General features: G+C 60.7%; 55 protein-coding genes, 1 tRNA gene, 1 pseudogene and 1 riboswitch (2 of these 58 only partly in view). Of the genes and pseudogenes, 33 read left to right on the top strand and 24 right to left on the bottom strand.

The features are described 5' to 3' along the window. The 3 genes and pseudogenes from AC5XE7_RS00520 to AC5XE7_RS00530 form a co-directional block, all read left to right on the top strand. Positions 1 to 876, top strand: a pseudogene (locus tag AC5XE7_RS00520) (AEC family transporter); it begins 72 nt to the left of the window's first position. Positions 877 to 1033: 157 nt separating this feature from the next. After that, on the top strand, positions 1034 to 2491 hold the full coding sequence (locus tag AC5XE7_RS00525) for an NAD-dependent succinate-semialdehyde dehydrogenase (RefSeq protein ID WP_287946583.1): 1458 nt from the start codon (positions 1034 to 1036) through the stop codon (positions 2489 to 2491). 159 nt (positions 2492 to 2650) lie between these two features. Then, a complete protein-coding gene (locus tag AC5XE7_RS00530) occupies positions 2651 to 3097 on the top strand; it encodes a FixH family protein (protein WP_287946581.1) in 447 nt (148 codons plus the stop codon). Positions 3098 to 3117: 20 nt separating this feature from the next. Here AC5XE7_RS00530 and AC5XE7_RS00535 read toward each other — a convergent pair whose 3' ends face one another. Continuing rightward, positions 3118 to 3567: an Lrp/AsnC family transcriptional regulator gene (locus tag AC5XE7_RS00535; protein ID WP_183830782.1), complete on the bottom strand. Its 450-nt coding sequence runs from the start codon at positions 3565 to 3567 to the stop codon at positions 3118 to 3120. Positions 3568 to 3738: 171 nt separating this feature from the next. Here AC5XE7_RS00535 and putA point away from each other — a divergent pair, with 171 nt between their 5' ends. Then, positions 3739 to 7350: a bifunctional proline dehydrogenase/L-glutamate gamma-semialdehyde dehydrogenase PutA gene (putA, locus tag AC5XE7_RS00540; protein ID WP_495364564.1), complete on the top strand. Its 3612-nt coding sequence runs from the start codon at positions 3739 to 3741 to the stop codon at positions 7348 to 7350. 85 nt (positions 7351 to 7435) lie between these two features. On the opposite strand, the gene hmuQ is transcribed toward putA, so the two are convergent. Together hmuQ and AC5XE7_RS00550 are read right to left on the bottom strand one after the other, a co-directional pair. Continuing rightward, positions 7436 to 7750: a heme-degrading protein HmuQ gene (gene hmuQ / locus AC5XE7_RS00545; RefSeq protein WP_183830778.1), complete on the bottom strand. Its 315-nt coding sequence runs from the start codon at positions 7748 to 7750 to the stop codon at positions 7436 to 7438. Between the two features lie 31 nt (positions 7751 to 7781). Continuing rightward, a complete protein-coding gene (locus tag AC5XE7_RS00550) occupies positions 7782 to 8237 on the bottom strand; it encodes a hypothetical protein (protein WP_495364563.1) in 456 nt (151 codons plus the stop codon). Positions 8238 to 8675: 438 nt separating this feature from the next. Between AC5XE7_RS00550 and hemP the strand changes: the two genes are divergently transcribed. The 5 genes from hemP to AC5XE7_RS00575 are packed head-to-tail and all read left to right on the top strand — an operon-like array spanning position 8676 to position 12786. Continuing rightward, positions 8676 to 8885: a hemin uptake protein HemP gene (gene hemP / locus AC5XE7_RS00555; protein WP_239798980.1), complete on the top strand. Its 210-nt coding sequence runs from the start codon at positions 8676 to 8678 to the stop codon at positions 8883 to 8885. Positions 8886 to 8910: 25 nt separating this feature from the next. Continuing rightward, entirely contained in the window at positions 8911 to 9972 is a 1062-nt protein-coding gene (locus AC5XE7_RS00560) for a hemin-degrading factor (RefSeq protein ID WP_495364562.1), read from the top strand. 10 nt (positions 9973 to 9982) lie between these two features. Beyond that, complete coding sequence (locus AC5XE7_RS00565; protein WP_495364561.1) at positions 9983 to 10876, top strand: heme/hemin ABC transporter substrate-binding protein; 894 nt, start codon at positions 9983 to 9985, stop codon at positions 10874 to 10876. 16 nt (positions 10877 to 10892) lie between these two features. Further along, positions 10893 to 11990: a FecCD family ABC transporter permease gene (locus tag AC5XE7_RS00570; protein WP_287944712.1), complete on the top strand. Its 1098-nt coding sequence runs from the start codon at positions 10893 to 10895 to the stop codon at positions 11988 to 11990. Positions 11991 to 11997: 7 nt separating this feature from the next. Next, on the top strand, positions 11998 to 12786 hold the full coding sequence (locus AC5XE7_RS00575) for a heme ABC transporter ATP-binding protein (protein ID WP_495364560.1): 789 nt from the start codon (positions 11998 to 12000) through the stop codon (positions 12784 to 12786). A gap of 57 nt (positions 12787 to 12843) precedes the next feature. Here the strand turns inward: AC5XE7_RS00575 and rirA are convergent, their stop codons facing one another. Continuing rightward, entirely contained in the window at positions 12844 to 13341 is a 498-nt protein-coding gene (gene rirA / locus AC5XE7_RS00580; RefSeq protein WP_183830763.1) for an iron-responsive transcriptional regulator RirA, read from the bottom strand. A 319-nt stretch (positions 13342 to 13660) separates the two neighbouring features. Here rirA and AC5XE7_RS00585 point away from each other — a divergent pair, with 319 nt between their 5' ends. Further along, positions 13661 to 14215 carry a GNAT family N-acetyltransferase gene (locus tag AC5XE7_RS00585; protein ID WP_239798974.1) on the top strand — a complete coding sequence of 185 codons (555 nt, stop codon included), beginning with the start codon at positions 13661 to 13663 and terminating at the stop codon, positions 14213 to 14215. A 73-nt stretch (positions 14216 to 14288) separates the two neighbouring features. On the opposite strand, the gene AC5XE7_RS00590 is transcribed toward AC5XE7_RS00585, so the two are convergent. Beyond that, positions 14289 to 15482: an aq_1923 C-terminal domain gene (locus tag AC5XE7_RS00590; protein ID WP_183830759.1), complete on the bottom strand. Its 1194-nt coding sequence runs from the start codon at positions 15480 to 15482 to the stop codon at positions 14289 to 14291. 204 nt (positions 15483 to 15686) lie between these two features. On the opposite strand from AC5XE7_RS00590, the gene parC reads away from it, so the two are divergent. Both parC and AC5XE7_RS00600 read left to right on the top strand, forming a co-directional pair. Then, positions 15687 to 17954, top strand: a complete 2268-nt coding sequence (gene parC / locus AC5XE7_RS00595) for a DNA topoisomerase IV subunit A (RefSeq protein WP_495364559.1) — start codon at positions 15687 to 15689, stop codon at positions 17952 to 17954. Positions 17955 to 18180: 226 nt separating this feature from the next. Next, positions 18181 to 19404 carry an AI-2E family transporter gene (locus AC5XE7_RS00600; protein WP_183830755.1) on the top strand — a complete coding sequence of 408 codons (1224 nt, stop codon included), beginning with the start codon at positions 18181 to 18183 and terminating at the stop codon, positions 19402 to 19404. Positions 19405 to 19475: 71 nt separating this feature from the next. Here AC5XE7_RS00600 and AC5XE7_RS00605 read toward each other — a convergent pair whose 3' ends face one another. From AC5XE7_RS00605 to hemB, 7 genes are all read right to left on the bottom strand, one after another. Next, the gene (locus AC5XE7_RS00605) at positions 19476 to 20375 is read right to left on the bottom strand and encodes a DMT family transporter (protein WP_495364558.1); all 900 of its coding nucleotides are present in this window, start codon (positions 20373 to 20375) and stop codon (positions 19476 to 19478) included. Positions 20376 to 20477: 102 nt separating this feature from the next. Next, positions 20478 to 21230, bottom strand: a complete 753-nt coding sequence (locus AC5XE7_RS00610; RefSeq protein ID WP_495364557.1) for an arginyltransferase — start codon at positions 21228 to 21230, stop codon at positions 20478 to 20480. 50 nt (positions 21231 to 21280) lie between these two features. Then, on the bottom strand, positions 21281 to 21727 hold the full coding sequence (crcB, locus tag AC5XE7_RS00615) for a fluoride efflux transporter CrcB (RefSeq protein WP_495364556.1): 447 nt from the start codon (positions 21725 to 21727) through the stop codon (positions 21281 to 21283). 87 nt (positions 21728 to 21814) lie between these two features. Next, positions 21815 to 21876: riboswitch (Fluoride riboswitch) on the bottom strand. A gap of 38 nt (positions 21877 to 21914) precedes the next feature. Next, positions 21915 to 22385 (bottom strand): RDD family protein, encoded by a 471-nt coding sequence (locus tag AC5XE7_RS00620; RefSeq protein WP_495364555.1) that lies wholly within the window; start codon positions 22383 to 22385, stop codon positions 21915 to 21917. Positions 22386 to 22462: 77 nt separating this feature from the next. Further along, positions 22463 to 22816, bottom strand: coding sequence for a DUF423 domain-containing protein (locus AC5XE7_RS00625; RefSeq protein ID WP_495364554.1), 354 nt, complete (start codon positions 22814 to 22816; stop codon positions 22463 to 22465). A 72-nt stretch (positions 22817 to 22888) separates the two neighbouring features. Next, positions 22889 to 24145, bottom strand: a complete 1257-nt coding sequence (locus AC5XE7_RS00630; RefSeq protein WP_495364553.1) for an MFS transporter — start codon at positions 24143 to 24145, stop codon at positions 22889 to 22891. Beyond that, on the bottom strand, positions 24142 to 25173 hold the full coding sequence (gene hemB, locus AC5XE7_RS00635; RefSeq protein ID WP_495364552.1) for a porphobilinogen synthase: 1032 nt from the start codon (positions 25171 to 25173) through the stop codon (positions 24142 to 24144). Before hemB ends, AC5XE7_RS00630 begins: the two co-directional genes overlap by 4 nt. A 238-nt stretch (positions 25174 to 25411) precedes the next feature. On the opposite strand from hemB, the gene AC5XE7_RS00640 reads away from it, so the two are divergent. The 11 genes from AC5XE7_RS00640 to AC5XE7_RS00690 all read left to right on the top strand — a co-directional run bounded on the left by AC5XE7_RS00640 (position 25412) and on the right by AC5XE7_RS00690 (position 35430). After that, positions 25412 to 26458: an enoyl-CoA hydratase/isomerase family protein gene (locus AC5XE7_RS00640; protein WP_495364551.1), complete on the top strand. Its 1047-nt coding sequence runs from the start codon at positions 25412 to 25414 to the stop codon at positions 26456 to 26458. Continuing rightward, positions 26455 to 26880, top strand: a complete 426-nt coding sequence (locus AC5XE7_RS00645; protein WP_239798966.1) for a DUF6163 family protein — start codon at positions 26455 to 26457, stop codon at positions 26878 to 26880. The genes AC5XE7_RS00640 and AC5XE7_RS00645 overlap by 4 nt, the downstream gene beginning before the upstream one ends. 220 nt (positions 26881 to 27100) lie before the next feature. Further along, the gene (gene ldtR / locus AC5XE7_RS00650) at positions 27101 to 27616 is read left to right on the top strand and encodes a transcriptional regulator LdtR (RefSeq protein WP_239798965.1); all 516 of its coding nucleotides are present in this window, start codon (positions 27101 to 27103) and stop codon (positions 27614 to 27616) included. Between the two features lie 262 nt (positions 27617 to 27878). Continuing rightward, entirely contained in the window at positions 27879 to 29132 is a 1254-nt protein-coding gene (locus tag AC5XE7_RS00655; protein WP_183830735.1) for a L,D-transpeptidase family protein, read from the top strand. Positions 29133 to 29319: 187 nt separating this feature from the next. Continuing rightward, positions 29320 to 30633: a serine hydroxymethyltransferase gene (gene glyA / locus AC5XE7_RS00660; RefSeq protein WP_183830733.1), complete on the top strand. Its 1314-nt coding sequence runs from the start codon at positions 29320 to 29322 to the stop codon at positions 30631 to 30633. Between the two features lie 276 nt (positions 30634 to 30909). Next, positions 30910 to 31374 carry a transcriptional regulator NrdR gene (nrdR, locus tag AC5XE7_RS00665; RefSeq protein WP_183830731.1) on the top strand — a complete coding sequence of 155 codons (465 nt, stop codon included), beginning with the start codon at positions 30910 to 30912 and terminating at the stop codon, positions 31372 to 31374. A gap of 3 nt (positions 31375 to 31377) precedes the next feature. Continuing rightward, positions 31378 to 32502 carry a bifunctional diaminohydroxyphosphoribosylaminopyrimidine deaminase/5-amino-6-(5-phosphoribosylamino)uracil reductase RibD gene (gene ribD / locus AC5XE7_RS00670; protein WP_495364550.1) on the top strand — a complete coding sequence of 375 codons (1125 nt, stop codon included), beginning with the start codon at positions 31378 to 31380 and terminating at the stop codon, positions 32500 to 32502. Then, positions 32502 to 33131 carry a riboflavin synthase gene (locus AC5XE7_RS00675; RefSeq protein ID WP_495364663.1) on the top strand — a complete coding sequence of 210 codons (630 nt, stop codon included), beginning with the start codon at positions 32502 to 32504 and terminating at the stop codon, positions 33129 to 33131. Before ribD ends, AC5XE7_RS00675 begins: the two co-directional genes overlap by 1 nt. Positions 33132 to 33230: 99 nt before the next feature. After that, positions 33231 to 33695, top strand: coding sequence for a 6,7-dimethyl-8-ribityllumazine synthase (gene ribH / locus AC5XE7_RS00680; protein WP_239798963.1), 465 nt, complete (start codon positions 33231 to 33233; stop codon positions 33693 to 33695). After that, on the top strand, positions 33692 to 34195 hold the full coding sequence (gene nusB, locus AC5XE7_RS00685; protein ID WP_239798962.1) for a transcription antitermination factor NusB: 504 nt from the start codon (positions 33692 to 33694) through the stop codon (positions 34193 to 34195). Before ribH ends, nusB begins: the two co-directional genes overlap by 4 nt. Continuing rightward, positions 34192 to 35430 carry an MFS transporter gene (locus AC5XE7_RS00690; protein WP_495364549.1) on the top strand — a complete coding sequence of 413 codons (1239 nt, stop codon included), beginning with the start codon at positions 34192 to 34194 and terminating at the stop codon, positions 35428 to 35430. Before nusB ends, AC5XE7_RS00690 begins: the two co-directional genes overlap by 4 nt. Positions 35431 to 35432: 2 nt before the next feature. Here the strand turns inward: AC5XE7_RS00690 and AC5XE7_RS00695 are convergent, their stop codons facing one another. After that, positions 35433 to 35744 (bottom strand): hypothetical protein, encoded by a 312-nt coding sequence (locus AC5XE7_RS00695; protein WP_495364548.1) that lies wholly within the window; start codon positions 35742 to 35744, stop codon positions 35433 to 35435. On the opposite strand from AC5XE7_RS00695, the gene AC5XE7_RS00700 reads away from it, so the two are divergent. Continuing rightward, entirely contained in the window at positions 35743 to 36243 is a 501-nt protein-coding gene (locus tag AC5XE7_RS00700; RefSeq protein ID WP_495364547.1) for a DUF2165 family protein, read from the top strand. The genes AC5XE7_RS00695 and AC5XE7_RS00700 overlap by 2 nt on opposite strands. A 192-nt stretch (positions 36244 to 36435) precedes the next feature. Beyond that, complete coding sequence (locus tag AC5XE7_RS00705; protein ID WP_495364546.1) at positions 36436 to 38577, top strand: sodium-translocating pyrophosphatase; 2142 nt, start codon at positions 36436 to 36438, stop codon at positions 38575 to 38577. Positions 38578 to 38659: 82 nt separating this feature from the next. On the opposite strand, the gene AC5XE7_RS00710 is transcribed toward AC5XE7_RS00705, so the two are convergent. Next, positions 38660 to 39181: an outer membrane protein assembly factor BamE gene (locus AC5XE7_RS00710; protein ID WP_239798957.1), complete on the bottom strand. Its 522-nt coding sequence runs from the start codon at positions 39179 to 39181 to the stop codon at positions 38660 to 38662. A gap of 126 nt (positions 39182 to 39307) precedes the next feature. On the opposite strand from AC5XE7_RS00710, the gene AC5XE7_RS00715 reads away from it, so the two are divergent. The 7 genes from AC5XE7_RS00715 (at position 39308) to AC5XE7_RS00745 (ending at position 44311) form a co-directional block, all read left to right on the top strand. Continuing rightward, entirely contained in the window at positions 39308 to 39856 is a 549-nt protein-coding gene (locus AC5XE7_RS00715) for a ubiquinol-cytochrome C chaperone family protein (protein WP_183830713.1), read from the top strand. 1 nt (position 39857) lies between these two features. Further along, positions 39858 to 40400: a YceD family protein gene (locus AC5XE7_RS00720; RefSeq protein ID WP_495364545.1), complete on the top strand. Its 543-nt coding sequence runs from the start codon at positions 39858 to 39860 to the stop codon at positions 40398 to 40400. A 103-nt stretch (positions 40401 to 40503) separates the two neighbouring features. Beyond that, on the top strand, positions 40504 to 41574 hold the full coding sequence (gene plsX, locus AC5XE7_RS00725) for a phosphate acyltransferase PlsX (protein WP_495364544.1): 1071 nt from the start codon (positions 40504 to 40506) through the stop codon (positions 41572 to 41574). A gap of 7 nt (positions 41575 to 41581) precedes the next feature. Next, complete coding sequence (locus AC5XE7_RS00730) at positions 41582 to 42553, top strand: beta-ketoacyl-ACP synthase III (protein WP_495364543.1); 972 nt, start codon at positions 41582 to 41584, stop codon at positions 42551 to 42553. Positions 42554 to 42657: 104 nt separating this feature from the next. After that, the gene (locus AC5XE7_RS00735) at positions 42658 to 42978 is read left to right on the top strand and encodes an integration host factor subunit alpha (RefSeq protein ID WP_183830709.1); all 321 of its coding nucleotides are present in this window, start codon (positions 42658 to 42660) and stop codon (positions 42976 to 42978) included. A gap of 182 nt (positions 42979 to 43160) precedes the next feature. Beyond that, a complete protein-coding gene (locus tag AC5XE7_RS00740; protein WP_183830708.1) occupies positions 43161 to 43703 on the top strand; it encodes a MerR family transcriptional regulator in 543 nt (180 codons plus the stop codon). Between the two features lie 284 nt (positions 43704 to 43987). Further along, complete coding sequence (locus AC5XE7_RS00745) at positions 43988 to 44311, top strand: hypothetical protein (RefSeq protein WP_495364542.1); 324 nt, start codon at positions 43988 to 43990, stop codon at positions 44309 to 44311. A gap of 75 nt (positions 44312 to 44386) precedes the next feature. On the opposite strand, the gene AC5XE7_RS00750 is transcribed toward AC5XE7_RS00745, so the two are convergent. The 6 genes from AC5XE7_RS00750 to AC5XE7_RS00775 all read right to left on the bottom strand — a co-directional run bounded on the left by AC5XE7_RS00750 (position 44387) and on the right by AC5XE7_RS00775 (position 50040). After that, positions 44387 to 44463: transfer RNA gene (locus AC5XE7_RS00750), tRNA-Pro, on the bottom strand. Positions 44464 to 44799: 336 nt separating this feature from the next. Beyond that, on the bottom strand, positions 44800 to 45441 hold the full coding sequence (locus tag AC5XE7_RS00755) for a hypothetical protein (RefSeq protein WP_495364541.1): 642 nt from the start codon (positions 45439 to 45441) through the stop codon (positions 44800 to 44802). Continuing rightward, on the bottom strand, positions 45422 to 46684 hold the full coding sequence (locus AC5XE7_RS00760; protein WP_495364540.1) for an O-antigen ligase family protein: 1263 nt from the start codon (positions 46682 to 46684) through the stop codon (positions 45422 to 45424). Before AC5XE7_RS00760 ends, AC5XE7_RS00755 begins: the two co-directional genes overlap by 20 nt. Then, entirely contained in the window at positions 46681 to 48216 is a 1536-nt protein-coding gene (locus tag AC5XE7_RS00765) for an undecaprenyl-phosphate glucose phosphotransferase (RefSeq protein WP_495364539.1), read from the bottom strand. The genes AC5XE7_RS00760 and AC5XE7_RS00765 overlap by 4 nt, the downstream gene beginning before the upstream one ends. A 75-nt stretch (positions 48217 to 48291) precedes the next feature. After that, positions 48292 to 49470 carry a glycosyltransferase family 4 protein gene (locus AC5XE7_RS00770; protein ID WP_495364538.1) on the bottom strand — a complete coding sequence of 393 codons (1179 nt, stop codon included), beginning with the start codon at positions 49468 to 49470 and terminating at the stop codon, positions 48292 to 48294. Between the two features lie 3 nt (positions 49471 to 49473). Beyond that, positions 49474 to 50040, bottom strand: a complete 567-nt coding sequence (locus tag AC5XE7_RS00775) for a polysaccharide biosynthesis/export family protein (RefSeq protein WP_183830696.1) — start codon at positions 50038 to 50040, stop codon at positions 49474 to 49476. 208 nt (positions 50041 to 50248) lie between these two features. Here AC5XE7_RS00775 and AC5XE7_RS00780 point away from each other — a divergent pair, with 208 nt between their 5' ends. Further along, positions 50249 to 52639, top strand: a complete 2391-nt coding sequence (locus AC5XE7_RS00780) for an exopolysaccharide transport family protein (protein WP_495364537.1) — start codon at positions 50249 to 50251, stop codon at positions 52637 to 52639. Positions 52640 to 52663: 24 nt separating this feature from the next. Here the strand turns inward: AC5XE7_RS00780 and AC5XE7_RS00785 are convergent, their stop codons facing one another. The 4 genes in view from AC5XE7_RS00785 to AC5XE7_RS00800 are tightly spaced (at most 31 nt apart) and all read right to left on the bottom strand, a layout consistent with a single transcriptional unit that may run on beyond the window. Beyond that, the gene (locus AC5XE7_RS00785; RefSeq protein ID WP_495364536.1) at positions 52664 to 53332 is read right to left on the bottom strand and encodes a DUF1345 domain-containing protein; all 669 of its coding nucleotides are present in this window, start codon (positions 53330 to 53332) and stop codon (positions 52664 to 52666) included. After that, positions 53329 to 53799, bottom strand: coding sequence for a YaiI/YqxD family protein (locus AC5XE7_RS00790; RefSeq protein ID WP_280197581.1), 471 nt, complete (start codon positions 53797 to 53799; stop codon positions 53329 to 53331). The genes AC5XE7_RS00785 and AC5XE7_RS00790 overlap by 4 nt, the downstream gene beginning before the upstream one ends. Beyond that, the gene (locus tag AC5XE7_RS00795; protein ID WP_239798944.1) at positions 53796 to 54575 is read right to left on the bottom strand and encodes a DUF1353 domain-containing protein; all 780 of its coding nucleotides are present in this window, start codon (positions 54573 to 54575) and stop codon (positions 53796 to 53798) included. Before AC5XE7_RS00795 ends, AC5XE7_RS00790 begins: the two co-directional genes overlap by 4 nt. A 31-nt stretch (positions 54576 to 54606) precedes the next feature. Beyond that, positions 54607 to 55546, bottom strand: the 3' portion of a protein-coding gene (locus tag AC5XE7_RS00800) for an S-(hydroxymethyl)glutathione dehydrogenase/class III alcohol dehydrogenase (protein WP_183830686.1). The gene runs 185 nt beyond the window's last position; 940 of the gene's 1125 nt are visible here — the last part of the coding sequence; its start codon lies beyond the right edge, outside the window; the stop codon is at positions 54607 to 54609.

Genomic DNA, 55546 nt, shown 5'->3' on the forward strand with positions numbered 1-55546 from the left:
AATTACCTCAAGGCGGGTGCCGGCGAAATGCTTGGCCAGTTCGCGGTGGGCGTCGCCATGCCCGTTCTGCTGTTTCGAACGCTGTCGAAAGTGGATTTTCATGGCGCCGCACCATGGCTGCTGTGGGTCGTCTATTTCAGCGCCATTGCCCTTACCTGGACCAGTGGCCATCTGATCATGACGCGCTGGCTGGGCAGGGATGCGCGCGTCGGTGTTATCGGTGGTGTTTCCTCTTCATTTTCCAATCTCGTTCTGCTGGGAATTCCGCTGATTTCCGGCATCTTCGGCCAGCCGTGAACCGATGTGATCTCGCTTCTGATCGCCGTGCATCTGCCGGTGATGATGATGGCTTCGATCATTCTGTTCGAGCTGTTCGGGGAGGGCGATGGTGAACTGCATCCGGCGCGCGTCCTGCGCAGCTTTCTCGGCCGGCTGTTTGCAAACCCGCTGATCGTGGGAATACTTTCAGGTCTGGCATGGCGTTTTACCGGCTGGGAGTTGCCATCCGTCGCCGGGCGGCTGGTCGATGCCTTTGCCGATATAGCGGGCCCGATAGCGCTGTTTTCCATGGGCGCCGGGCTGAAAGCATTCGGCATTTCCGGCAATCTGCGTCCCGCACTGGCCTTGTCGGCCGTCAAGCTGGTGCTGATGCCGGGACTGGCGCTCATATTCGCAATTCTGTTCGGCCTGCCGCCCCTTGCGGCGAAAGTGGCCGTGGTGGCTGCTTCGTTGCCTGCAGGCGTGAACTCCTATCTGATCGCAACGCAGTTCGGCACGGGACAGGGGCTGGCCTCGAACCAGATGACACTGTCGACGCTCATGGCGGTGATGACGACGTCTGCGTGGCTGCTGGTGGCGGGCTGCATATTCGGATGAAGCCGATATCGCTGGACCAGCGCAAAGAATAGCGCGACGGTTGATCGCGGTGCTTACCTTGGGATAATACCACCTGTGACGCCTGCTCCCGAAGCGCGTCGTTCCATGAATTTTTTTGACATTTGCGCTCAGGAGAGCGCCAAGCGGAGGCCACACCATGCTCCAGAAGACCAGCCATTTCATGAAGCAGGCCAATCTCATCAACGGAGAATGGGTGCAGGCGGATTCCGGCCAGACCATCGATGTGATAAACCCGGCCACCGGCCTCAAGATCGGCACCGTGCCGAAATCGGGCGCTGCCGAAACCCGCCGCGCTATTGCCGCCGCACAGGAAGCGTTCCTGTCGTTCCGCAAGACCTCGGCGCTGGAGCGCTCCAAGCTGCTGCGCAAGCTGCACGACGCCATCATGGACAATCAGGACGCGCTGGCCGAACTGCTGACCATGGAGCAGGGCAAGTCGCTGACCGAGGCGAAGGGCGAGGTGGGCTCTTCCGCCGCCTATGTGCTGTGGTTCGCCGAAGAGGCTCGCCGCGCCTATGGCGATGTGGTGCCTTCTCCGTGGGCGGATCGCCGCGTACTGGTGACGAAGGAGCCGGTGGGCGTCATCGCCGCCATCACGCCGTGGAACTTCCCGTCCTCCATGCTGTCGCGCAAGCTTGGCCCCGCGCTTGCCGCCGGCTGCACCGCGGTCGTCAAGCCGGCTTCCCAGACGCCTTACTCCGGCCTCGCTTGGGGCGCGCTGTGCGAGGAAGTGGGTTTCCCCAAAGGCGTGGTCAACATCGTGACCGGCTCGGCCGGCGCCATTGGCGATGAGATCTGCGCCAACCCGCTGGTCAAGAAGCTGACCTTCACGGGCTCGACCGAGGTCGGCAAGATGCTGATCGAAAAATGCGCATCGACGGTGAAGAAGGTGTCGATGGAACTCGGTGGCAACGCGCCGTTCCTGGTGTTCGACGATGCCGATCTCGACCGCGCGGTGCAGGGCGCGATCGCGGCCAAGTTCCGCAACTCGGGCCAGACCTGCGTGTGCACCAACCGCTTCTTCGTGCAGGCCGGCATCTATGACGCGTTCGTGGAAAAGCTCGCCGAGGCTTCGGCCGCGCTCAAGGTCGGTTCGGGGCTCGACGAGGGTGTGCAGCAGGGGCCGCTGATCGACGTCAATGCGGTCGAGAAGGTCGAGGAATTCATCGAGGACGCGGTTGCCAAGGGCGGCAAGGTCGTCACCGGCGGCAAGCGCCATGAACTGGGCGGCTCTTTCTTCCAGCCGACCGTGGTGTCGGGAGCGACACCGCAGATGAAGTTCATGAAGGAAGAAATCTTTGGGCCGCTGGCGCCGGTGTTCAAATTCGGGAGTGAGGAAGAAGCTATCGCGCTCGCCAACGACACCGAGTTCGGCCTTGCCTGCTATTTCTACACCGGTGATCTGGGCCGTGCCTTCCGCGTGATGGAAGGCCTGAAATACGGCATGGTCGGCGTCAATGAAGGCATCATCACCACGCCGGAAGCGCCGTTCGGCGGTGTCAAGGAATCCGGCCTTGGGCGGGAGGGCGGCCATCAGGGCATGGACGACTATCTCGACACGAAATATGTCTGCATCGGCGGACTGGGGCTTTAAAACAGCCTTTCATCCGGATCAGGGCGCACTTCGGTGCGCCCTTTTTCGTTGCGATGGAGCGGATGTCCGCTTGTCGTGGAAACCATGAATTCCATATAATCCATGCGACATCCGGCTTGCCGGGCAAGCGGGTTTCATTTTTTGGCCGGGACGACGTTTTTGGCATCCCTGGGACGCTATCTTCTCATTTCAGCCGCCATCACGGCTGTGCTCATCGCTGTTATCGCTGCCGCCTATCTGTCCGGATATGCGGGAGGAGCAGGCGGCAACGAGCTGGCGCGCGCAAAATCCAGCGAAAGAGGATTGTTCAGCGTTTCCATGAAACCGGAAGCGGGTGCGGTACGCCTTGGCGAAACGCAGGCCTGGCTGGTAACGATCAGGATGAAATCCGGTCAGCCGGTCGAAAACGCGGCGATTCACGTTTCCGGCGGCATGGCGGAGCAGAATCAGGGCCTTCCGACCAGCCCGCAGGCGACCGACTATCTGGGCGGCGGCAGCTACCGTATTCAGGGCGTGAAATTTCCGACGCCGGGCTGGTGGCAACTGCGCCTGTGGATATTTGCGGCGGCCGGAACCGACAGCGTCATTTTCAACGTTGTCCTGTAAGTATTTGAAAAGACGACTTTCTACCTGTCCTTGACCGTTTCCATGGCGACGAAGGTCGAGGTCTGCGCCACATGCGGCAGGGCCGATATGCGCTCGCCCAGCACGCGACGATAGCTGGCGATGTCGCGGGTGCGGACCTTCAGCAGATAATCGAAGCTCGCAGCCATCATGTGGCACTGCTCGATCTCGCGAACGGCCTGGACTGCGCGGTTGAATTCGTCGAGGGCGGCGGAGCGCGTGTCCGATAGTTTCACCTGCACGAAGGCGACATGGCCTTCACCCATGCGCTCACGGTCGATGATGGCGCTGTAGCCGCGGATGAAGCCCTCATTCTCAAGCTTCCTGACGCGTGCCTGCACCGGTGTTTTGGAAAGGCCGACTTTTGCCGCCAGTTCGGCCATGGAAAGCCGTGCCTCCTGCGCGAGAGCAAAGAGAATGTTGCGATCGATGCGGTCCAGTTGGTCTTCCATATCGAATTTGGTAGTCCAATATGATAAAATAAAGGCATTCTCATAGTTCATAATGACCATTTCGTCGAGATAATTGGACCGGCTAATTCCATGGGCTCGTGCTAGGTTCCTCATATCGGTCGTGGCGGCCGCCAGACCGTTGAGATTTGCCTCTGTTTCGACAGGAACGCCATGCCGACCCTTGCACCTATTCGCCAGCAGATCCGCGCCAATTATCTCCCCGATGAGGATGCCGCCGTTAAACGGCTGGTCGAAGCCGTCGCTCTGTCAACCGAAGAGCGCGCGGCGATCACCCGGCGTGCCGTAGACCTCGTCAAGGCCGTACGCGGTTCGTCCGATCCGCGGCTGATGGAAGTCTTTCTCTCGGCCTACGGCCTTTCCACCAAGGAAGGCGTGGCGCTGATGTGTCTGGCCGAAGCGCTGCTGCGCGTGCCGGATGCCGAAACCATGGACGATCTGATCGCCGACAAGATTGCTCCGCATGACTGGTCCGCGCATTCGGGCTCGTCTTCCTCGATCTTCGTCAACGCTTCCACATGGGCATTGATGCTGACCGGGCGGGTTCTGGAAGAAGGCGAGAGCGGCATCGAAAAGACGCTGCGCTCCATGGTTCGCCGTCTGGGAGAGCCCGTCATCCGCAAGGCGGTGGCGGCAGCCATGCGCGAGATGGGCGAGCAGTTCGTGCTCGGCCGCACCATCGCCGAGGCGATGAAGCGCGGCAAGTCGATGACCGACAAGGGTTATCTCTATTCCTTCGACATGCTGGGCGAGGCGGCCCGTACCGAGGCGGACGCCCAGCGCTATCTCAAGGCCTATGCGGATGCGATCGCCGCGCTCGACAAGCCGGCCAACGGCGCCGACATCCGCAAAAACCACGGCATTTCGGTGAAGCTTTCGGCCATTCATCCGCGCTATGAGGTGGCGCAACGGGAAACCATGCTGCCGGTGATGGCAGAGCGGCTGCTGTCGCTGGCGCTGGCGGCGAAGAAGGCCAATATGGGCCTCAACATCGATGCCGAGGAGGCCGACCGCCTCGACCTGTCGCTCGATGTCATCGAACTGGTGCTGGCCGACGAGCGCCTTGCCGGCTGGAACGGATTCGGCGTCGTCGTGCAGGCCTACGGCCCGCGCTGCGCCTTCGCCATCGACTGGCTGTATGCGCTTGCAAACAAGCTTGACCGCAACATTATGGTGCGGCTGGTGAAGGGCGCTTACTGGGACACCGAGATCAAGCGCGCGCAGGTCATGGGCTTGGCCGGATATCCGGTCTTCACGCGCAAGGCCAATACGGACGTTTCCTACATGGCCTGCGCGAAGAAGCTGTTGTCGATGACCGACCGCATCTATCCGCAGTTCGCCACCCACAACGCCCATACGGTTGCCGCGATCCTGTCCATGGCTCCGAACCGGGAGTGCTTCGAGTTCCAGCGCCTGCACGGCATGGGCGAGCAGTTGCATGAGGCCGTGCGCAAGGCCGAGGGCACGCGCTGCCGCATCTATGCGCCCGTCGGCGCGCATTCCGACCTGCTGGCCTATCTGGTGCGCCGCTTGCTGGAAAACGGCGCCAATTCCTCCTTCGTCCACCAGTTGACCGACGAGGCGGTGCCGCCGGAGGCCATCGCCCGCGATCCGCTGGAAATCGTGGAGACGCAGGGGTCTGCCGCCAATCCGAACATTGCGAAGCCGTTGGCAATCTTCGGCGCTGATCGCCGCAACGCAAAAGGCTGGGACATCACCGATGTCGTGACGCTGGAGGCGCTCGAAAAGGCGAGGGCGCCTTTCGCTGCCCCGCATACATGGCAGGCGAAGCCGCTGACCCGCGCCAAGGGCAAGGGCAGCACGAGCGATGTCATCAACCCTGCCAATGTCGGGGAAGTGGTTGGCACTGTGGCTGAGGCCGGCGAAGCGCAGGTGAAGAGTGCCGTGGGCTTCGCGGTGAAAGCGCAACCCGAATGGGCGGCGCGCGCCGTCGCGGAGCGTTCCGCCATACTGCGCCGCGCTGCCGATCTTTACGAGGCAAATGCTGGTGAATTCTTCGCGCTTGGCACCCGTGAGGCCGGCAAGACGCTGGCCGACGGGGTGGCGGAGCTTCGCGAGGCGGTGGATTTCCTGCGCTACTACGCTTGCGAGGCCGCCAATGTCGAAACCGCGACAGAGGCGCGCGGCGTGATCGCCTGTATCTCGCCATGGAATTTCCCGCTGGCCATCTTCACCGGCCAGATCGCGGCGGCGCTCGTTACCGGCAATGCGGTCATCGCAAAGCCTGCCGAACAGACGCCGCTGATCGCATATCGCGCCGTGGAACTGCTGCGCGAGGCGGGCGTGCCGGAAGACGTGATCCAGCTCCTGCCGGGTGATGGTCCTTCGGTTGGCGGTCCGCTGACGGCCGATCCGCGAATCGCCGGCGTCTGTTTCACCGGCTCGACCGAGGTCGCGAAGCTGATCGAAAAGCAGCTTGCCGAGACGGCGGCGCCCGATGCCATGCTGATTGCCGAGACCGGCGGGCTCAACGCCATGGTGGTCGATTCGACCGCTCTGCCCGAGCAGGCGGTGCGCGACATTCTCGCCTCTTCCTTCCAGAGTGCCGGCCAGCGCTGCTCGGCGCTGCGCATCCTGTATGTGCAGAAGGATGTCGAGAAGAAGGTGCAGGAAATGCTCATCGGCGCCATGAACGAACTGCGCCTCGGCAATCCGTGGGCGCTCTCCAGCGATGTCGGGCCGCTGATCGATACAGAGGCGCAGGGCGCGATCGGCGATTACTGCCGGGATATGGAGGCCCGCGGCAAGGTGGTCGCAAAGCTGGATGCGCCGGAAGGCGGCCGTTTCATCGCGCCGCATATCATCTCGGTGCGCGGCATCGAGGAGATCGAACGCGAAGTGTTCGGTCCGGTGCTGCATGTGGCGACATTCGACGCCGACAAGCTCGATTCGGTCATCGGGGCGATCAATGCGCGCGGCTACGGCCTCACCTTCGGCCTGCATACCCGCATCGAAGGCCGCGCTCAGCATTTCGTCGACGGCATCCATGCCGGCAACATCTATGTAAACCGCAACCAGATCGGCGCGGTCGTCGGCTCGCAGCCATTCGGCGGTGAGGGGCTTTCCGGCACCGGCCCCAAGGCCGGCGGCCCGCACTATCTGCGGCGGTTCCGCAGGGGAGCGGAGACTGGCGCTGAGCTTGCCGAGGCGCGCATTGCTGTGGCGACCGAGATGAAGGACAATCTGCCCGATCCCGCACTTGGCGGCTGGTCCGCCCGGCCGGACCGCATCGCCATCCTGCGCAAGCATCTGCGCGGCAAGGGGGCTGCGGCGGTGGCCGCGTCGGCGGGACTGGAATTCGGACAGATCGATCTGCCCGGCCCCACCGGAGAGGCCAACACTCTGGCTCTGGTGCCGCGCGGACGGGTTCTGTGCCTTGGTCCCGATGCCGATACGCTGCTGGCGCAGGCCATTCAGGCGCTGGCCGCCGGCAATGCCGTGCTGGCCGTGTCGGCCGATGCCGCTGCCCCCCTGTCGGCGCTGACCGGCAAGGGATTGCCGATCGCGACGCTCGATGCGCGCGTCGATGCGAATGAGCTTTCGTCGCTGCCGGTCGATGTCGTGGCTTTCTCCGGCGGCGGGGACGAGGCGAGGGCCATTCGCCGCGCGCTGGCAAGGCGGGCGGGGCCGATCGTGCCGCTGGTCACGGAGGTTATTTATCCGGCCGCCTATGCGCATGAGCGCGCGGTGTGCGTGGACACGACCGCCGCAGGCGGCAATGCCAGCCTGCTCGCGAGCGTCTGAGCAGCAATCCGGAAAAGAAAAGGCTCCGGGACATGATCCCGGAGCCTTTTGCCGAAGATAAGCTGCGAGATCGCAGGGAGGGTGCTCAGGCGCCTTCGATGGCCGAAAAACCTTCAAACTGGGGATGCCCCACAGTGGTCGCCTTGCCGGTGCCGGCATTGCGATGCGAATCGCGGAAATTCTGCGACTTCGTCCAGGCGAGGAAATCGTCCTCGCTCTCCCAGACCGTATGCGATGCGTAAAGCGTGTAGTTCTCGGCCTCGTTCACCGGTCCGCGCAGCAGGTGGAAGGTCCTGAAACCCTTCATCTCATGCAGCGTCGATTCCCGATTCTTCCAGATATTCTCGAAATCCGTTTCCGAGCCCTTGAGGACCTTGAAACGGTTCATGGCAATGTACATGGCTGTCCTTTCCGAACGACGGAGGCTGCGGTTATACGCCGAAATTGATGTCGGTCTTCGAGCTGGGCTGAAGAGCCTTCATGCAGGCTGTCGGCTCGATACCATCGCCGGCGCAGTCATTGGAACCGTTCACAAGCGCCCGCGAGATCTTTGCACAGTCGATTCCGGCGAGGTCGAAGCGGCTGACCTTGGTCTTGCCCTGCGGCAGCTCTTTGAAGTCGAGAACCGTCATGCGGTCCACCACGCCCGAATCGTTGAAAAGCGCGATTTCGAACGAGGCCTTGGTCAGATCCGTGCCCAGCCCGTTGTTCACGACGAAGGTGAGGCGGCAGCCCTTGTCCGATGGCTGGGCGGCATTGAGTTCAAGGGAAAGCGCTGCCGGCGCGGATTTCGGTGCGGCATCCTGGGCAAAGGCAGTGCCCGCCGTCACGGTGCCGCTGGTAAGGAGCGCGATTGATAAAAGAGTGGAGAATCTCACGGTCGTCATCACCTTTCTTGCCGTTCATCATCGATTTTGACCGGCGGGGCCGGCGGCATGATTGCTCGATCAGAGTTCAGAGTCTAAAACTTGAACTATCCGGACAGGATATGGCAAGCCCTGCCTTCCCGGAAGCCGATTGTCGAGAGCGCATTCCACTGATGCCATCAGATAATTCGGGAATGACACGCGCGTGACAGATCTTTCGCCTGCGATGGCCCTTGAGCAACGGGCTGCCTGAGCAGCGGGAATGGCTTCCGGCCGAAGGAGACCGCACGAGGGGCGGGGAAAGGGTTTGCAGTGCATTTTTTGCACTGGTGTTTGCCTTTAATGTTGACTAATTTAGTCCGGTATTGCAGTTGTGATAAAACATGATTATTAGAGTCAAGAAATCGAAAATCATGTTCGAGCAGCCCTAGCCACCCCCAACGAGAGGGATCGAGATCGATGACTGCGCACACTCCCAACGACTTCCGCTATCGCGTTCGCCGCGTAGACCAGGCCGTTCCGGTACGGGTCGAGCGCACGCCCTTTTCCGTGAGGACGCTGTCGTCCAACAGCCTGTTCCAGGGTGAGCATGAGATCGGCATCGAACATCATGGCGCACTGTACCGCCTGAAGATTACCCGTCAGGGTAAGCTGATCCTCAACAAGTGATTGGCCCCATCGAGGGTTAGAGCCAATGGACCAGCGCGTGAAGCCGAGCCCGCATGAGATCAGGCGGGCACGGATCGAGAACCCCCGGATGCGCGAGCGTGATCTGTCGGCGCAGCTTGGCATAAGCGAGGCCGAGTTGCTGTCGGCGCATTGCGGTCATGAAGCCGTTCGCATCCGGCCTGACGTGAAGTCGGTTCTCAGCGGCTTGCAGGGCATTGGCGAAGCGATGGCCCTGACCCGAAATGAAAGCGCCGTTCACGAGAAGATCGGCGTCTACGACAAGGTTTCGGTGGGCGAGCACAATGCGCTGGTGCTTGGCCGGGATATTGATCTGCGCATCTTCCCGAAAGTCTGGGCGCACGGCTTTGCCGTCGAAAAGCGCAGCGGCGACGAGGTTCGCCACAGCCTGCAATTCTTCGACCGTGCCGGACATGCCGTCCACAAGGTCCATCTGCGCAATGCCTCCAATCTGTATGCATTCCACAAGCTGGTGGGAGAGCTTCAGGTGGACGACCAGCTTCCCCGCATGGAAGTGGAGCCCGTGTTCGGGGAGGTGTCCTCGTCGCCGGCCGAGGCTTTCGTTCGTGTCGAGGAACTGCGCGAGCGCTGGGGTGCCCTGACCGATGTGCACCAGTTCTTCGGGATGCTGCGGTCGCTTCGGATCAGCCGTTTGCAGGCCATGCGCCTTGTCGGGCCGGAATATGCGTGGCGGGTCGATGAGGATGCTGTCGCGGCGCTCATGCATCACGCCGCCGCCGAGGCGCTCCCGATCATGTGCTTTGTCGGCAACCATGGCTGCATCCAGATCCACACCGGGCCGATCAGGTCGGTGAAGCCGATGGGGCCGTGGCTGAACGTCATGGACGAGACGTTCCATCTGCATCTGCGACTCGACCACATTGCCGAGGTGTGGGGGGTGCGCAAGCCGACCCGTGACGGTTTCGTCACGTCAATTGAAGCCTATGATTCCCAGGGCAGGATAATTATCCAGTTCTTTGGCGAGCGCCATGAAGGCGAAATGGAGCGTGACGACTGGCGCTTCCTTGCCGAGAATCTTCCCAAGGTGCCGGTGTCTGTCCCGGCTTGAAGGTGTTGAAATGAAAATCTTTTCCCGTTTCGCTGCGCGTGCGGCCATGCTGTTGTGCATGGCCGCTTTTACGCCTTTGGCTGCTACTTCCGCCGAGATCGACGGGAAATTCGAGGATCCAACGCGCATTGCCGCCATAGGCGGCTCCATCACGGAGATCGTTTTCGCGCTGGGCGAGCAGGATCGCCTGATTGCGCGCGACACGACCAGCGTGTTCCCGCCTGAAGCTCTTGAATTGCCGGATGTTGGCTACATGCGCCAGTTGTCACCGGAAGGCGTTCTTTCCGTCAACCCCGGCGGCATACTGGCACTTGAGGGCAGTGGCCCCAAGGAGACGATCGATGTGCTGAAAAAGGCCAGCGTGCCTTACATCGAGGTCCCCGAGACGTTCGACCGGGAAGGCATCATCCGCAAGATCGATGTAGTCGGCAAGGCGCTCGGCGTCGAGCAAAAGGCTGATGCACTTGCCGCCGAGGTGGGTGCGAAGATCGATGAAGCCAAAGCGCTCACCGGGAATGTTAAAGACCGCAAGCGCGTGTTGTTCATTCTATCGGCGCAGGGCGGCAAGATCATGGCCTCCGGGGCTGATACGGCCGCCAATGGCATCATAGAGCTTGCCGGCGCCGTGAACGCCATCGAGGGTTATTCCGGCTACAAGCAGCTGACCGAAGAAGCGATTGTCGACGCGCGTCCGGATGTCATCCTGATGATGGGGCAGATCGGTGGCCACCAGAGCGGCGATGACGAGGTTCTCGGCAATCCCATCATTGCCACCACGCCTGCCGGCAAGGCCCGCAGAGTGGTGCGCATGGACGGCGCCTATATGCTGGGTTTTGGCCCTCGCACTGCGGATGCTGTTCGTGACGTCGCAGTCGCGCTATACGGCAAAGAAGTCGCCGACTGAAGCGCGCGGAATCCACATGACCAATCCAGTTGCTGCCGGGGAAGCCGGCGTAAAACGTTATGCCGTCGCCGGTGACAGATCCGCGCTTGCGCGTCTGGTTATTCTGCTGCTGTGCGTTCTTCTTGCTCTGACCATGCTGTTCAGCCTCGCTTCAGGCGCTTCGGATGCCTCTGCCGTGGCAGTCGTGCGCGGATGGCTGTTTGGGGCAGCAGATGATGCGCTCAGTGTTCGCGACCGCATCATTATCAACGATGTCCGCCTGCCACGCGTGGTTCTGGGAGCTCTTGTGGGAGCTTCTCTGGCCGTATCCGGTGCGGTGATGCAGGGGCTTTTCCGCAATCCTCTGGCCGATCCCGGGCTCATCGGCGTTTCGGCCGGCGCAGGTCTTGCCGCCGTGCTGATCATCGTTCTCGGTGGAACCGTGCTGGCTCCGGTGACTCTGGCAATGGGCACTTTTTCCCTGCCGGTAGCCGCCTTCTTCGGTGGTCTGGCAGCAACGCTGGTTCTTTACAAGGTCGCGACGCGGCAGGGCCGGACATCGGTTGCCACCATGCTTCTGGCAGGGATCGCGCTTGCGGCACTCGCCGGTGCGGTGACGGGCATTCTGGTGTTTGTGGCCGATGACCGCCAGTTGCGGGACCTGACCTTCTGGCAACTGGGGTCGCTTGCAGGGGCCACCTGGCTGAAGATTGGCGCCGTCGCTCCGATCATGGTGCTGGCCATGGCCGCGACGCCGTTTCTGGCGCGCGGGCTGAACGCGCTGGCGCTGGGCGAGGCGACCGCCACCCATCTCGGCATCCCGGTGCAGCAACTCAAATATATCGCGATCGTCAGCGTTGCCGCCTCCGTCGGTTCTTCGGTGGCGGTAAGCGGGGGCATCGGCTTCGTCGGCATCGTCGTGCCGCATCTGTTGCGTCTGGCCATGGGGCCGGACAATCGATATCTGCTGCCGGCATCGGCGCTACTCGGGGCATCGTTGCTGCTGCTGGCGGATGCGGTGGCACGCACGATCGTCGCGCCGGCGGAGCTGCCGATCGGCATCGTCACCGCCGTTGCAGGCGCTCCGTTCTTCCTGTGGATATTGCTGCGCAATCGCGGCGTCATCGATCTGTGAGGCCGGCATGATCGAAGCACAGGACATATCCATCCAGATCGGCTCGACGCGCATCGTGCATGGTGTCGGCTTTTCCGCGAAGCCCGGCGAACTCGTCGCCATTGTGGGGCCGAACGGCTCCGGCAAGACGACCCTGCTCAAGGCCTTGTGCGGCGAACTCGCCTATGAAGGGCGGGTTGCCTTAAACGGGCGCGATCTTCGGTCGATGAAACCGCTGGATGCAGCCGGCATACGTGCGGTGCTGCCACAGGCGACATCTCTGTCCTTTCCCTTCACGGTGCGGGAAATCGTCAGGATGGGGCTGACCGGCGGCCGTTCGGGTATAATCGGCACGGAGGCTGAGCAGCTTCCGGAAATTGCGCTGGCGCGCGTTGATCTGGAAGGTTTTGCAGGGCGCTTCTATCAGGAGCTGTCAGGTGGCGAGCAGCAGCGGGTGCAGCTGGCCCGCGTGCTGTGCCAGGTGTGGGTTCCGGTTCTGGATGGCCAGCCGCGCTATCTGTTCCTAGATGAGCCCGTATCCAGCCTCGACATCAAGCACCAGCTCATCATCATGGACATCGCACGCGATTTCGTGAAGGCCGGGGGCGGGGTGGTCGCCATATTGCACGACCTCAACCTTGCTTCGATGTATGCCGACCGCATCCATGTCATGCATCGCGGAAGGCTCGACACGGTTGGCGCGCCGCAGGACGTTCTCAGTGATTCGATGATCGAGCGCGTTTTCGGCTGCCGGTTGCGCGTGGGGGCAGTTCCCGCGCCCGGCACCCCGTTCGTCCTTCCTCAATCTGCCGCTTAGAAACGAAACGACCGGCACAAGGCCGGTCGCTTCATTTTCTATGTATGCCGTGAACGATCAGGCCGCAGGCACGTTGTGCTGGGCTGCGACCTTGCGCGGGGAAACATTGCGCGGCGCCAGATCATCGATACCGAGCGCCTCGCGCATGTTCGGGCGGGCAGCGACGAGATCGGCGATCGTGTGACGTTCCAGCACGGCGAAGAAGGCACCCAGAGCTTCGCGCAGGGCAGCGTTGAGGCCGCAGCTGTCGATCAGCGGGCAGTCGGCCGTATCGTTGTCGAAGCATTCGGCCATCGAGAAGTTGTCTTCGGTGACGCGCACCACGTCGAACAGAGTGATTTCCTCTGCCGGCTTGCCAAGGCGCACGCCGCCATTGCGGCCGCGCACGGTCTCCACCAGCCCGTTCTCGACGAGCGGCTGAAGGATCTTGAACAGGAAGAGTTCCGAAACGGTGTAGGCCGCGGCGATCTCGGGTATGCGGCTCAACTTGCCGTCATTGGTCGCGCAATACATCAGGATGCGTATGGCGTAATTGGTCTGGCGCGTAAGTCGCATGATCCATCCTCGCAGGAAAGCTGTGCGTTATATATGGCCTATACCTTGGAATAATTCTAGACAAGCCCATTAAAAATTATGATTTTTTCGGTCACCTTTATGGGGCCGTTTTACGACAGCCGCTCCGTGAATGCACGATTTATCTTGCACAGGGCGGGTGAGGCGAAAAACCGGCAGATCGGGAGCCCTTCCATTTTGGAATGGCAGCTTCCCGTTCATGTACGTCTATAAGCAACATCAATGACTTGATATTTATGTTGCGTTGCACAATATCAGGAATGTCGGGACGATCTCAGGGAGGAACCCAGAGGAGTGCGACATGGAGCAGACTGTTCACAGCCCCGTTCGCCTGACGGGGACCATACGCCAGCTTAGACCCTCGGATATGCCGAGGTTTCGCGAGCATCTTCTCAGGCTCGATTCGGAAAGCCGGCGTGATCGCTTCAATGGACTGGCCGACGACAGTTTCATTTCATCTTATGTGTACCGTTCCTCCGCTGCCGGAACCACGGTGATCGGCTATGTGGAAGGCGACAAGGTTCTGGGCGCGGCGGAACTGCATGAAAGCCCCGATCAAAGCCAGCCTACGGCTGAAATCGCCTTCAGCGTCGAGCGTCACCTTCAGCATCAGGGTCTTGGCGGAAAATTGTTCGAACGGCTGATCGAGCAGGCGAGGGGGTTTGGCTACACCAGACTTCTTGTCACCACCCACCCGCACAATGCGGCGATGCGTGCCCTTGCCCGACGTTACAATGCGGAGCTGGTGTTTGAGGACGGCGAGACGGTGGGCACCATTCATCTCGAACCTTTGATGCCGGTCGGCGTCATCTCGGCGGCATCGCAGGCGCGGAACCGTACGCTTCATCCGGCCTGAACCTGATCCGGATATCATGAAAAAAGCCGCACCGTTTCCGGTGCGGCTTTTTTGTCTGCGAACAGAGCGCAGATCAGTTCTGGTTGGCCTTTACCGACACTGCGAGCGTTTTGGTCAGGTTCGTCGGATTTGCCATGGCGTCCGCCATGATCAGGGCGAACGGAACCGGGCTGGTCGGCGCGGCCGAGATTTCGAGGCTGCCCGGATTGTCCAGGAACTGGTTGACGGCGGCGGAGGCCTGCGCGGTCAGTTCAGGATTCTGCAACTGGGCCAGCCCGAAAGGAACGATCGCCTTGGCCTGATTGGCGACATCCTTGCCGGACACGCCCTGCTGCTTGCCGAAATAGTCGAGAAGCTTGTTGGTCAGCGAATCGTCCGTGAAGCGGATCGATGTGGAATTGAAGCTCAGCTGCTGCATCAGGCCCAGCATGGCCATGCCCTGTGCCGAGGAATCGGCTTCCTCGGACGCTTCGGCCATCTGCTTCTGCAGTTCCTGCATGGATTTGATGAACTCGGTCGTGTAGCCGCCGAGGCGCATGCTGACACCCAATGTGCCGGCATTGTCGATTTTCGTATCGTACTTCACGATGTTCATGTCGCCGTCTGCTGCGTTCCAGCTTCCTTCCATACGGATCGATCCGTTGATGGTCTGGTATCCGAGAGCTTCAATCGCATCCTTGTATTTCGGGTCGTCGACCAGTGTCAGGTCTGCGGTGAAATTCGGGACGGTCGCTTCCATGGTCACAGGCTTGTCGGTCGCAAACTCGGACATGGTCGCCGAAATGTCTTTGGCGGCGAATGCGGTCTTGCCCGAATTCTTCATGCTGATGTCGTCCAGCCTGATCGAACGGTAGTACATCATGCCGCCGAACGGATTGGAGCTGGCCTCGCCGAACAGGATCACGTCCTTCATGACCATCGGGCTTATCTCGAAGGAAGTCGGGCCGTCGTTGCGCGAGTAGGCATCGCTGCTGATCGAGCCGACATTGAGGTTGCCATCGGCTTCGCTGATGTTTTCAAGTGTGAGGTCGCCGATCTCGAAGGCACTATCGGTGCCGGCTGCCTTGAAGGACACGCCCTGCATGACCATCGATGAAAGGTCGCCGGACAGGCCCTTCCATTCGATCTCAACGCCCTGTTCGGTGAAATTGGACTTCACGCGGGCGGCCACATCGTCGATGCTCTGTGCCGAAGCCGGAGCGATGGCCATTCCCAGAAGAATGGTCGAGGCGGTCAGCATTGACCATTTCGCAGATTGCAGGCTCATCAGGGAGGACTCCGAATTTATTCTTTGAGAGGGAGAATGGCGAGCATTTGACTGCAGCATGTGGCACGAGCAAGTGCAATTTTGACCTATTAGTAGAAAATCATCTCAAAATAGCAAACATGAATGCGTTTTTCAGTGATCAGAACCCCACTTGACGCCAGCCTTGCCCTTGCCGCGAATCATCGCCTCGGTTAGTCAAGCCCCATGGGAAAAAGCCTTATGCCGCCCGGAGATGGCGGCGATCATATCGAACCGGTCGACCTGAAGCGGGCGCTCGAGGAGCGCTATCTTGCTTATGCGCTGTCGACCATCATGCATCGTGCATTGCCGGATGTGCGTGACGGGCTGAAGCCTGTCCATCGGCGCATCATGCATGCCATGCGCCTTTTGCGCCTCAATCCGGATCAGGGTTTCGCCAAATGCGCGCGCATCGTCGGCGAGGTGATGGGCAAGTTCCATCCGCATGGCGATCAGTCGATCTATGATGCGCTGGTGCGTCTGGCGCAGAGTTTTTCGATGCGCTACCCGCTGGTCGACGGGCAGGGCAATTTCGGCAATATCGATGGCGATAATGCCGCAGCCATGCGCTACACCGAAGCGCGCATGACCGATGTGGCGACCGAGCTGCTCGCCGGCATCACCGAGGACGCGGTCGATTTTCGTCCCACCTATAATGAGGAAGACGAAGAGCCGGTCGTTCTGCCCGGCGCCTTTCCAAACCTGCTCGCCAACGGCTCTTCCGGCATTGCGGTCGGCATGGCGACCTCCATTCCGCCTCACAACGCCGCCGAATTGTGCGACGCTGCTCTTTGCCTGATCGACGGCGTCAAATCCGGACAGGAAATTTCCGATGAGCGGCTGATGGAGTTCGTTCAGGGACCTGATTTCCCGACCGGCGGCATCATCATCGACAGCCGTGCTTCCATTGCCGAAGCCTATCGCACCGGCCGCGGCTCGTTCCGCGTGCGCTCGCGCTGGCATCAGGAAGATCATGGCCGCGGGACGTGGACGATCGCCGTCACCGAGATCCCTTACGGGGTGCAGAAGTCGCGCCTGATCGAGAAGATCGCGGAACTGCTCATCGCCCGGAAGCTGCCGCTTCTGGAAGACATCCGCGATGAAAGCGCGGAAGATATCCGCATCGTTCTGGTGCCAAAGAGCCGCAGCGTCGATCCCGGCATATTGATGGAATCGCTGTTCAAGCTCACTGAGCTGGAAAGCCGGTTCTCGCTCAACATGAACGTGCTGTCGCGCGGCAAGGTGCCGAACGTGCTGTCGCTGAAGAGCGTGCTGCGCGAATGGCTGGATCATCGCCGCGAGGTGCTTCAGCGCCGTTCGCGCCATCGTCTGGCGGAAATCGAGCGGCGGCTGGAGATTCTTGCCGGCTATCTCATTGCCTATCTGAATATCGATGAGGTGATCCGCATCATCCGCGAGGAGGATGAGCCCAAGGCCGTGATGATGGCACGCTGGGACCTCACCGACACGCAGGCCGAAGCGATCCTGAACATGCGGTTGCGCTCGCTGCGCAAGCTGGAAGAGTTCGAGATCCGCAAGGAATTCGATGCGCTGACGGAGGAAAAGCAGCAGATCGAGGCGCTGCTGGACGATGTGCTGAAGCAATGGAACACCATTGCCTGGGAAATCCAGACCATCCGCCGGGATTTTGGGCCGGAAGAAAACAAGGAACTGGGGCCGCGCCGCACCAGCTTCGCGGAAGCGCCGGAGCACGACCTCACCGACATCGCGCAGGCGATGATCGAAAAGGAACCTGTCACCGTCGTCATCTCCGAAAAGGGCTGGCTGCGCGCCATGAAGGGGCATCTGAGCGATTATTCGCAGCTCTCCTTCAAGGAGGGCGACAGCCTCAAGCTGGCCTTCCACGCCCAGACCACCGACAAGATCCTCGTCTTCACCACTGGCGGCAAGTTCTACACCATCGGTGCCGACCGCCTGCCCGGCGGGCGCGGACATGGCGAGCCGATCCGCATCATGGTCGACATGGAGACGGATCAGGACATCGTCACCGCCTTCGTGCATGAGCCGAAGCGCAGGCTGCTTCTGTCGTCCCAGCAGGGCAACGGTTTCATCGTGTCCGAGGACGAGACGGTCGCCAATACGCGCAAGGGCCGCCAGGTGATGAATGTGAAGGCTCCCGACGAGGCGCTGTTCTGCATTCCGGTTGCCGGTGATCACGTTGCCATTGTCGGTGAGAACCGCAAGATGCTGGTGTTCGCAGTGTCGGAAATCCCGGAAATGACGCGCGGCAAGGGTGTTCGGCTGCAAAAATTCAAGTCCGGCGGCGTGCTCGACATGAAGACCTTCGCCATGGAAAGCGGCCTGACCTGGCTGGATTCGGCCGAGCGCACCTTTACGCGGTCACAGGCCGAGCTTGCCGAGTGGATCGGCGCACGCGCGTCTGCCGGGCGAATGGTGCCGAAGGGTTTTCCGCGTACGGGCAAGTTCGGCTAGTCCGCAATCCTGATAGTCATTCGTGATTTCAGGAGGTTAGCGGAAGTTGATGTGATTTTGAGTCAGGAACCTCATCCGGTTTCTGGTTCGGCAGGAAGAAGCTTCGATCACGCTTACGACACTATTTTTCTCTAGTTCCATCGAAAATGGTTTGTCGTAATGTTTGCTCCACTATCGTCATGCACTGTGGAGCACAGACGAACAGAATCGGCTGGAGGCGCGGCGTTTGAAAGAGCAGGACAGTCAGAAGGGCGGTCGCGAACTTCGCCTGATGGGGCGTGCAGCTCCCATCAGATCAGCTGTGATCCAGCCGCTTTCGGCGGCGCGCTGGCTGCTTATCCTCATCGTCGCCGCTGGCGTCTATTTCTTCCATGGCTTCCTCGTGCCGGTTTTGGCGGCACTGATCATCGCCTTTGCGAGCTGGCCGCTTTACCGCCGGCTTCTGGCTGCCGTGAACGGCAACAGGACAGCCGCTGCCACATGTGCGCTTCTGATGATCCTTGCCTTTCTGATCATCCCGATCGTGCTGGCCTGCATGTATGCCTTCAATGAAATCCACGAATGGGTTGTGTGGGCGGTGGAAGCCAACAGGCACGGCGCGCCGGTGCCTGAATGGATCGCGGCGCTGCCCGTCATCGGTGAGTGGCTTGCTCAGCAATGGTCGACCACGCTCGATCACCCGGGCGGCATCGGGGAATTGATCCAGCTCGTCAGCGGCGCCAATATCGGCAGCATTTATCGCGGCGTCGTGGCGGCCGGCGGCAGCGCCTTCAGCCTGTTTCTGGCGCTCCTGTTCATGCTGATCGCGCTGTTCTTCACCTATCGCGACGGCGAGGCCTTTGCCGCGCAGGTCGACAATCTCGGCGAACGCATCCTGCCGTCACGCTGGGAGCGTTTTTCGCGCGTGGTGCCGGCAACCATCAGCTCGACCGTGACCGGCATGACGCTGATTGCGATCGGCGAGGGGCTGGTGCTCGGCATTGCCTACTGGCTGGCTGGCGTGCCGTCGCCGGTGACGCTGGGCGCACTGACTGGCCTCATGGCGCTGATACCCGGAGGCGCGCCGCTCTCCTTCACGCTGGTATCGCTCTATCTGGTTGCCAGCGGCTCGCCATTTGCGGGTGCAGCCCTGTTCCTGTGGGGCTCGATCGAGCTCTTCATCGTTGACAAGACGCTGCGGCCCAGGCTTGTGGGCGGGCCGATCAAGCTGCCTTTCCTGCCGACCTTCTTCGGATTGGTGGGCGGCGTGAAGACGATGGGCTTTGTTGGCCTGTTTGTCGGCCCGGTGCTGATGGCTCTGCTCGTCGCCATCTGGCGCGAGTGGCAGCATGAGGTGGAGACCACCTCCACGACCGTGGTTCCCGTCGTGACCACGGAAACGATTGTCCAGCAGGTTCCACTTTCCGGCAGGAATGACCGTTCCGATCAGACAGCCTCCGCCGAAAGCTGAGCAGCTTGCGCGAAGAGGCGTTCGTTCCGCGCATGCACGGAATGAGGCAGAGCGGGCGATGGCGCTGAAATTCAGACCGGATGCCGCAGTGCCAGCGTAGCGCGGCGGCGTCGGCCATCGCGCAGTTGCCAGATGGAATGGCATATCAGCGTCACTATCAGAATGCCGCCGCCGATCAGGCTGTTTCTGCTCGGCGCTTCGGAGAAGATCATCCAGACCCAGACAGGGGCCAGCACCGTTTCAAGAAGATAGAACATCGCCACCTCGGGGCCGGAAATGTATTTCGGGCCATTGGCGAGGCAGAAGAACGAAACCGGTATCACGATCGCGCCGTTGAAGATGATCCAGCCGGGTTCGGAGATATGCAGCCCATTCTGCCGCACCATCACGGCTGCGACGATGCAGGGCAGGATCACGCCAACCAGTGCGGTGAAGCCCATATCCTTGCCGCTTGCCCTTGAAATGGTGATTGCAGTGGCAAGGCAGAAAGCGGCCAGGGTTGCCATCACGTTGCCGAACAGATTGCCGGTGCCGAGCGATGAGCCGACGATGACGGATATGCCGACGATCATCAACGCCATGGCGACAAGGGTTTGCGGCCGGGGTTTTTCGCGCAGGAACAGCCATGACAGCAATGCTGCAAACATGGTGTTGAAGGCGAGAATGAAGACGAGATCGGCCGTTGTGGTATTGAATACCGCGGTAATGAACAGGATCGAGCTGATGCCGTAGAGACCGGCCACGATCAGGCCGGAGCGACCGGGAATGAGTTTTGGCACATCTGGCGAGAACCAGCGCCAGACGGCCCACATGACGAGCCCGGCAACAAAGGTGGTTGCACTGCGAACGAACAGGATCGACCAGGAATCGCCGCCGGCGAGCTTGATCAGCGGGATGTCGACCGTCAGGGCCATGCCGCCGAGCGCGGTGAGAAGAAGACCTTTGCTGTGCTGATCTTTGTTCGCGGGCAATGCAAAAACTCCGGCAAAAGACGGTAAAAATGCCTTAACGATATGACGAAGCGCTCTGCGCCCTCATTCCGGCGCATCCGGAAGGCCAGAGAAATGCCTGTCCTATTCGGGCTGGTAGCGCTCCCAGCCCTTGGGGCCGAGATGCTCCTGCGGCTGATAGCGCATCTTATAGCCCATCTTGCGCGAGCCGTTGACCCAATAGCCAAGATAGACATGGGGCAGGCCCATGGCGCGGGCACGCTCGATGTGATCGAGAATCATGAAGGTGCCGAGCGAGCGATCTTCCATGTCGGGATTGAAATAGGAGTAGACCATGGACAGGCCGTCGGCCATGCGGTCGGTCAGGGCAGCTGCGATCAGCTCGCCTTCGCCCTTGCCGGTGATGAAACTGTCCGGCCCGCGGCGGCGATACTCGATGATCTTTGTGTCGACGTGGGTATCTTCCACCATCATTGCGTAATCGAGCACGGTCATGTCTGACATGCCGCCGAGGCGATGGCGCGAATCAAGATAGGTGCGAAACAGCGAATATTGCTCGGTCGACGGCTGTGCGTCGTGCATGTGCCCCACAAGGTCGCTGTTGTGCTGCAGCACGCGGCGCATGCTGCGGCCCGGAACGAATTCGTTTGCCAGTATGCGCACGGATACGCAGGCGCGGCAGGTTTCGCAGGCTGGCCGGTAGGCGATGTTCTGCGAGCGCCGGAAACCACCCTGCGTGAGCAGATCGTTCATCTCGTTGGCCTTGTTGCCGACGAGATGGGTGAAGACCTTGCGCTCGAACTGCCCATCGAGATAGGGGCAGGGTGAAGGTGCAGTCAGAAAGAACTGCGGTGATTGGGTCAGGTGCTGCGTCATCTGCAAGCCAACTCCATAATAATAATAGCTTGGCCCGTTCTTGGAAAAATTCAAGATGTTTGCGTGGGTCCGCTTTCTTCTTCTATGTCGAGTTGCACGATGCGCTGGTCCGCATTGAAGTAGGTGGCGGTGAAGTGACCGAGCGCAACTGCCCCGACACAGAGCACGACCGAGGCGACGATGTTCACTGCGGCACGGCCCATGGCGCCGCTTCTCATGAGATCCAGCGTCTGGAGGCTGAATGAGGAAAAGGTGGTGAAGCCGCCGCAAATGCCGACCATGACCAGAAGGCGGACATTCTCCGACACCGGGAATCGACCCTGCGCCAGCGTCAGGGTGCCGAACAACCCGATGATGAATGACCCGGCGAAATTGATGATGATGGTGCCCCAGGGCAGCGAGCCGCTGATCGGCTGCGCGACGATGGAAACCAGATAGCGGGCGAGACTGCCGAAAGCGCCGCCGAATGCGACCGCGAGGCATGAGGTAAAGGACATCGGTTTCAGTTCCTCTTTATCGAGCGGGCACAAAAAAACCCGCCATGCGGCGGGGCTTTTTCAGGACGCACCCCTGCCGCGGTTTTCATCGCGACAGGAGCCATCAGCCGTTTCCGGCGGTTTCGGGGAGCTCCATCCCCATCTCATGCAGCGTAAGCCGGGCGAGCGGCTTGCGCAAGCCCGTCCGTCAGCGGTCGGTGCGCACCACGGCAGTGCCGAGCAGCAGATCGTGCAGGGTCCGCTTGCGATCCGAGAACAGAGTAATCAGCAACACCAGCGGCGTCAGGATCACGTTGCCGGCCCAGAACATGATGGAATGCACGATGGCGAACACGCCGTCCACCGGGCGCCCGTCGAGCCGTTCGAGGCGGATGTTCATCATCTTCATGCCGGTCGTGGCCTGATCCGCGCTGCCCAGCGTGAACCAGACATAGGTGAGGGCGACCACTGGCACCAAAAATCCGAACAGCACCCAGCCGAGGCCGAATGTGATGATTCCAAGCAGCAGTACGACAATGGCGAAGGGGATCGAAATCAGGCCGACGATCAGATAGTCGAGCAGAAAAGCGAAGATACGGCGGGTACGCACGCCATCGTAAGCCCTGATGTCGTCAAGCCTGCCGGTGATGATCTCGCCATCGAGAACACGAGCGTTCATACGGGTTCGAAGCCTTTCGGTTGCGGTTCCTTCAGGCTTCAGATGGTGAATTTCGGCGAAATTTCAAGGTTCGCGCTTCAATCGCCCGTTTTCGCGGGCCGAAGCGCTGCAAGCGCGATCGCCAGCCAGCCGGCAATGAGCAGCGTTCCGCCGGTGGGTGCTGCAAACGGAAACAGGCGGTTGCCGACGAAGTCGCGCATCAAAAGGTCGCCGCAGAACAGGACGAGGCCGACGATCAGGATGAGGCCGGCGGCATGCAGGATGCGGTTGGCGGTGAGCAGGCCGATGGCCAGCAGCACCGGCGCATGCATCAGGAGGAAGGATGCGGCCGTGCCTGTGAAAGTGCCGCCGCCATGCGAGGCCGAGGCTGAAAGCACGACGCCTGCGGTGCCGCACAGGCCGGCAATGAAGACGAGAATGCGATTGTTCATCAATGTGCTCCGGAGCGAATCGATCTCTGCAGGCGTCGATAGTGCGCAGCTATGAGCGCAGCCCGGCACAAATCAATCCGCCAATTTGTCTCTTGCCGCGAACCAGTTCCATACGGCCCCCACACCCAGAAGCACAGCCGTTCCCAGAAAAACGGCACGCATGCCGATGTGGCCGCCGACGAAGCCGCCGAGAAGGGGCCCTGCGACCTGTCCGGCATATTGGGCGGAGATCGAATAGCCCAGCACATTGCCGCCGACACCGTCCGGCACATTGTGGCGGATGACGCTGGTGATCGACGGCAGCAGTCCGCCGAGCGCCAGTCCCATCAGGAAGCGCAGCTCCACCAGTTGCCAGCCCGAGGTGACGAAAGCCTGCGGAACGAGGAGCAGGGCCGCGACCCCGAGCGCGCCGATGACCACGTTCCAGTGGCCGATGCGATCGGCCAGCCTGCCGAGCCAGGCAGCGGAGACGATGCTGCCGAGTGCTGCGGCCGACATCACCACTCCGGCCATCAGCGTCACATGCGCGTGATTTTCCACCAGCTGCGCGACATAGACGGTGATGATCGGCTCGATCGACATGTTGGCGAACATCAGGAGCATGCCGGTTGCCAGCATGGCTACGACAGGGCGCTTGTCGGGAATCGAAGCCCATGCGTTGCCGGACTTCTTCTTCCGGTCCTTTCCGGGCCTGTGCTCCTCCCTGATCAGCAGGGAGGTGGCCAGAAAGGCAAGGAAAATCGCGCCGCCTGAAAGCAGAAATGTGGAACGGATGCCGATCAGGGGCGGCAGCAGGCCGCCGATCAGCGGGCCGACCAGATTGCCGGCCATGATGCCGGCCGACAGCGTGCCGAGCGCCCAGCCCGAGCGCGCTTTTGGCGTCTGCATCGCAACGAGAATGGTCGAGCCCGAAGCGTAGCCGCCGGCCAGTCCCACCAGCAGGCGCAGCAGCACGAGTTGCTCCACGCTTTGTACCATTCCCATCAGAGACATGCATATCGCCATGCCGAGGCTGGCGCGCACCAACATCAGCTTGCGGCCGTAGCGGTCGCCCAGACGCCCCCAGAGCGGCGCCACGAGCGCGGCGGAAAGAAAGGTGATGCCGTAGGCGATGCCCGACCATTGCACGATGCTGGCATGGCCCTGCGCGCCGAGCTGCTCGACATAGAGCGGCAGGAACGGAAGAAGCAGGGTCATCGCCACGATGGTGGCGAAGGATCCGGCAAAGCATACTGCCAGGTTACGTCGCCAGTGGCGGTCGTACCCTGTTTCCTGCGGCTGGTCGGATGGCTGTGTGGCTGTCGCGGATGAGGGGCTTTGGCCGCTCACCCTTTCAGCTTCTCGGCCACGGCCGGTGCGAAGTAGGTGAGGATGCCGTCGGCACCGGCACGCTTGAAAGCCAGCAGCGATTCCATCATCGCGCGTTCGCCGTCGATCCAGCCATTGGCGGCGGCGGCCTGGATCATCGAGTATTCGCCGGACACCTGATAGGCAAAGGTGGGCAGGGCGAAGGCATCCTTGAGCAGGCGCACGATATCCAGATAGGGCAGGCCGGGTTTGACCATCACCATATCGGTGCCTTCCAGAATGTCCTGCTCGGTTTCGCGCAGCGCTTCGGCGGAATTTGCGGCGTTGATATAGTAGGTCTTCTTGTCGCCCTTCAGCAGGCCAGCGGTTCCGATGGCGTCGCGGTAGGGACCGTAGAAGGCCGAATCGAACTTGGTCGCGTAGGACATGATCGCCACGTCCTGAAAGCCATTGTCGTCCAGCGCGGAGCGGATGACCCCGATGCGCCCATCCATCATGTCGGAAGGGGCGATGATGTCGGCGCCTGCGGCAGCCTGAAGCACGGCGCCGGCCGCTACCTGCTCAACCGTCTCGTCATTGACGATGATGCCGTCGCGCAGCACGCCATCGTGCCCGTGGCTGGTGAACGGATCGAGAGCGGCATCGGTGATGATGCCGATTTCCGGAACAGCAGCCTTGATGGCGCGGGTGGCGCGGTTGGTGAGATTGTCCGGGTCTAGGATCAGCGATCCGGTAACGTCGCGCAGTGACAGGTCGACATTCGGGAAGGTGGCGATTGCCGGGATGCCGAGCTTCGCCGCGCGTTCCACTTCACGGAGGGCAACATCGATGGACATGCGGAAGACACCGGGCATCGCCGCGATCGGCTCGCGCACATTCTCGCCATCGACGAGAAAGATCGGCCAGATCAGATCGTCGACCGTAAGGTGGTTTTCCTGAACCAGTCGCCGTGACCACGCGGCCTTGCGCATGCGCCGCAGACGCCTGGAGCCGGTCACTTCATCAACGGTGCGTGTACCTGCCGCTTTGGTGGGTGCAAACCTGTTCATGTCCAACTCCGCCGGAATGGCCGTCTCGCCGGTTCCGGTCCTCATTCTTGCGCACTCGTTCCGGCCCATGACAAGCCATATTCCAGACGCTTTCTAACATGGCTGACGCTCCGGACCAATGCGACATCATTGTTCCGGCTGGCTGAAGGAAGAGGATTGGCGCGTCTCCCGGCATTGACGTGCCTCCCTGCCGCCCTTAGCACTTTGATCAACAGGGACAGCGAGGGAATCTGTGGCGATGGATTTTGGCGGCGGCGAGGAGATCCGTTTTGAGGTCATCGGCAAGGCCGGCGTGGTCACGCTGACGCGCACCAAGGCACTCAATGCCCTGACCGAGAACATGGTCCATGCGCTGGCCGCCGCGCTGGAGGCATGGGAAAAAGACGACGCGATCCGCTGTGTTCTCGTCAAGGCCGAGGGCAGGGCCTTCTGCGCCGGCGGCGACATCATGAATGTGTATCGGGCGGGCAAGGAAGGAAATGTGCTCGTCGGGTTCTTCGCTGACGAATACAGGATGAACGCGCAGCTTGCGCGTTTCCCCAAACCCTATGTCGCGTTGATAAACGGGATCGTCATGGGCGGCGGGGTCGGAATCTCCGTTCATGGCTCGCACCGGGTGATGACAGGAAATGCCATCGTGGCGATGCCGGAAGTGGGCATCGGCTTCTTTCCCGACGTCGGCGGCAGCCATGCTCTGTCTCGGCTTCCCGGCAGCTTCGGCATGTATATGGCGCTGACCGGCAACCGGGTTCGTCAGGGCGATGCTCTGGCCGTCGGCCTTGCAACCCATGCGATCGACGCCGAAAGCCAGCAGGCGCTGACCGAGGCGCTCACGGCTTCAGGCGACGTGGATGAGGTTCTGCGGAAGTTCAACGTCGTTGCCGCACCGGAGACCGATGCCGCGACATTCGATGCCATCGCGCGTCATTTCTCCAAAGACACGCTGGACGAGGTTTTCGAGAGCCTGAAAAAGGACGCCGAACGGGGTGATGACTTTGCCGCAGCGACGCTTTCGACGATGCTGTCGCGCTCCCCCACCAGCCTCAGGGTGACATGGCGACAGATCCGCGAGGGGGCTGCCCTTTCCATGGACGAATGCATGCGCATGGAGTTTCGCGTGCTCAACCGCATGCTGGCCGGCAAGGATTTCTATGAAGGCATCCGGGCCGCGCTCATCGACAAGGGATCGACGCCGGTCTGGGATCCGGCTTCGCTGGACGAGGTCAGCGAGGCTGACGTCGAGGCCTATTTCGCGCCTCTGGGTGCGCAGGAACTCAATCTGTGAACGAGGCCCTGCAACGCCGTGCGTCGCTGGAGCCGGGGGCGCCTGAAATCGCCTTCGCCGTATTTCTGCGTCTGGTGGCCTGCCTGTGTCTGGTCTTCGGCGTGCTCTACTGGATAAGGCTTATCGGCTATTATCCGGGAGACCTCTTTCGCTTCGACCTGATGCCGGTACACTGGCAGATCGCGGCATCGACACTTGCGGTTCTGTTTCCCTTTGCCGCCGCAGGCCTGTGGATGCTTGCTTCGTGGGGGCCGGTGATCTGGTTCCTGTGCGCGGCCGGCGAGATTTCCATGTATGCCGGCTTCCCGCAATATTTCGGCTACCGCCCCACGGTGGTCGCGGTGCATGCCGCGGTTGCCGTCATCTATTGCGCGTTCCGGGTTTTCATCCACCTCAGCAAGCGCAAAGCCGTCGCTCCCTGATCGCAGCTTGCCTGCTCCCTGGATGGTCTGAGCCGTTAGCTCATTTTTTAGGTTAATTGTCCTCCCCCACGTGACCATTCGTTAAGCGTCTTCGACGTCTTGCGAAGGTAAGCTCTTGTTAGCCTTGGTGTTTAAGTCGAATTTTATGAGTATTCGATAGTGTCCCAATCAAGGTGAGAAAAACAAAAAATCACCAGGCGACAAACAAGAGGCAAAGACAATGAACAACCCGCGTTCGGCGGCGAAGCCCGCTAGTGTATCGAATGAGACCCATGAGCCGATCCGCTCGCTTTACATGGAGTCGCTCCAGCTTGTTGAACGGTTGCATCGTCGTCTTCTTGATGTGATCAAGGACGAATTCGAGCGCAACGGGCGTTCCGACATCAATGCCATTCAGGCGCTGCTTCTGTTCAATATCGGCAACTCCGAACTGACCGCCGGCGAACTCCGCTCGCGGGGCTACTATCTCGGCTCCAACGTTTCCTACAATGTGAAGAAGCTGGTCGATCTCGGCTTCATCAACCACCAGCGCTCCAAGCTGGACCGCCGTTCGGTGCGCATCAGCCTGACGGACAAGGGCATGGATGTGGCCGAAGTGGTGGCGCGCCTCTATGAGCGGCACATCGGCTCGATCGAGCAGGTCGGCGGGATCAATACCGACGAATTCAAGCAGATGAACCGTGCTCTGCAGCGTCTCGATCGTTTCTGGAACGACACCATCGCCTATCGCATGTGATCGCCGGCCCACAAATGGGCTGAGCAAAGGGCCGGGCGATGCCGGAATGGCACATGTCCGGCCCTTGTCGTGCGTGGCGCAGGTCAAAGGCGGGCCACGGCCACGTTGCTGCCATATTCGGATGGGAGCGAGATTGGGACGATCAGGCGCAGGTTTGTTCGGTGCCGATCCGGTGACATGGTTGGCGAATTGTTAAGATGGGAACCTTAGAGTACCCGCCTGCATTGCCTGAACACTTGCTGGAAGAATGTCTGGAACGCCCATGAAGACGAACCGTCGTTTGTTTTTGTCCGGAGCCACCGCACTCGCGGCCTCGATGATGGCCGGCGGCGCGCGGGCGCAGGATGCCGTCAATGATATCCTGCGCGCAGCAGGGCGGGGTGGTTGGAACGATACGTTCGATGCCCGCGCCAGCGGCAGTGCCAAGGTTCAGTCGACGCGACCGATCTTCAGCCAGCAGACCATTTCCTATACCGAACAGGCCATCGGCCAGTATCACAATCTGGTTGCGCAGGGCGGCTGGGAGCGGGTGCCCGACACCAAGAAGCTCAGGATCGGCGTTATCGATCCGGACGTGGTGCCGCTGCGCAAGCGCCTGATGGTGTCCGGCGACCTGCCGCAGAATGCCGGCCTGTCGCAGTCTTTTGATTCTTACGTCGATGCAGCGGTCAAGCGTTTTCAGATGCGCCATGGCCTGCCGGCCGACGGCGTGCTCGGCAAATACAGCTATCTGGCCATGAATGTTTCGGCGCAGACGCGCCTTGGCCAACTTGAGACAAATCTCGGCCGGCTGCGCGAAAAGGTCGGCACGCTTGGCGATCGCTATGTGCTGGTGAACATTCCCGCTGCACAGATCGAGGCCGTGGAGGGCGATCGTGTCGCACTGCGTCACACCGCCATCGTCGGCAAGATCGACCGCCAGACGCCGATCGTGAATTCGAGGATCAACGAAATCATCGTCAATCCGTACTGGACGGCGCCTACCTCGATCGTGCGCAAGGACATCATTCCGCTGATGCGCAAGAATCCGAACTATCTGCGCGACAGCAAAATCCGCCTGTTTGCGCCTGATGGCAGCGAAGTCGATCCGATGACCGTCGACTGGTCCACCGATGAGGCGGCGCGTTACCGTTTCCGTCAGGAACCGGGCACAAACAACGCCATGGCTTCGGTGAAGATCAATTTCCCGAGCCCGGACGGCGTTTACATGCACGACACGCCGCAGCAGAGCCTTTTCGGCCAGATGATGCGCTTCGACTCGTCGGGTTGCGTGCGCGTCCAGAACGTGCGCGATCTGGTGACGTGGATATTGCGCGACACGCCCGGCTGGAGCCGCCAGAAATTCGAGGCGACGATCAAGACCGGCGAAAGCGTGCCGGTTGCGGTCACCAACCCTGTGCCGGTTCACTTCCTTTATGTTTCCGCCTGGTCGACCGGCGATGGTGTCGCCCAGTTCCGTGACGATATCTATGGCTGGGACGGTGTCGAGGAACTCAAGATTTCCTCGGCCTTCTGATCCGGAACCGGATTCTTCCTTTATCAGGCCGCCCTTCGGGGCGGCCTTTGTGTTTTCAGGGCTTCAATGTCTGGGCCATTGAGTGTTGGCGCTATAGGGCCAGCTAATTTCGCTGTTGAAATTGGCTCGGCAAGGCAATTGTGCTAAGGCGCCTGCGGGCTAACTCCACTTAGGGAACCTTCAGGTAATGGCGATACAGTCGGCTGCATCCAGCTCGTTGAAATCTTTCTTTGAAACCACGCTCGCGGATGCCGATCCCGAGATTTTTGGCGCTGTTCGCAATGAACTCGGTCGTCAGCGTCATGAGATCGAGCTGATCGCGTCTGAAAACATCGTTTCGCGCGCCGTGATGGAGGCGCAGGGCACCGTCCTGACCAACAAATATGCCGAAGGTTATCCGGGCAAGCGCTATTATGGCGGCTGCCAGTTCGTGGACGTCGTCGAAGAGCTTGCCATCGAGCGCGCCAAAAAGCTGTTCGATTGCAAGTTCGCCAATGTGCAGCCGAATTCCGGCAGCCAGATGAACCAGGCGGTTTTTCTGGCCCTACTGCAGCCGGGCGACACCTTCATGGGTCTCGACCTGAATTCGGGTGGTCACCTGACCCACGGTTCGCCGGTCAACATGAGCGGCAAGTGGTTCAACGTCGTTTCCTATGGCGTGCGTGAGGACGATCATCTGATCGACATGGACGAGGTCGAGCGCAAGGCGCACGAGACCAAGCCGAAGCTGATCCTTGCAGGCGGCACCGCCTATTCGCGCATCTGGGACTGGAAGCGTTTCCGCGAGATCGCCGATGCCGTCGGGGCTTATCTGATGGTCGACATGGCGCACATTGCCGGTCTGGTTGCCGGTGGCGTACACCCGTCGCCGGTTCCGCATGCGCATGTGACGACGACGACCACGCACAAGTCGCTGCGCGGCCCGCGCGGCGGCATGATCCTCACCAATGACGAGGACATCGCCAAGAAGATCAATTCGGCCGTGTTCCCCGGCCTTCAGGGTGGTCCGCTGATGCATGTCATCGCCGGTAAGGCCGTTGCCTTTGCCGAGGCGCTGCGGCCCGAGTTCAAGCTTTACGCGCAGAACGTCGCCGCCAATGCGAAGGCACTGGCCTCCTCGCTTCAGGAAACCGGTCTCGATATCGTGTCCGGCGGCACTGACAACCACCTGATGCTGGTGGACCTGCGGCCCAAGAATGCCACGGGCAAGCGCGCCGAGGCTGCACTCGGCCGAGCCAACATCACCTGCAACAAGAACGGCATTCCCTTCGACCCCGAAAAGCCTTTCGTCACCTCCGGCGTGCGTCTCGGAACGCCTGCCGGCACCACGCGCGGCTTCGGCGAAGCCGAATTCCGTGAGGTCGGCAAGCTGATCGCCGAAGTTCTGGATGGCCTGAAGGCCGCCAATTCGGACGAAGGCAATGCCGCTGTTGAAGCGGCTGTGAAGCAGAAGGTCGTCAACATCACCGATCGCTTCCCGATGTATTCCTACCTCGGATAAGCATTGCTTCGTTCTTCATTGAAGGTGGCCGCCGCGACAGCATCGCGGCGGCCGTTTTTTTGACACTCTGTGCAGCGTTTGGCGGGGGTGCGATATTGCAATTTCCCCCTGGTGATTCCTACCTACGCAGAAAATCTGCAGATCGCCGTGCATCGATCCGGACGCGCAAAGGGCGATCTAAATTATTGATAGAGCATCGGAACAGCCGAAAACCGGTTTCCACTTTCCGGCCCTATGCTCTAGCCTTGTGGCCGGTACAGAATCGGGTGGGGTTTCATGCGTTGTCCTTATTGCCAGTCCGAAGATACGCAGGTGAAGGATTCACGGCCTGCGGAAGATGGCTCGGCCATCCGCCGCCGGCGGGTCTGCCCTGACTGCGGCGGCCGTTTCACCACCTTCGAGCGGGTTCAGCTGCGGGATCTGGTGGTCGTCAAGAAGACCGGCCGCAAAGTGCCGTTCGATCGCGACAAGCTGCTCCGTTCCGTCGAGATCGCGGTGCGCAAGCGCAATGTCGATCCCGAGCGCATCGACCGTGCGGTCACCGGCATCGTGCGGCAGCTCGAAAGCTCCGGTGAGACGGAAATCCCCTCCGCCGAGGTCGGCCGGCTGGTCATGGACGCACTGAAATCGCTCGACGATGTCGCCTATGTGCGCTTTGCTTCCGTCTATCGCAATTTTCGCGAGGCGAAGGATTTTCACGACGTTCTTGGCGAGCTCAAGGGCGACGAGGAGATGGACTGACCGATGGGCGGCACCGGCAATCCTGAGCAGGACGAACTCGACCGCCGCTTCATGGCGGCGGCACTGCGCCTGTCGCGCCGCAACAGCGGGCGCACCTCCACGAACCCTTCTGTCGGCACGATCATCGTCCGTGATGACGGCGCCGGGCCGATGATCGTGGGCACCGGTGTGACGGCGATCGGCGGACGGCCGCATGCTGAAACCGAGGCGCTGGCGGAAGCCGGTGAGCTTGCGCGGGGCGCCACTGCCTACGTGACGCTGGAACCCTGCGCGCATCATGGCCGCACGCCGCCATGCGCCGAGGCACTGGTCAGGGCTGGTATCGCGCGCGTTGTGGGGGCGGCTAGCGATCCCGACCCGCGCGTGTCCGGCAAGGGCTATGCCATATTGCGCGAGGCCGGCGTGGAGGTGACGGAGCGCGTGCTGGCCGCGGCGGCATCGGATCAGCTCTCAGGCTATCTGATGAGATCGTTGAAGCGGCGCCCCGAGGTCATTCTCAAGATGGCACTTTCCAGCGATGGCAAGATCGGTGCAAAAGGGCAGGGGCAGGTGGCGATCACCGGCGAGGTGGCGCGCCGCGAGGTTCACCTGATGCGCACGGAGGCGGACGCCATTCTGATTGGCATTGGCACCGCGCTTGAAGACGATCCGGAACTGACGGTTCGCCTGCCGGGGCTTGAGAACCGCTCGCCGGCGCGCATCATTCTGGACAGCGAGATCAGGCTGCCTCCGACCGCACGGCTGATCTCCGGCGTCGACCGCGTGCCCCTTTACATTGCCTCCAGTCTTGAAGCCGATCCGCAGCGCAGGGCCGCCCTTGAGCGGCAGGGCGTGCGCTTCATCGGCACCGAGGTTCACGATGGCAGGATCGCCCTGCCGGAACTGCTTGAGGATCTGGCGGCGCTTGGCATGTCGAGCGTGATCGTCGAAGGTGGAGCGGCGATTGCCTGGTCGTTTCTCGACGAGGGCCTCGTCGACCGCATCGTTTTGTTCCGGGGTGCGGTGGAGGTGGGACCTGAGGGGCTCCCCGCACCGGTTGATCCCAACCGGATACCGGAAGGTTTTCGCAAATTGCGCGAAATGCAGTTCGATCAGGACGGTTTCGCAGAATGGGTAAGGATCGTCTGATGTTCACGGGTATCGTCACCGATGTCGGCAATGTTGCGGTCGCAGAACCGCTGGACGAGGGGGTGCGACTGCGCATCGAAACGGCCTATGATCCTGAAACCATTGCCATTGGCGCGTCGATCGCCTGTGCGGGCGTATGCCTCACCGTCACCAGATTGCCGGAGGCGGGCTCTAATGCGCGCTGGTTCGAGGTCGAGGCATGGGAGGAGGCACTGCGCCTCACCACAGCTTCACAGTGGAAGAGCGGAACGCGGCTCAATCTGGAGCGGGCGCTGAAGATCGGCGACGAGCTGGGCGGTCACATCGTCTCGGGGCATGTCGATGGCATGGCCGAGATCGTGGAACGGCGCGACGAGGGCGAGGCGGTGCGCTTCACGCTTGAAGCACCGGCGGAATTCGCGCGCTTCATCGCGCCTAAGGGATCGGTTGGCCTGGACGGCACTTCCCTCACCGTGAACAAGGTGGATGGAAGGCGATTCGACGTTCTTCTCATCCATCACTCGCTTCAGGTGACGACATGGGGTGAGCGTCAGGTGGGGGATCGCGTCAATCTGGAAATCGACACGATGGCGCGCTATGCCGCACGTCTTTCGGAGGCTGCCGCGCAAGGATACCCCGGGGGATACTGACGCCGCACAAGGCTGACCTAACCATTGTCCGGCGCGTGAGGCTTGCGGTCGCCCGCGCTTAGGCCTAATTGACCGGCACTGCCGGAGACGAATTGGACAATGACCCAGAACCAGAAGAAGAAACTGCTCATCATTGAGGCCCGTTTTTACGAGGATCTCGCCGACGCTCTGCTTGAGGGCGCCAAGGCCGCGCTCGATGAAGCCGGGGCGGATTATGATGTCGTCACTGTTCCCGGTGCGCTGGAAATTCCGGCGGTGATCTCCTTCGCGCTCGATGCAGAAGCCGAAGATGGCGAGAGCTATGACGGCTTTGTCGCGCTTGGCACCGTCATTCGCGGCGAGACCTATCATTTCGACATCGTCGCCAACGAATCCGCGCGCGCGCTGATGGAGCTTTCGGTGGATGAATCGATCTGCATCGGCAATGGCATTCTCACGACAGAGAACGAAGAGCAGGCGTGGGCACGGGCCCGCCGCAGCGAAGGCGACAAGGGTGGCTTTGCCGCGCGCGCCGCGCTGACCATGATTGCGGTTCAGGACAGGCTTGGAGCCGTACGCTCGTGACCGAACCTGCAAATACCAATCCCCCTCCGCGGCAGGCCAACAAGCGTGGTGCGGCGCGCCTTGCCGCCGTGCAGGCGCTTTACCAGATGGATGTCGCCGGCAGCGGATTGCTGGAAATCACGGCGGAATACGAATCCTTCCGGCTCGGCAAGGAAGTGGACGGCGCGCTCTACCGCGAAGCGGATGCGCAATGGTTCCGTGCCATTCTTGCCGGCGTCGTGGAGAAACAGAAGTCGCTTGATCCGATCATCCGGCAGGCTCTGACGGAAGACTGGCCGCTGTCGCGCCTCGATTCGACGCTGCGCGCCATTTTGCGTGCCGGCACCTACGAGCTGATGATGCGCGCCGATGTGCCGGTGGCCGTGATCGTCTCGGAATATGTGGACATCGCCAAGGCATTTTATGAAGAAGACGAGCCGAAGCTCGTGAATGCAGTGCTTGACCGGATTTCGCGCCGTGTTCGCGGCGAGGGCCGGGGTAAGGGCCAGGAGGGATTATGAGCGCATCAGGGCAGGCTGCTTCCGGCGCGCCGGCATCCGCGGTTGAGCGGGAGGCGCGCAGGACGGCGCTGATCCTTGCAACTGCTCAGGCAATCGTCGGGTCGGCCGCGCCGATCTGCTTTGCGCTTGGTGCTCTTGCCGGTCATTTCCTGCTTGGTGTCGACAAATCTCTGGCCACGGCGCCTCTGACCGGCTTCAACGTCGGCGTTGCCGTGGGCGCGCTGCCTGCGGCTGCAATCGTGCGCCGCATGGGTCAGCGCGACGGTTTTCTCACCGGAACGGGCCTGACGGCGCTTGGCGGCATCATCGCCACCATCGCGCTTTACCAGTCGAGTTTCTGGCTGTTTGCCTTCGGCCTTATGGTGGTGGGGTTCGGCGGTGCTTTCGTGCAGCAGTTCCGCTTCGCGGCGGCCGACAATGCGCCTCCGGCTTTCAAGGCGCGCGCCATTTCGTTCGTGCTGGCGGGTGGCGTGTTCACCGCCATGCTGGGGCCGCAGGTCGTCATCTTCACCAAGGATCTTCTGGCCCCGGTGATGTTTGCCGGCGCTTTCGCCTCGCTGGTCGTGCTGGCCGGTATTGGCGCCATCGTGCTTGCGCAATTGCGCCCGCGCCCGATGGTGGAAAAGGTGGTGGAGGTCACGTCCACGGGCCGTCCGCTGATCGAGATCGTCACCCGTCCGCGTTTCATCACGGCACTGGTCTGTGCTGTCGGCTCCTATGCGCTGATGACCTTCGTGATGACGGGCGCGCCGCTGGCCATGGTCGGCTGCGGCTTCACCTCCGACGAGGCGACGCTGGGCATTTCCTGGCACGTCATGGCGATGTTCGCGCCGAGCTTCTTCACCGGACGCCTGATCAGCCGCTACGGCGCGCCCACGATCGTCGCCATCGGCTTCGTGCTGCTGATCGCCTGCGGGCTGGTGGCACTCTCAGGTATCCAGCTGTGGCAGTTCTGGACGGCGCTGATCCTGCTCGGCCTCGGCTGGAACTTCGGCTTCATCGGCTCCACGGCGATCGTTGCCGAATGCTATACGCCGGAAGAAAAGGGCAAGGTGCAGGGCTTCCACGACTTCGTGCTGTTCTCCAGCGTCGCCTTCGGTTCTCTGATGTCGGGTGCGGTCTACAATGCCTGGGGCTGGGACATGCTGGCGTGGATCCTGTTCCCGTTCTCCGGCCTGTGCCTTGCCATGCTGGCGCTTCAGGGCATGCTCGATCGCCGGCAGCGCGCCGCCTGAATTCAGCGAAGAGCTTGCCGGGGCGGATGATCGAGCGTTATTTCGAGCCTCGTACCGCTGGCTGAGACGATCCACCGCCTGCGGATGATCGCGAAATCGTGGGTTTCGCCATGGCTCACAAGCGAAACGACATCGCCTGTCTGGCTGGCTTCGGACAGGCTCATGCCTTCCAGATCGGGCAGGACGCTTGCGCGCACGGCGTAATGGCGAGCCGATTCCGTGAGTGTGACCCCGGCTTTTTGCTCCCTTGCATGGTGTGGCGGACTCAGCGTTTGATGGCGCTTCGCTGAGTCATCAGAAGGAAATTTTGCCATGACCTCGCGCCTTTCCAAAATTGTGATGTGCCTGTGCCTGTCGGCTTTTGCTTTCCTCGTGGCCTTCGGAAACATCACCGACTATGGATCGAACTACGCTTTTGTACAGCATGTGTTGTCTATGGATACGACCTTTCCCGGCAATAAGCTGATGTATCGTGCCATCACCAATCCCTCGCTCTGGACAGCCGGCTACTGGCTGATCATCATCGGCGAGGCGCTGACCTGCGTGCTGTTCCTGATCGCGGCATGGCAGCTTTTGCAGGCGCGCAACGCCAGCGGCGAAACCTTCAACGAAGCCAAGAAATTCGTCATTATCGGCACCACCATGGGGTTTCTGGTCTGGTATTTCGGCTTCATGGTCGTTGGCGGCGAATGGTTCGCCATGTGGCAGTCCAGCACATGGAACGGGCAGGAAGCTGCCTTCAAATTCTACATGACCATGCTTGCGGTGCTGATCTACGTGGTCCAGCCGGACCGGGATCTGAAGAAGGGCTGATGATTCGCTCTTTTGCAGCGCGGAATGCTACTTTCAGGCGAAATCCGGGCAAAAATGTAACAATATCTTGACGTTGCGCACAGGTTTCGCCTAAGCCGCTACAATAGGTCGCACTGCACAATAATACGCGGCCTTGTTGCAACGGCCCGGGGAGAGGGTTCTTGCGGGCCACAATGTGAGGAACATCCGGCAATGACCATGCTTTATGTCGTCATCGCCTGCGGCCTGCTTTCTGTCCTGTACGCCATATGGGCGACCAAATCGGTGCTTGCCGCCGATCAGGGCAATGCACGCATGCAGGAAATCTCCGCAGCCATCCGTGAAGGCGCACAGGCATATCTGGCGCGCCAGTACACCACCATCGCCATCGTCGGCGTCGTCGTCTTCGTGCTTGCGTGGTGGCTGTTGTCCGCGACCGCCGCATTCGGTTTCCTGATTGGCGCGGTGCTCTCGGGCGTTGCGGGGTTCATCGGCATGCATGTGTCCGTCCGGGCTAATGTGCGCACCGCACAGGCTGCCTCCAACAGCCTCGCCGCCGGCCTCGACATTGCTTTCAAATCGGGTGCGATCACCGGACTGCTCGTGGCCGGCCTCGCGCTGCTCGGCGTCTCCGTCTACTACTGGGTGCTGACCGGCCCGCTCGGCCATGCGCCGGCGAGCCGTGAAGTGGTCGATGCGCTGGTATCGCTCGGTTTCGGCGCTTCGCTGATCTCCATCTTTGCCCGTCTCGGCGGCGGCATCTTCACCAAGGGTGCGGATGTCGGCGGCGATCTGGTGGGGAAGGTGGAAGCCGGCATCCCGGAGGATGATCCGCGCAACCCCGCCACCATCGCCGACAATGTGGGCGACAATGTCGGCGACTGTGCCGGCATGGCCGCCGACCTGTTCGAGACCTATGCGGTCACGGTGGTCGCCACCATGGTGCTGGCTGCGATCTTCTTCGCCAATGCGCCGAACCTTGGCGACATGATGCTCTATCCGCTGGCCATCTGCGGGGCCTGCATCATCACCTCTATTGCCGGCACATTCTTCGTCAAGCTCGGCTCCAACGGCTCGATCATGGGCGCGCTCTACAAGGGCCTGATCGTCACCGGCGTCCTGTCGGTCGCGGGGCTTGCCATCGCCAACCAGTTCACCATCGGCTGGGGCGAGGTGGGCGTTGCCAACGGCATGACCATAACCGGTGGCAGCCTGTTCGCGTGCGGCCTGATCGGCCTCGTGGTGACGGCGCTGATCGTCGTCATTACCGAGTATTACACCGGCACCAACAAGCGCCCGGTAAACTCCATCGCCCAGGCATCGGTGACCGGTCACGGCACCAACGTCATTCAGGGCCTTGCGGTTTCGCTGGAATCGACGGCGCTTCCGGCGATCGTCATCGTCGGCGGCATCATCGCCACCTTCCAGCTTGCCGGCCTGTTCGGCACGGCGATCGCGGTCACCACAATGCTCGGTCTCGCCGGCATGATCGTGGCGCTCGACGCTTTCGGCCCGGTGACCGACAATGCCGGCGGCATTGCCGAAATGTCGGGTCTGCCCAAGGAAGTGCGCCAGTCGACCGACGCGCTCGATGCAGTCGGCAACACCACCAAGGCCGTGACCAAGGGCTACGCCATCGGTTCGGCCGGCCTCGGTGCGCTGGTGCTGTTCGCGGCCTACTCGAACGACCTGCAATATTTCGCTGCCAACTCCGACAAATATCCGTATTTCGCGGATCTGGGCACGGTGTCGTTCGACCTCTCCAACCCTTACGTGGTGGCTGGCCTGATCTTCGGCGGCCTCATTCCCTACCTGTTCGGCGGTATCGCCATGACGGCCGTCGGCCGCGCGGCGGGCTCGATCGTGGAAGAGGTGCGCAGGCAGTTCCGCGAGGATCCGGGCATCATGCAGGGGACCTCCAAGCCGAATTATGCGCGGGCGGTCGATATCCTGACCAAGGCGGCGATCAAGGAGATGATCATTCCTTCGCTGCTGCCGGTGCTGGCACCGCTCGTCGTCTATTTCGGCGTGCTGCTGATCTCCGGTTCCAAGGCCTCCGCGTTCGCGGCGCTTGGCGCCTCGCTGCTCGGCGTCATCGTCAACGGTCTGTTCGTTGCCATTTCGATGACCTCCGGCGGCGGCGCCTGGGACAACGCCAAGAAATCCTTCGAGGACGGTTTCACCGACAAGGACGGCGTGAAGCACCTGAAGGGCTCGGAAGCGCACAAGGCTTCCGTGACCGGCGATACGGTCGGCGATCCCTACAAGGATACGGCCGGTCCGGCGGTCAATCCCGCCATCAAGATCACCAATATCGTGGCCTTGCTGCTGCTGGCCGTGCTGGCGCACGGCTGATTCGGTCTTTCTGGAAAAGAAACCCCGCGAGGAGCGATCCTCGCGGGGTTTCTATTTGGGAAAACCTCTCTTGCGAACCGTATCAGTTGCCGCCGATGATGTTGCCGACCTGACCGGGGCTCATCTTTCCGGCGCCGCTGATGACCTGTGCAAGGAAGTTCTGGTCCTTGCCTGCCGTCGGTGTGGTGCGGCTGATGAAGTCGAACACCTTGCCGTCCTTCAGGCCGTAATTGGCGATGTTGGTGACGCGGCCATCATTACCGAAATAGACGGCGAGCACGCTTTGCTCGACGACCTTCGGATTGGCGAAGGCGACGGAGCGTTTGCGGGTCTGGGAAATGTAATAGAAAACTTCGTTGTCGAAGGTGGCCGTGGTCGAGGGCGTGCCGAGCGCCAGCAGCACCTGCTCGCGGCTGGACCCAACCGGCACCATATCCAGCGATTGCTGGTCGACGACATAGCCCTGATGCAGCGTCTCGCCTGGGTTGAGATCGCCTATCATCTTGGAGCTGTTGCATGCCGAAAGGGCAGCCGCGACAACCAGCAACGAGGCAAACCCGGCGGGGCGCGACGAAAATGTCGACTTGAATCTCTTCGCGTGCAACGACAACTCCATCCAATCAGCCTTGCAAGCCCGCTTGCACGGGGCCGCAAAAGCGGTAAACCAGCTTAGCCGCCGATGCAACAAGGCCGCCCAAACAATCAAAGGTCCCGGGAGACCACCTTTTTCATGTTCAAGCGTCTGTTCGGCCGCGAACGCCATTCAAATCGCATAATTGCTGATGCGCTCTACGAGGAAATCGTGGCAGCCGCGCGGCAGCCTCATTTCTATTCGCAGTGGAACGTGCCGGACACGCCGCTTGGCCGATTCGAGATGCTGTCGCTGCACATGTTCCTGTTCCAGCATCGCCTGCATGCCGAAAGCGCTGAAGCCCGCAATATCGCCCAGGTGCTGATCGACGAGTTCTTTCTCGATGTCGACCATTCGCTGCGCGAGCTTGGCATCAGCGACGTTGGTGTGCCGAAGCGGATGAAGCGTCTGGCGAAGATGTATTATGGGCGCACCGCCGCCTATGCCGACGCCATCGAAAGACAGGACGATGCGGCTCTGGAAGCAGCGCTGTGCAGGAATATTCGCCCCGACCAGGAGGAGTGGGCCGAATCGCCACAACTCGCCGCTTATGTGAAAGCGGCTGTCGAAAACCTGGCCTCCCAGCCCGTTGAGGCGATCTGCGCGGGCAAGGTCCACTATCCTCAGGCAGACGATCAGGGGAAATGAAATGAACGAAGCCGACGAAAAAAGCCCTGTTTCCTTTGAAGTCCATGTCGCGCGCCTGCCGCAGACTGGATTGCCGGTGACGGTTGAAGCCAGCGAAGACCAGCGCAGGGCCCTTGCCGTGGTGCATGAGCTTGTTTCGGTCGAAGCCTACCGGGCGGAACTGCTGGTGACGGCGTGGAAGCGCAACGGGGTGAAGATCGCGGGCAGGGTGGTTGCCGATATTACTCAGAATTGCGTGGTAACGCTGGAACCGATCAAAACCCATATAGATGAAGCGGTTGAGGGGCTGTTCCTGTCGCAGGGCTCGAAGCTTGCACGCTTCGAGCAGCAGGGCGAAATGGTTCTCGATGCCGACGGGCCGGATAGCCCCGAGCTTTTCAGCGGCGACGTAATCGATGCCGGTGCGCTTGCCGAAGAATTCTTCGGACTGGCGATCGATCCCTATCCGCGCAAGCCGGGAGCGGTGCTCGACACCTCCGGAATGGAGGCTCGGGAGGAAACCGAATTCCAGAAAAAACTGCGTGGTCTTCTCGGAAAAGGCTGAAACGCGGCCCATATCGCAAAAGTCAGTTGTGTGGCCGAGCAAAAACGCTATTTTCGCCGGAAATTTCGGGCGGCCGAAAAACCAGAAGTGAGACAGTGACGGCGTGATCAGAATTTCGATCGATGCAATGGGCGGCGACCATGGCGCTGGCGTGGTTATTCCCGCTCTTGCGACTGTTGCGTCACGGCGTCCGGACATAAGGTTCGTTATCTTTGGCCGCGAAGATGCGGTGCGCCCTGAACTGGCGAAATTCCCGGGCCTCGCGAACGTCAGCGAGTTCGTGCACTGCGACGTGGCCATCCAGATGGATGATAAGCCGAGCCAGGCACTTCGCCACGGACGCGGCACATCCTCGATGTGGAATGCCATCGATGCCGTGAAGAACGGTCAGGCAGATGCCTGCATTTCAGCCGGCAACACCGGCGCACTGATGGCCATGGCCAAGTTCTGCCTGCGCACCATGGCCAATGTGGACCGGCCGGCCATTGCAGCCATCTGGCCGAATGTGCGTTCCGAGAGCGTGGTGCTGGATGTCGGCGCAACGATCGGTGGTGACGCACAGCAGCTCGTTGATTTCGCCATATTGGGCACAGGGATGGCCCGCGTCCTGTTCGGCGTGGAACGCCCGACGGTGGGGCTGCTCAATGTTGGCGTCGAAGAGGTGAAAGGGCAGGAAGAGGTCAAGGAAGCGGGGCGGATGCTTCGTGAAGCCGACCTTGCCTCGCTCGACTATCGCGGTTTCGTCGAGGGCGACGACATCGGAAAAGGCACGGTCGACGTTGTGGTCACCGAAGGCTTTTCCGGCAACATAGCGCTGAAGACTGCCGAGGGCACGGCCCGGCAGATCGCAGGATACCTCAAGGCGGCCATGAACCGCACTCTGATGGCCCGTATCGGCTATATTTTTGCCCGCGGTGCGTTCAATCAGCTGCGTGAGAAAATGGATGTCAGCCGCTCGAACGGCGGCGTCTTCCTCGGCCTTAACGGCATCGTCGTGAAAAGCCATGGCGGGGCGGATTCCGGCGGGTTTGCAGCCGCCGTCGAGCTTGGATATGACATGGTCAGAAACAAATTGCTGGAGCGCGTACAGGCAGATATCGATCTGTTTCATTCGCGAAACCCGCAAGGCCAAACCAGCGAAGAGCCCGTCGTCGGGACCGGCGAAGAAGGATAAGTAGACCTTGATCAGATCAATCGTCCGCGGCGCCGGTTCGGCCTTGCCCCGCCGCATCATGAAGAACTCCGAGTTCGAGGGAATGCTGGAGACCTCGGATGAATGGATTGCGCAACGCACCGGCATTCGCCAGCGCCATATCGCAGCTGCTGACGAGACAACGGCTTCTTTGGGAGCGGCTGCCGCACGCGCTGCGCTCGACAATGCCGGTCTGACGCCTGATGATATCGATCTGATCGTTCTGGCCACGTCGACACCCAACAACACCTTTCCGGCAACTGCCGTCGAAATCCAGAACCTGCTCGGGATGCATCACGGCTTTGCATTCGACATGCAGGCGGTTTGCTCGGGATTCGTCTATGCCGTCACCACGGCGGATGCCTATATTCGCGGCGGTCTTTCCAGACGCGCGCTGGTCATCGGCGCCGAGACTTTTTCGCGACTTCTGGACTGGGAGGATCGCACGACATGCGTGCTGTTCGGTGACGGAGCCGGGGCAATTGTACTGGAAGCTGGCGAGGACGAGGGGACCATTGCCGATCGCGGCGTGCTGGCCGCTGCCCTTCGTTCGGACGGGCAGCACAAGGGAAAGCTGTATGTTGACGGCGGTGTTTCGACCACCGGCACCATCGGTCACCTGAGAATGGAAGGCCGCGAGGTTTTCAAACACGCCGTTGGCATGATCACCGACGTTATCGAGGCGACGTTCTCGCAGGCGGGTATAACCGCAGATGATATCGACTGGTTCGTGCCGCATCAGGCCAACAAGCGCATCATCGATGCCTCCGCCAAAAAACTCGGCATCGCCGAGGAAAAGGTGGTGATCACGGTCGATCTCCACGGCAACACCTCCGCCGCCTCTGTGCCGCTGGCGCTTGCCGTGGCCGCCGCCGACGGACGCATTAAGGCCGGCGATCTCGTGCTGCTCGAAGCCATGGGCGGCGGTTTCACCTGGGGTGCTGTTCTGCTGCGGTGGTAAAGCTTTGACCGGCGGCGCCTGAACGGACTTGACCTTTATGGATCAATTACTTAGGCTCCGCCCTCGTTTCTTGTGGTCATTATTTTAACGGATTGGACGGACGCATGGGGGGAAAGACACTTACGCGCGCCGATCTCGCTGAGGCTGTTTACCGCAAGGTGGGACTGTCGAGGACGGAATCGGCCGATCTGGTCGAGGAGGTTCTCAACGAGATCTGCGAAGCGATCGTGCGTGGTGAAACGGTCAAGCTGTCCTCATTCGCGACTTTTCAGGTTCGTTCGAAGAATGAGCGCATTGGCCGAAACCCCAAGACCGGCGAGGAAGTGCCGATTCTGCCGCGCCGTGTGATGACCTTCAAAGCCTCCAACGTGCTGAAGAACCGCATTCTGCGTTCGCATCAGAACCGCAGCAAGGGCGGGAAATAGCCTTCTGTTCAGGCATGGGTTTTTACCCGTGCCTGTCACGGGGCTTGAATGTTGATCCATAAACGGTTGAAATAAACGTCACTTCAGGTGCGTTTCTGATTATCGATTCGGAACGTTATCTGACAGGCAGGATCTGGCCTTGCCGGCGCTCCTGTCTTTGACGCGTTTCGTGAGGATCGGCCATGGAAAAGAGCCCCGACGCCTTTCGCACCATCAGCGAAGTCGCGGAAGATCTTGATCTTCCGCAGCATGTGCTGCGTTTCTGGGAAACCCGGTTTACGCAGATCAAGCCCATGAAGCGTGGCGGTGGCCGCCGCTATTATCGGCCGCAGGATGTCGAGCTCATCAAAGGCATCCGTCACATGCTTTATGATCAGGGCTACACGATCAAGGGTGTTCAGAAGCTGCTGCGCGAGAATGGCAACCAGTTTCTGGTTGCTATCGGCAATGGCGACCTGGCGGCGGTTGAAGCCATCGCTCAGCGCAAGCACGCCGACGCCGTGGAGCTTACCCCTGCAGCACAGCCTCGACCGTTGGATGAAGAGCAGATGGTTGGCCAGCCAAAAGCAAAGCCCAGCCGCCGCTTTTTCGGATTGGGCAAATCTGACGAGGAGGGGCCGGTTCAGCCGGACGGTGGCAGGCTCTCGCGTGATAACCGCGCTCTTCTTCAGGAGGCGCTGTTCGACCTTCTGGAATGCAAGCGCCTGCTCGATCAGGTTCGCTGAGGCACTTCCTCCGCAAGATCACTAAGGATCTGCGCGGGGCGCCTGATCCCCCACCGAGCCGCCGTCGATTTACGGCTCGGCACTGATGGGAATTGTTGGAGCGGCACGGATAGCAACGTGGCGTTCAAACGGGCACGGGCGATATGCCTTGATCGCTTTTCAGGAGCCCGGATTTCTTCGGTTGCGAACCGGAACAGAGCCGTTTCACCCTTCACCCACGGCTGGAACCAAAGTGGCGATCAGGCGTTTTGCTTCTTTACGGTTTTCAGAAAGAAGGAAACAGCATGGCGCCTTTCTCGTCTCTATCCGATGTCGATCTCGAAAAGCAGGTCGCCCAGCTCTCGAAAGAGCTGAGGTCCATGAAGAAGCAGCTTTCCAGGCGTGGCAACCATTATTACGAGGAAGGCCGTGAGGCTCTTTCGGATTATCGGGATACGCTCTCTGATTATTACGATGAGTTTTCCAGCCGTGTCGTCGATCACCTTCCTGATCTTCGTAAAAAGGCGCGTGCGATTGAAAGCACCGCCCGCGAACATCCCGCTGCCGCCGTGGCTGTCGGCCTGGTGGTGATCGGCCTTGCCGCATCGTTTCTGTTCGGCCGGCGATAAACTCGGGAAGCTGTAAATGCAGGATGCCGGCCGTTTCTAGCGGCCGGTATTCTTTTATCTCACGTTGAGAAAAAATGGTCGGAGTGGCGGGATTCGAACCCACGACCCCTTGACCCCCAGTCAAGTGCGCTACCGGGCTGCGCTACACTCCGAACCGAGGGAAGCCTTATATTCTGGGCACTTGCAGCGCAAGGGCTAAAACGTCCGAAAAGGACGGAAGCGGATAATTTGCGGGGAAACATCGTGCTTTGCGATGGAAATCCGGAGGAAGACTTCTGGGCTTGTCCGCCGCTGTGTCGCGCGGGCTCTGGTTCCTCTTAATCAATAGCGGATTTCTACCGCGCAAGGGGCCGTAGCTTGCATCAGTCCGGCGCTGCATGGAGGGCTTTCGATGCGCTGCCCGGTCATCGATACAGATGGAAAAGGCGGATCTGGAAATGCCAGAAGCCGGAGCAATGAACGCCAGCGGGCCAACAGGACGGGGCAGGTCACTTGCCCGAATTCATGTTCAACCGGGGGGCAAAGCGTACGTTGCGAATCTCGGTAGCCATATCCTCGGCTTGCTGACCCGCAGACACATAATTGAGGAGTGCTACAATCCGCACATATCTGGTGCCCGGGCGGAACTGCGTGTGCGCTTCATCTCCTTCGCCGGTAATGGAACCGGATAAGGCCCTCCAGCCCGCATCGCTATACAGTTGGAAGTCGAGTGCGCCAGCGTATCTGTATGTGCCGGGACCGCCACGGATCTCCTTCCTGTTTTGGTTAAAGGTGACGACGCCTAGATATGTTCGCGCAGCCCTCATTTTCACATCAACACCGGCAATGTTGCGCACTTCGGCTGAAAGATCATAAGTCAGGGTCGGATCAACAGGTATCATCTCCGACATAAGGACTTTTGGCCCTTTCGCAACCACGGCAGGCACCTCCGAGTTGAGGGCCAATGAGTCGCTCTGGAGTGCTCTGCCGTCGGCTTCCGAAAAAAGGGTAAGCCAGCCTGTCTGCAAAGAAATGATGCTGACGATGCCGATTGCTGCGAGAACACCGGTCAGAACACGTGCATAGAAACTGAGTGCAGTGAAAAATGCAGATCTTTTCATGGAATGGTTTTTAAAGCCTTCGCTCATCATGGTCCAGATCACCTTGCGAGGGTTGGTTCTGATATCTGGTTTCCAGCGCTATGATTGACCAGATGATACCTACAAGCAGATAAAAGTGGCGCCAGTGATCTGTGTCGATAAATGTTCCAAGGCCGACATGGCCAACGTAGACCACATAGGCGCATAGCAGATAGGGCTGCCATGGCCGATTCCGAAAAAGCAGCCTGAGGCCGGCGGCGAGCGTCCAGATGGTCAGGGTCAGATAGGCGCTGAAGCCCAGCCAGCCATAGTCCAGCAACGCTTTCAGCCAGATGTTGTGTGTGTCCTCTCCATAAATCTTCCCGAATACCAGAGGGCCGATACCGAGAGGATGCTCAAGCGCCACCATGAAGCCGATGCCATAACGAGCAAACCGACCAAGGCGTGCCGAGTCGTAATCCTGTGCGAGGCGTGCGCGTTCGGACAGCATGTCCGCGACACCGGGGATCTGAAGGGTGATGAGAGCAAGGACGATGAGCAACGTGACCGCCGCCACAGTCATGACCACGATCTTCAGGCGGAAACGGCCACTGTTGCTTTGCAAGAACAGGAGTCCGACCATCAGCACGACACTGACGGCAAATAGCCCCCATGCCCCGCGCGAAAAAGACAGGAAGATGCCGCAGGTGATGATCGACAGGGGCAGGGCTGTCAGCACCATGCGGGCAGGGGAGCCTGTCATCAGCCCGTGAAGCAGCCAGATCGCCGGAAGAACCAGAAACGGCCCAAACACGTTCGGGTCCTGAAAGACGCCGGAGGCGCGACCGTAACGCGTGAACATTTCCGAGCCCGGAAACAGGTTGAAATAGCCGGCTATTCCCATCAGTGACGTCGCCACCGCCGCAACCACATAGGCATTGAAGATGACGCGCAAAAGGCCGGGGCGGGTTTCGGCGACGGAGGCGTAAAAGATCGCCGTGAATGCCAGAAACACAGAAACAGCGAGATAGAGCGGCGTATCTGCCAACTCCGCCATCTGTGTCATGGCGATCAGTCCGCCAATATTGAACAGCACGAGCAGAGCGGTCATGGGGGCTGCTGCTCTCGACAGTTTCAGGCCGAAGAGCGCCCATATGCCGACCAGAGCGACCATATAGATGTCGTATGGAGCCGGCTCATGAAGAACGAAACCGGAGAGCAGGATGGCCAGTGCAACGGATCCGGAAGCGATCAGGCTGGTCAGTTTTACATTGACCGCTGCCTGATGAGCCACAGGATCGGCGACGGCGCTCAATAGGCGTTTTCCGTGTTTAGCAGACGGAAGGGCGTCAGAATGAGAATCCTGAGATCGAACAGCAGCGACCAGTTCTCTATGTAATAGAGGTCGTATTCGGTGCGCATTCGTATTTTTTCGTTGGTGTCCATCTCGCCACGCCAGCCGTTTATCTGCGCCCAGCCGGTCACGCCGGGCTTGACCTTATGCCGGGCGAAATAGCCGTCGACCACTTCGGCGTAGAGCAGATTGTGGGATTGCGCGGCCACCGCATGCGGGCGTGGCCCCACGAGCGAAAGCGAGCCGAACAGCGCATTGAAAAACTGCGGCAGTTCATCGATCGAGGTCTTGCGGATGAAGCGTCCCACGCGGGTTACGCGCGGGTCGTTTCTGGTGACGGTCTTCTTGGCGGTCGGGTCGGACTGGTCCGCATACATGGACCGGAATTTGTAGACCTCGATCACTTCATTGTTGAAGCCATGGCGCTTCTGCTTGAAGAGCACGGGGCCTTTCGAATCGAGTTTGATGGCGATCGCGGTGGCGATCATTATCGGCGAAAACAGAACGATGCCGATCAGGCTGAAGACGATGTCGAAGGCGCGCTTGGCAACCGAATCCCAGTCATTGATGGGTTTGTCGAATATATCGAGCAGCGGTATCGAGCCGATATAGGAATAGGCGCGCGGCCGGAACTGCAGGGCGTTGGAATGTGCGGAAAGGCGGATATCCACCGGCAGCACCCACAGCTTCTTCAGCAATTGCAGCACCCGCTGTTCGGCGGTGATCGGCAGGGAAACAATGAGCAGATCGATGCGCGCGATCCGCGCGAATTCGATCAGCTCGGAGATGGTGCCGAGCTTCGGGTATCCGGCAACGACGGGCGGCGAGCGCTTGTCGTCACGGTCATCGAATATGCCGCATATGCGGATATCGTTATGAGGCTGCTGCTCAACGGCCCGGATCAGGTCTTCGGCGGCCTTTCCGCCACCGACGATCACCGCACGGCGCTCCATCCGGCCGTTGCGTGCCCAGCGCCTGATCATCTTTGCCATGACAAGGCGAAGGAAGAAGATGGCGACGAACCCGACAACGAACCAGGTGCCGAACATGATGCGCGAGAAATCGCCGCTGACCTTCAGAGCGAAGCCGGTCAGCGCCATCAGCGCGAAAGTGGCAGCCCAGATCAGGAAAATCCGCGAGAACGTGGCGAAGGGGCGCATCAACGCGGCGATCTGATAGCATTCGCCGAATTCCATGAAAGTGACGGCGATGAGCGAACCGCCGGCGATGACGAGGCAGTAATGCCAGAACATGACATCGAGCGGGCCGACATAGAACAGGTAGAGTCCAAGGCCCGAAAGCAGAAGCACCGCAAATTCCATGATTCGCAGCATGCCGCTGACCATGACTGGTCTCAGGGTGTCACGTTCCAGTTGAGTGGCGACCTGACGTGCCATTTCATTGAGCACGGCAGGCCTCTCCTCGGAGGAAGAGGCATTCAGCTTGCGCACGGCGTCGGCCGAAAAGCGGCGGGAGGGATCTATATCGTTCATGGGTAACCTGTTGGTTCCCGGACTGCATAACAGTTGAGAACTAAGAAAGCCTTGAACGCGGTTGCGGCTTTTTCGCTATCCGGCAGTGCAATCCTGCTGATCACCGGCGCGCCCGATTTCATCTTTTCCGTTGAGGGTCGCAGTATAGGCAGCTTCGATCCTGCCCGCCATGACGTTTGCATTGAAGACTTTGCGGAGGGCTGCAACATCGGGCATAGCGCGCCTGCAGGCTTCGGGATCGGATAGCGCCGACACTATCGACGTGGCCAGAATATCGGGTTTGGGTGCGATCAGCGCTTTCGAGCCAGTTCCGAGCACTTCAGGAATACCGCCGACAGCCGAAGCGATGATGGGCCGTCCTGCTGCGAGCGTTTCCAGCACGATGTAGGGCAGGGCCTCCGCTCGCGATGGCACGATGACCAGATTTGCCAGTTCAAAGGCCTGTCTGGCGGGCATCGGCTGATGAAATGTGATTCTCTCTTCAAGTCCCAGCCGGGCGACCTGATCCCTGTATTTCGGAAGGTCTTCGCCGTCTCCCACCATCACGGCAGTCAGGGGGCGGCCCATCAGTTTTTCCGCAGCGGCGAAGGCATCGATGAAGATGTCCGGCCCCTTCAGGTCGCGCATCATGCCGATATAGAGGAAGTCGGCGGCATCTTCGCGCACGATGACGGGCGCGAACTCAGCCGCACGCAAGCCATTGTAAACGAGGCTGCTTGGTCCGTGCGGCGCGCCCACTTTGTGACGATATGTCCGGCGTTCATGGTCGGAGACGAACAGCAGGTGATCGGTGAGTTTTCCCATGGCCCGCTCCAGCGCAAACAGCGTTTTGCCAGCCAGCGTTTCCTCGTCATAGTGGAGGCTGCCGCCATGGGGAGAATAGATGCGGGCCACGCGAGACCCTGAAACCCGCAACAGTGAGCCGAAAAGGCGCGCGTAAGCGCCGCCCTTTGCACCGTGCCCGTGAAGCACGTCCGGCTGCAATTCCTTGATGATCCTGAATGTTTTCCATGCGGCGAGGGCATCACCGATGCCGATGTGGCGCTGCATGGGCGTGCGATGGATGCCCAGCACCAGATTGCCGGAGATCTGCTCGAACAACGCATCTTCAAAGGCGCCTCCCGTTGTGGAGTCGCATACGATGCCGACGCTGTGTCCCGCCGCCGCCTGGGCCTCCGTCAGATCGCGCACATGCCGGAATATGCCGCCGAGAGGAGAACGGAAGCAGTGAACGATACGCAATTTGTCCTTCATCCCTCAGAACAGGCGTTCGCGTACATAGACGGTGTCGCCGGGTAACAGAGGATCGGATGTCCTGACGCGCCCGGTGATGACCTCGCCGTTGATGTCCCGCGTTATGTCCACGCTCTCCTGATTGGCGCGCGCCGAGAAGCCGCCGGCGATTGCAACGGCTTTCTGAACGGTGAGGCCCGGAACATAGGAGTACTGGCCGGCTGCACCCACTTCGCCCATCACGAAGATCGGCCGATAGCGATCTATCTCCACCGACACGTCGGGATCCCTCAGATAGCCCTGACGCAGCTTGGCCGCGATCTGCTTCTCAAGCTGCTGAGCGGTGTGGCCGCGAGCCGGGATGTTCCCGACAAGCGGGAACGATATATAGCCAGACTGGTCGACACTATATGTATTTGTCAGCCCTTCCTGCTCGAAAACGGTCACGCGAATGCGATCACCGGCTCCCAGCTGATAAGGCTGGTTGAGCACTTCATGGAAAGCCGCCGGTGTTGGCCTGTAGCTGGAGCAGCCGGACAGGCTCGCGGAGACTGCGATCATGGCGCTCAACAGGATGGCGGGACTTTTCATAACCGGTCGACACCTTCGGCTGGCCGCCACTGTGGCGGACCTTGAGGATCATCTCGTTATCAACCTATTAGGGTTAATGGCCGGTAAAATTTGAACGAGCCATCGAGAGTGCGGCTCTCCAAAGCCTAATGAATTATTACATCCATCTTAAGGGCTGGGTTACCATAACTCCTTACAGTGACTTCACCCGTTTCCGGAGTGAGGGCGCATGTCAGGACCCCAGTTGGCCCAGGCCGATCTCGATGTGGACATCAGGCAGCTTTTTGGCAGCCTGTTCCGCAACTGGCTGCGCATACTCATTGTTGCCTTGTGCGCAGTCGGTGCAGCGCTGGCCTTCGCCTCCACCACGACGCCACGCTATCGGGCCGAAACGCGGCTGCTGATAGAAACGCGGGAATCCGTGTTCACCCGGCCGGAGAGCGGGCAGAGCGAGCAGCCTGTTCTCGATGATCAGGGCGTCACCAGCCAGGTTCAGGTGGTGTCCTCGACGGAGATACTGGCAAAGGTCGCCGAACAACTTGGGCTGGCTAAGCTGCCCGAATTCGATGAAGGCGCGAACAGTTCGGGGTTGCAGCGGCTTCTCGTGATTGCCGGACTGACGTCCGATCCCGGTGTCATGGCTGTCGAAGAGCGCGTCATTCGCCGCATGCGCGAGAAGCTGAACGTATACCGCGTCGAAGGATCACGGGTGATCGTGATCGAGTTTTCTTCGGAGGATCCAAAGCTCGCGGCGGAAATCCCCAATCTGATCGCGGATACCTACATCGCGTCTCAGGGAAACGCGAAGCTTGAGTCGAACGCGGCAGCAACCCAATGGCTGGCGCCGGAGATCGAGGACCTTTCAAAAAGGGTGAAAGAGGCGGAAGCCAAAGTTGCGGCTTATCGCGGACAATCGGACATTCTGGTGGGTCAGAACAATTCCGTGCTTGCAACGCAGCAGCTTGCCGAGCTTTCGAGCGAACTTTCCCGCCTGCGCGCCAGCCGCGCTGCGGCTGAAGCCACCGCGGACAGCGTGCGGCAGGCGCTTCAGAATGGTGGTTCCCTCGATGCGCTGCCTGAGGTGATGTCTTCCGGCCTGATCCAGAGGCTGCGCGAACGTCAGATCCAGTTGCAGTCGGAAATCACCGATCTTTCTACGACGCTGCTCGACAATCACCCGCGCATCCGTGCCTTGCGCTCGCAGCTTACCGGCCTCGATGCGCAGATCCAGTCCGAAGCGCGCAAGGTGTTGTCGGGGCTGATGACCGAAGCGGAAACCGCGAAGGCGCGGGAAAACCAGCTTCTGGCAGAGGTCAACCAGCTCAAGGCTGCATCCGCGCGTGCCGGCGAGCAGGAGGTGGAACTGAACGCACTTGAGCGTGAGGCCGCAGCCCAGCGTCAGCTTCTGGAAACCTATCTGACCCGGTATCGCGAGGCGTCCGCCCGACAGGACCGCAACTACCTGCCGGTCGATGCCCGGGTTTTCTCACGCGCCGTTGCCCCGGCCGAGCCCTATTTCCCGAAAGTGCTGCCGATCGTCAGCGCCGCTTTCTTCGGCGCCATCCTGATCATGGCAATCATCACCCTGCTTCGGGAGCTTTTTTCCGGTCGCGCAATGCGTCCGGCCCCTGTTCCTTATCCTGTTCAGGAGCAGGAGCCTCTACCAGAACCTGCCGCCACCGCTTTGCCGACGAGCATTCCCTTCGCTGCAACCGGGCAGCCCGAAGACACCGCGAAACCGTTGCAGGAGGCGCAAGCACAACAGGCTGAGCGGGTCGAGGAGTCGGCCGAATCGGAGCCTCTGCCTGATCCGGAGCCAGTGATGACGCCGGAGGTTGGCGAGCCGACGGCCCAGACGACGCAGCAGGATCCGGTCGTTGCTGAAGACGTTTCCCCGACGGTGTCGGAGGGTTCGCCTGATGTCGCACCTGACTTGCCGCCACAAATCCTGACGGAGATGGAGCCCGCGCTGATGGAGGAAGAGCCTGCATCGGTTTCCGCCACACCGGCAACGCGCCTCGATCTTGGTGAAGTCGGCATCGACACCGCCGTTCGCAAGCTTATCGAAAGCGGGGCATCGCGGGCCGTTTTCGTCTCGCCGGAAGGCGATGAAGCGGCTGCCAGCGCGATCATGGTTGCGCGCGACATTGCCGACGCTGGTCTGAGGGTCGTCCTGGTCGACCTGACAGCTTCGGGCGCCGTGTCGGGAGCCATGCTCGAAAGCCTCAGCCTGCCGGGAATAACCGATCTTCTGTCGGGCGATGCTGAATTCACCGACGTGCTTCACCCCGATCATTTCTCGGACTGTCACATCATGCCGGTCGGTGTCGCCGATCCCATCCGCGCCATGCGCGCGGCCAGCCGCCTGCCGGTCATCCTGCAATCGCTGGCGGCCGCCTATGATCTGGTGGTCGTCGAATGCGGGCCGACCGACGCGCAGGGCATCAGGCGTCTGGCATCCAGCGAGGCGGAAGTGTTCATAAGCCTGCTGGACCCGGATGACGTGGCATTGTCCGCCGCGGCTAACATCATTCGCGATGGGTTCCCTGATGCAATTCTGGTGACACCCGTTGACAGTCACACACCGCGTGGCCCGATGCCGGGCACAAGGGCAGCCTGAGCCGATAGATCCGTCCGCGTGGCTTCAGTCGCCGAGGCTGACGGCCAGATTGACTGCCGCCGCGACGATGACCGTGTTGAAGAAGAACGAAACAATGGAATGCGCCAGCACGATACGGCGCATATGCGCGGTCGTCACAGAAGTATCGGAGGTTTGCGCCGTCATGCCGATCACCGTGGAAAAATAGAGAAAATCCCAGCCTTGCGGATGTTTGGTGCCGGGAAACTCGAAACCTCCGGCGGGCTTTTTCTCTGTCGTTTCGCCGGCGTCATCACTCCAGTAGACATGGGCGTAGTGCAGGGCAGTCATGGCATGGATGGTGAACCAGCCAAGCGGAATGGAAGCCAGTGCGAAGACAAGGCCCGCGGGACCGACACCCTGACCGTTTATGATCTGGAACAGCGCTCCCACCGCTACGCCGACCACCATGAAGGTGATGATGAAGATGACCGCCAGAGGCTGGTCGGTGGCGCGCGCATTGCGGCTGAGATAGTCGGCGCTGAGCAGCGGCATTTCCGCCAGCACCAGCGCACTGTAGGCCGCGAAGAAGGCATTGGCACCGATCGAATAGGCAAGTTCGGCCTGCAGGAAAAGCGCCGTTAGGAGCGCAGCGAGACCGATCAGAGCCGACACACCGAACAGCGCATGCCGGTGGATGGGCAGCCAGCCAGATCGCGGCTGCCCCGCACTCATGCGGACGCGCCTGATTTCAGGGCTATGCGCACGATGCGGTCGAGTTCACCGAGAAAGCGGGACCGGTCACGCGGCGCGAAGGAGGCATTGTAACCCTTGCTTTCTCCCGTTTCGCGCAGATGCTGCTTCAGGTCGCGCATGGCGACGGCCATGCCAATGGTCTCCGGCGTGAAGGGCCGGCCGGTGGGGCCAAGCACATGCGCGCCAAGCGCCACGGTACGCGCAGCAAGCGGAATGTCGGCGGTGATGACGACATCGTTCGCCTGCGCATGCTCGACGATCCAGTCGTCGGCAGCGTCAGCGCCCGACGACACCACCACATTGCGGATCTTCGGATCGCGCGAAGGACGCAATCCGCCATTGGCGACGAAGACCGTTTCGAGGTCGAAGCGTTCTGCAACGCGCACGACCTCGGCCTTGACGGGGCAGGCGTCGGCATCGACGTAGATCACCGGGGCGACACTCATTTGTTGGCCGGTGCGTCCAGAAAGTCCGGAGTTGCCACATCTGCCAGAAGCAGCATCAGATCCACCTCCTCATCAGACGGCTGCTCGCCTTCGAGCGCTCGTTCAAGAGCAGCGTAATTTTCCTCGGTCATATTCCGCTCAAATTCGAGCAGAGCTGCAAAACTGAGAGGATTTTTGATTTCTCCAAGTCTGATTGCCTCTGCGGCTCTCATCGTCGTCGTATCATCCGGTGTGGGCAGTGTGTCCCATTCCCTGAGAAGTTCCATGAAATCACCGCTTTTAGTGGCGCCATCAAAGGTAGAGAGCTGGGCAAGGGTTTTCCAGCTGTCCTTGTGCTTGCCGCATGCGCGGGTGAGTTTGGTATAGGCGGACACTGCCAGATATTTTGACTGGCTTTCGCGTTTCGACAGCCCGTCTGCTCGCATGGCGTCGCGAAACATCATGTTGACCTCGGAGGCGACTTCACTTTTGAGGTCACAATAATGATCATGGATAACTGACGCTCGCCGATAGTTTCCTACGAAAGGAGAGCCGGCAAAAGTCCATAAGACGGCCGGTATCGATGCCCCGTCGATCCTGGTTCCCTTTGGTACGGTCCAGCGACGTCCCGCACTGTCAGTGAAAGATATGTCGGAAAGGGATTGCATGATGCGATGACGCTGCTGTGGCTCCGAGAGCCATCGGAATGCAAAATCCCCCTCGAACGTCTGGGCCTGAGAAAGGGAGGGAGCGGCCAGCACCCCTGCGACTGCGATCGTGACAGAAAGCCGCCCCATGTACTGGCCCCCCTTTTCGTCAGGCTATCTGTCAGTAAACCACCACGCCGCGGACGGATTTGCCTGCGTTCATGAGCTCGAAGCCCTTGTTGATGTCTTCGAGCGGCATGGTGTGGGTGATCATCGGGTCGATCTGGATCTTGCCTTCCATGTACCAGTCGACGATCTTCGGCACGTCGGTGCGGCCGCGCGCGCCGCCGAAGGCGGTCCCCTTCCAGGTGCGGCCGGTGACGAGCTGGAACGGGCGCGTCGAGATTTCCTGACCGGCACCGGCGACCCCGATGACGATCGATTCGCCCCAGCCGCGATGCGAGCATTCCAGCGCCTGCCGCATGACCCTGACGTTGCCGGTGCAGTCGAAGGTGTAATCGGCACCGCCGATCTGGTCTGCGCCGCGCCTGGTCATGTTGACGATATGGGCCACCACGTCATCAACCTCCGTCGGGTTGACGAAATGGGTCATGCCGAACTTCTCGCCCCATGCCTTCTTGTCGTTGTTGATGTCGACGCCGATGATCATGTCGGCACCGGCGAGCCTGAGCCCCTGAATGACATTGAGGCCGATGCCGCCCAGGCCGAACACGGCCGCCGTCGCGCCGATCTCGACCTTCGCGGTGTTGATCACCGCACCGATGCCGGTGGTGACGCCGCAGCCGATGTAGCAGATCTTGTCGAACGGCGCGTCGGGGTTGACCTTCGCCAGCGCGATTTCAGGAAGCACCGTGAAGTTGGAGAAGGTCGAGCAGCCCATATAGTGGAAGATCTTTTCGCCGCCGACCGAGAAGCGGCTGGTGCCGTCCGGCATCAGGCCCTGACCCTGCGTGGCGCGGATGGAGGTGCACAGGTTGGTCTTGCGCGACAGGCAGGACGGGCAGGAGCGGCATTCGGGGGTGTAGAGAGGGATGACGTGATCGCCCTTCTTCAGGGTGGTGACACCCTTGCCCACATCAACGACGATGCCGGCGCCTTCG

The sequence above is a fragment of the Aquamicrobium sp. YD-1-mutant5 genome, from assembly GCF_059509755.1.

What these genes read in the sequence shown, in the direction of transcription:
- AC5XE7_RS00780 (WP_495364537.1), top strand. Translation starts at nt 50,249, where the DNA reads ATGTCAGGACCCCAGTTGGCCCAGGCCGATCTCGATGTGGACATCAGG.
- AC5XE7_RS00585 (WP_239798974.1), top strand. Translation starts at nt 13,661, where the DNA reads ATGGAGCAGACTGTTCACAGCCCCGTTCGCCTGACGGGGACCATACGC.
- AC5XE7_RS00790 (WP_280197581.1), bottom strand. Translation starts at nt 53,799, where the DNA reads ATGAGTGTCGCCCCGGTGATCTACGTCGATGCCGACGCCTGCCCCGTC.
- AC5XE7_RS00525 (WP_287946583.1), top strand. Translation starts at nt 1,034, where the DNA reads ATGCTCCAGAAGACCAGCCATTTCATGAAGCAGGCCAATCTCATCAAC.
- AC5XE7_RS00795 (WP_239798944.1), bottom strand. Translation starts at nt 54,575, where the DNA reads ATGGGGCGGCTTTCTGTCACGATCGCAGTCGCAGGGGTGCTGGCCGCT.
- AC5XE7_RS00695 (WP_495364548.1), bottom strand. Translation starts at nt 35,744, where the DNA reads ATGGCAAAATTTCCTTCTGATGACTCAGCGAAGCGCCATCAAACGCTG.
- AC5XE7_RS00655 (WP_183830735.1), top strand. Translation starts at nt 27,879, where the DNA reads ATGAAGACGAACCGTCGTTTGTTTTTGTCCGGAGCCACCGCACTCGCG.
- AC5XE7_RS00565 (WP_495364561.1), top strand. Translation starts at nt 9,983, where the DNA reads ATGAAAATCTTTTCCCGTTTCGCTGCGCGTGCGGCCATGCTGTTGTGC.
- AC5XE7_RS00640 (WP_495364551.1), top strand. Translation starts at nt 25,412, where the DNA reads ATGGATTTTGGCGGCGGCGAGGAGATCCGTTTTGAGGTCATCGGCAAG.
- AC5XE7_RS00550 (WP_495364563.1), bottom strand. Translation starts at nt 8,237, where the DNA reads ATGACGACCGTGAGATTCTCCACTCTTTTATCAATCGCGCTCCTTACC.
- AC5XE7_RS00745 (WP_495364542.1), top strand. Translation starts at nt 43,988, where the DNA reads ATGGCGCCTTTCTCGTCTCTATCCGATGTCGATCTCGAAAAGCAGGTC.
- hmuQ (WP_183830778.1), bottom strand. Translation starts at nt 7,750, where the DNA reads ATGTACATTGCCATGAACCGTTTCAAGGTCCTCAAGGGCTCGGAAACG.
- AC5XE7_RS00575 (WP_495364560.1), top strand. Translation starts at nt 11,998, where the DNA reads ATGATCGAAGCACAGGACATATCCATCCAGATCGGCTCGACGCGCATC.
- putA (WP_495364564.1), top strand. Translation starts at nt 3,739, where the DNA reads ATGCCGACCCTTGCACCTATTCGCCAGCAGATCCGCGCCAATTATCTC.
- AC5XE7_RS00785 (WP_495364536.1), bottom strand. Translation starts at nt 53,332, where the DNA reads ATGAGTGCGGGGCAGCCGCGATCTGGCTGGCTGCCCATCCACCGGCAT.
- ldtR (WP_239798965.1), top strand. Translation starts at nt 27,101, where the DNA reads ATGAACAACCCGCGTTCGGCGGCGAAGCCCGCTAGTGTATCGAATGAG.
- AC5XE7_RS00700 (WP_495364547.1), top strand. Translation starts at nt 35,743, where the DNA reads ATGACCTCGCGCCTTTCCAAAATTGTGATGTGCCTGTGCCTGTCGGCT.
- AC5XE7_RS00620 (WP_495364555.1), bottom strand. Translation starts at nt 22,385, where the DNA reads ATGAACGCTCGTGTTCTCGATGGCGAGATCATCACCGGCAGGCTTGAC.
- AC5XE7_RS00755 (WP_495364541.1), bottom strand. Translation starts at nt 45,441, where the DNA reads ATGATGAGCGAAGGCTTTAAAAACCATTCCATGAAAAGATCTGCATTT.
- AC5XE7_RS00715 (WP_183830713.1), top strand. Translation starts at nt 39,308, where the DNA reads ATGTTCAAGCGTCTGTTCGGCCGCGAACGCCATTCAAATCGCATAATT.
- AC5XE7_RS00705 (WP_495364546.1), top strand. Translation starts at nt 36,436, where the DNA reads ATGACCATGCTTTATGTCGTCATCGCCTGCGGCCTGCTTTCTGTCCTG.
- AC5XE7_RS00675 (WP_495364663.1), top strand. Translation starts at nt 32,502, where the DNA reads ATGTTCACGGGTATCGTCACCGATGTCGGCAATGTTGCGGTCGCAGAA.
- AC5XE7_RS00735 (WP_183830709.1), top strand. Translation starts at nt 42,658, where the DNA reads ATGGGGGGAAAGACACTTACGCGCGCCGATCTCGCTGAGGCTGTTTAC.
- AC5XE7_RS00740 (WP_183830708.1), top strand. Translation starts at nt 43,161, where the DNA reads ATGGAAAAGAGCCCCGACGCCTTTCGCACCATCAGCGAAGTCGCGGAA.
- hemB (WP_495364552.1), bottom strand. Translation starts at nt 25,173, where the DNA reads ATGAACAGGTTTGCACCCACCAAAGCGGCAGGTACACGCACCGTTGAT.
- parC (WP_495364559.1), top strand. Translation starts at nt 15,687, where the DNA reads ATGGGAAAAAGCCTTATGCCGCCCGGAGATGGCGGCGATCATATCGAA.
- AC5XE7_RS00690 (WP_495364549.1), top strand. Translation starts at nt 34,192, where the DNA reads ATGAGCGCATCAGGGCAGGCTGCTTCCGGCGCGCCGGCATCCGCGGTT.
- ribD (WP_495364550.1), top strand. Translation starts at nt 31,378, where the DNA reads ATGGGCGGCACCGGCAATCCTGAGCAGGACGAACTCGACCGCCGCTTC.
- hemP (WP_239798980.1), top strand. Translation starts at nt 8,676, where the DNA reads ATGACTGCGCACACTCCCAACGACTTCCGCTATCGCGTTCGCCGCGTA.
- AC5XE7_RS00625 (WP_495364554.1), bottom strand. Translation starts at nt 22,816, where the DNA reads ATGAACAATCGCATTCTCGTCTTCATTGCCGGCCTGTGCGGCACCGCA.
- AC5XE7_RS00535 (WP_183830782.1), bottom strand. Translation starts at nt 3,567, where the DNA reads ATGGAAGACCAACTGGACCGCATCGATCGCAACATTCTCTTTGCTCTC.
- rirA (WP_183830763.1), bottom strand. Translation starts at nt 13,341, where the DNA reads ATGCGACTTACGCGCCAGACCAATTACGCCATACGCATCCTGATGTAT.
- AC5XE7_RS00590 (WP_183830759.1), bottom strand. Translation starts at nt 15,482, where the DNA reads ATGAGCCTGCAATCTGCGAAATGGTCAATGCTGACCGCCTCGACCATT.
- AC5XE7_RS00775 (WP_183830696.1), bottom strand. Translation starts at nt 50,040, where the DNA reads ATGAAAAGTCCCGCCATCCTGTTGAGCGCCATGATCGCAGTCTCCGCG.
- AC5XE7_RS00770 (WP_495364538.1), bottom strand. Translation starts at nt 49,470, where the DNA reads ATGAAGGACAAATTGCGTATCGTTCACTGCTTCCGTTCTCCTCTCGGC.
- glyA (WP_183830733.1), top strand. Translation starts at nt 29,320, where the DNA reads ATGGCGATACAGTCGGCTGCATCCAGCTCGTTGAAATCTTTCTTTGAA.
- crcB (WP_495364556.1), bottom strand. Translation starts at nt 21,727, where the DNA reads ATGTCCTTTACCTCATGCCTCGCGGTCGCATTCGGCGGCGCTTTCGGC.
- AC5XE7_RS00570 (WP_287944712.1), top strand. Translation starts at nt 10,893, where the DNA reads ATGACCAATCCAGTTGCTGCCGGGGAAGCCGGCGTAAAACGTTATGCC.
- AC5XE7_RS00560 (WP_495364562.1), top strand. Translation starts at nt 8,911, where the DNA reads ATGGACCAGCGCGTGAAGCCGAGCCCGCATGAGATCAGGCGGGCACGG.
- AC5XE7_RS00765 (WP_495364539.1), bottom strand. Translation starts at nt 48,216, where the DNA reads ATGAACGATATAGATCCCTCCCGCCGCTTTTCGGCCGACGCCGTGCGC.
- nrdR (WP_183830731.1), top strand. Translation starts at nt 30,910, where the DNA reads ATGCGTTGTCCTTATTGCCAGTCCGAAGATACGCAGGTGAAGGATTCA.
- AC5XE7_RS00720 (WP_495364545.1), top strand. Translation starts at nt 39,858, where the DNA reads ATGAACGAAGCCGACGAAAAAAGCCCTGTTTCCTTTGAAGTCCATGTC.
- AC5XE7_RS00610 (WP_495364557.1), bottom strand. Translation starts at nt 21,230, where the DNA reads ATGACGCAGCACCTGACCCAATCACCGCAGTTCTTTCTGACTGCACCT.
- ribH (WP_239798963.1), top strand. Translation starts at nt 33,231, where the DNA reads ATGACCCAGAACCAGAAGAAGAAACTGCTCATCATTGAGGCCCGTTTT.